At 71.1% G+C, this 57,671-nt stretch carries 50 protein-coding genes and 1 tRNA gene (2 of these 51 running past the window's edge); 28 read left to right on the top strand and 23 right to left on the bottom strand.

Annotated elements, in window-relative coordinates:
• Positions 1-7: the start of an acyl-CoA dehydrogenase family protein gene (locus tag WJM95_RS07645; protein WP_339128799.1), read on the bottom strand. It extends 1,139 nt beyond the left edge of the window; only the first 7 of its 1,146 coding nucleotides appear in the window; the start codon lies at positions 5-7; its stop codon lies beyond the left edge, outside the window.
• A gap of 59 nt (positions 8-66) precedes the next feature.
• Here WJM95_RS07645 and WJM95_RS07640 point away from each other — a divergent pair, with 59 nt between their 5' ends.
• The 3 genes from WJM95_RS07640 to WJM95_RS07630 are packed head-to-tail and all read left to right on the top strand — an operon-like array spanning position 67 to position 2,680.
• Positions 67-858 carry an SDR family oxidoreductase gene (locus tag WJM95_RS07640; protein WP_339128798.1) on the top strand — a complete coding sequence of 264 codons (792 nt, stop codon included), beginning with the start codon at positions 67-69 and terminating at the stop codon, positions 856-858.
• A gap of 15 nt (positions 859-873) precedes the next feature.
• Complete coding sequence (locus tag WJM95_RS07635) at positions 874-1,491, top strand: TetR/AcrR family transcriptional regulator (RefSeq protein ID WP_339128797.1); 618 nt, start codon at positions 874-876, stop codon at positions 1,489-1,491.
• 31 nt (positions 1,492-1,522) lie between these two features.
• On the top strand, positions 1,523-2,680 hold the full coding sequence (locus WJM95_RS07630) for an acetyl-CoA C-acetyltransferase (RefSeq protein ID WP_339128796.1): 1,158 nt from the start codon (positions 1,523-1,525) through the stop codon (positions 2,678-2,680).
• A 216-nt stretch (positions 2,681-2,896) separates the two neighbouring features.
• On the opposite strand, the gene WJM95_RS07625 is transcribed toward WJM95_RS07630, so the two are convergent.
• From WJM95_RS07625 to WJM95_RS07610, 4 genes are read right to left on the bottom strand one after another with little or no spacing between them, the layout of a single operon-like run.
• On the bottom strand, positions 2,897-3,991 hold the full coding sequence (locus WJM95_RS07625; protein WP_339128795.1) for a nitronate monooxygenase: 1,095 nt from the start codon (positions 3,989-3,991) through the stop codon (positions 2,897-2,899).
• Entirely contained in the window at positions 3,991-4,866 is an 876-nt protein-coding gene (locus tag WJM95_RS07620; RefSeq protein WP_339128793.1) for a CoA-transferase, read from the bottom strand. Before WJM95_RS07620 ends, WJM95_RS07625 begins: the two co-directional genes overlap by 1 nt.
• A gap of 20 nt (positions 4,867-4,886) precedes the next feature.
• Positions 4,887-5,753 carry a CoA-transferase gene (locus tag WJM95_RS07615; RefSeq protein ID WP_339128792.1) on the bottom strand — a complete coding sequence of 289 codons (867 nt, stop codon included), beginning with the start codon at positions 5,751-5,753 and terminating at the stop codon, positions 4,887-4,889.
• The gene (locus tag WJM95_RS07610; protein ID WP_339128790.1) at positions 5,750-6,502 is read right to left on the bottom strand and encodes an enoyl-CoA hydratase family protein; all 753 of its coding nucleotides are present in this window, start codon (positions 6,500-6,502) and stop codon (positions 5,750-5,752) included. The genes WJM95_RS07615 and WJM95_RS07610 overlap by 4 nt, the downstream gene beginning before the upstream one ends.
• A 244-nt stretch (positions 6,503-6,746) precedes the next feature.
• Here WJM95_RS07610 and WJM95_RS07605 point away from each other — a divergent pair, with 244 nt between their 5' ends.
• Both WJM95_RS07605 and WJM95_RS07600 read left to right on the top strand, forming a co-directional pair.
• Positions 6,747-7,523 carry an SDR family oxidoreductase gene (locus WJM95_RS07605; protein WP_339128789.1) on the top strand — a complete coding sequence of 259 codons (777 nt, stop codon included), beginning with the start codon at positions 6,747-6,749 and terminating at the stop codon, positions 7,521-7,523.
• Entirely contained in the window at positions 7,520-8,437 is a 918-nt protein-coding gene (locus WJM95_RS07600; RefSeq protein ID WP_339128787.1) for an SDR family oxidoreductase, read from the top strand. The genes WJM95_RS07605 and WJM95_RS07600 overlap by 4 nt, the downstream gene beginning before the upstream one ends.
• Positions 8,438-8,734: 297 nt before the next feature.
• On the opposite strand, the gene WJM95_RS07595 is transcribed toward WJM95_RS07600, so the two are convergent.
• Together WJM95_RS07595 and WJM95_RS07590 are read right to left on the bottom strand one after the other, a co-directional pair.
• Positions 8,735-9,475: an ankyrin repeat domain-containing protein gene (locus WJM95_RS07595; protein ID WP_339128786.1), complete on the bottom strand. Its 741-nt coding sequence runs from the start codon at positions 9,473-9,475 to the stop codon at positions 8,735-8,737.
• A 76-nt stretch (positions 9,476-9,551) separates the two neighbouring features.
• Complete coding sequence (locus WJM95_RS07590; protein WP_339128785.1) at positions 9,552-10,445, bottom strand: hypothetical protein; 894 nt, start codon at positions 10,443-10,445, stop codon at positions 9,552-9,554.
• A 373-nt stretch (positions 10,446-10,818) separates the two neighbouring features.
• Here WJM95_RS07590 and WJM95_RS07585 point away from each other — a divergent pair, with 373 nt between their 5' ends.
• The 6 genes from WJM95_RS07585 (at position 10,819) to WJM95_RS07560 (ending at position 18,341) form a co-directional block, all read left to right on the top strand.
• Complete coding sequence (locus tag WJM95_RS07585) at positions 10,819-11,601, top strand: serine protease (RefSeq protein ID WP_339128784.1); 783 nt, start codon at positions 10,819-10,821, stop codon at positions 11,599-11,601.
• A 128-nt stretch (positions 11,602-11,729) separates the two neighbouring features.
• Positions 11,730-12,185: a GNAT family N-acetyltransferase gene (locus tag WJM95_RS07580; RefSeq protein WP_339128782.1), complete on the top strand. Its 456-nt coding sequence runs from the start codon at positions 11,730-11,732 to the stop codon at positions 12,183-12,185.
• A gap of 66 nt (positions 12,186-12,251) precedes the next feature.
• The gene (locus WJM95_RS07575) at positions 12,252-12,596 is read left to right on the top strand and encodes a chorismate mutase (protein ID WP_339128781.1); all 345 of its coding nucleotides are present in this window, start codon (positions 12,252-12,254) and stop codon (positions 12,594-12,596) included.
• A 189-nt stretch (positions 12,597-12,785) separates the two neighbouring features.
• Positions 12,786-15,278, top strand: coding sequence for an aminopeptidase N (gene pepN, locus WJM95_RS07570; RefSeq protein ID WP_339128780.1), 2,493 nt, complete (start codon positions 12,786-12,788; stop codon positions 15,276-15,278).
• A gap of 229 nt (positions 15,279-15,507) precedes the next feature.
• On the top strand, positions 15,508-16,905 hold the full coding sequence (locus tag WJM95_RS07565; protein WP_339128779.1) for an aminotransferase class V-fold PLP-dependent enzyme: 1,398 nt from the start codon (positions 15,508-15,510) through the stop codon (positions 16,903-16,905).
• Positions 16,902-18,341, top strand: coding sequence for a SidA/IucD/PvdA family monooxygenase (locus WJM95_RS07560; protein ID WP_339128778.1), 1,440 nt, complete (start codon positions 16,902-16,904; stop codon positions 18,339-18,341). Before WJM95_RS07565 ends, WJM95_RS07560 begins: the two co-directional genes overlap by 4 nt.
• Before the next feature lie 173 nt (positions 18,342-18,514).
• Here WJM95_RS07560 and WJM95_RS07555 read toward each other — a convergent pair whose 3' ends face one another.
• Positions 18,515-20,320, bottom strand: coding sequence for a 5'-nucleotidase C-terminal domain-containing protein (locus WJM95_RS07555; protein ID WP_339135410.1), 1,806 nt, complete (start codon positions 20,318-20,320; stop codon positions 18,515-18,517).
• A gap of 367 nt (positions 20,321-20,687) precedes the next feature.
• Between WJM95_RS07555 and pyk the strand changes: the two genes are divergently transcribed.
• Positions 20,688-22,124: a pyruvate kinase gene (gene pyk / locus WJM95_RS07550; protein WP_339128777.1), complete on the top strand. Its 1,437-nt coding sequence runs from the start codon at positions 20,688-20,690 to the stop codon at positions 22,122-22,124.
• A 56-nt stretch (positions 22,125-22,180) separates the two neighbouring features.
• Here the strand turns inward: pyk and WJM95_RS07545 are convergent, their stop codons facing one another.
• Together WJM95_RS07545 and WJM95_RS07540 are read right to left on the bottom strand one after the other, a co-directional pair.
• Positions 22,181-22,972, bottom strand: a complete 792-nt coding sequence (locus WJM95_RS07545) for a helix-turn-helix domain-containing protein (protein WP_339128776.1) — start codon at positions 22,970-22,972, stop codon at positions 22,181-22,183.
• 87 nt (positions 22,973-23,059) lie between these two features.
• Positions 23,060-23,142 (bottom strand) — tRNA-Leu (locus WJM95_RS07540).
• Positions 23,143-23,243: 101 nt separating this feature from the next.
• Here WJM95_RS07540 and WJM95_RS07535 point away from each other — a divergent pair.
• Positions 23,244-23,900 carry a response regulator gene (locus WJM95_RS07535; RefSeq protein WP_326788388.1) on the top strand — a complete coding sequence of 219 codons (657 nt, stop codon included), beginning with the start codon at positions 23,244-23,246 and terminating at the stop codon, positions 23,898-23,900.
• Between the two features lie 85 nt (positions 23,901-23,985).
• Here WJM95_RS07535 and WJM95_RS07530 read toward each other — a convergent pair whose 3' ends face one another.
• From WJM95_RS07530 to WJM95_RS07500, 7 genes are all read right to left on the bottom strand, one after another.
• A complete protein-coding gene (locus WJM95_RS07530) occupies positions 23,986-24,702 on the bottom strand; it encodes an ABC transporter ATP-binding protein (protein WP_339128774.1) in 717 nt (238 codons plus the stop codon).
• Positions 24,699-25,760 (bottom strand): ABC transporter ATP-binding protein, encoded by a 1,062-nt coding sequence (locus WJM95_RS07525; RefSeq protein WP_339128773.1) that lies wholly within the window; start codon positions 25,758-25,760, stop codon positions 24,699-24,701. The genes WJM95_RS07530 and WJM95_RS07525 overlap by 4 nt, the downstream gene beginning before the upstream one ends.
• A 5-nt stretch (positions 25,761-25,765) precedes the next feature.
• The gene (locus tag WJM95_RS07520; RefSeq protein ID WP_339135408.1) at positions 25,766-27,541 is read right to left on the bottom strand and encodes a branched-chain amino acid ABC transporter permease; all 1,776 of its coding nucleotides are present in this window, start codon (positions 27,539-27,541) and stop codon (positions 25,766-25,768) included.
• 5 nt (positions 27,542-27,546) lie between these two features.
• Positions 27,547-28,479, bottom strand: coding sequence for a branched-chain amino acid ABC transporter permease (locus WJM95_RS07515; RefSeq protein WP_339128771.1), 933 nt, complete (start codon positions 28,477-28,479; stop codon positions 27,547-27,549).
• Between the two features lie 199 nt (positions 28,480-28,678).
• Positions 28,679-29,884: a branched-chain amino acid ABC transporter substrate-binding protein gene (locus WJM95_RS07510; RefSeq protein ID WP_339135406.1), complete on the bottom strand. Its 1,206-nt coding sequence runs from the start codon at positions 29,882-29,884 to the stop codon at positions 28,679-28,681.
• Positions 29,885-31,079: 1,195 nt separating this feature from the next.
• Positions 31,080-31,541, bottom strand: coding sequence for a hotdog fold thioesterase (locus WJM95_RS07505; protein ID WP_339128769.1), 462 nt, complete (start codon positions 31,539-31,541; stop codon positions 31,080-31,082).
• Between the two features lie 61 nt (positions 31,542-31,602).
• Positions 31,603-33,882: an FdhF/YdeP family oxidoreductase gene (locus WJM95_RS07500; RefSeq protein ID WP_339128767.1), complete on the bottom strand. Its 2,280-nt coding sequence runs from the start codon at positions 33,880-33,882 to the stop codon at positions 31,603-31,605.
• A 168-nt stretch (positions 33,883-34,050) separates the two neighbouring features.
• On the opposite strand from WJM95_RS07500, the gene polA reads away from it, so the two are divergent.
• A complete protein-coding gene (gene polA, locus WJM95_RS07495; RefSeq protein WP_339128766.1) occupies positions 34,051-36,777 on the top strand; it encodes a DNA polymerase I in 2,727 nt (908 codons plus the stop codon).
• 427 nt (positions 36,778-37,204) lie between these two features.
• Positions 37,205-37,945 (top strand): hypothetical protein, encoded by a 741-nt coding sequence (locus tag WJM95_RS07490; RefSeq protein WP_339128765.1) that lies wholly within the window; start codon positions 37,205-37,207, stop codon positions 37,943-37,945.
• Here the strand turns inward: WJM95_RS07490 and WJM95_RS07485 are convergent.
• Positions 37,869-38,720: a DUF4184 family protein gene (locus WJM95_RS07485; protein WP_339128764.1), complete on the bottom strand. Its 852-nt coding sequence runs from the start codon at positions 38,718-38,720 to the stop codon at positions 37,869-37,871. The two genes, WJM95_RS07490 and WJM95_RS07485, sit on opposite strands and share 77 nt — an antisense overlap.
• A gap of 243 nt (positions 38,721-38,963) precedes the next feature.
• Here WJM95_RS07485 and WJM95_RS07480 point away from each other — a divergent pair, with 243 nt between their 5' ends.
• The 3 genes from WJM95_RS07480 to WJM95_RS07470 all read left to right on the top strand — a co-directional run bounded on the left by WJM95_RS07480 (position 38,964) and on the right by WJM95_RS07470 (position 41,985).
• Positions 38,964-40,667, top strand: coding sequence for a lytic murein transglycosylase (locus WJM95_RS07480; protein WP_339128762.1), 1,704 nt, complete (start codon positions 38,964-38,966; stop codon positions 40,665-40,667).
• Between the two features lie 165 nt (positions 40,668-40,832).
• Positions 40,833-40,967 carry an SPW_0924 family protein gene (locus WJM95_RS07475; RefSeq protein WP_339128761.1) on the top strand — a complete coding sequence of 45 codons (135 nt, stop codon included), beginning with the start codon at positions 40,833-40,835 and terminating at the stop codon, positions 40,965-40,967.
• 25 nt (positions 40,968-40,992) lie between these two features.
• Entirely contained in the window at positions 40,993-41,985 is a 993-nt protein-coding gene (locus tag WJM95_RS07470; RefSeq protein WP_339128760.1) for a DUF3068 domain-containing protein, read from the top strand.
• On the opposite strand, the gene hrpB is transcribed toward WJM95_RS07470, so the two are convergent.
• A complete protein-coding gene (hrpB, locus tag WJM95_RS07465) occupies positions 41,975-44,587 on the bottom strand; it encodes an ATP-dependent helicase HrpB (RefSeq protein WP_339128758.1) in 2,613 nt (870 codons plus the stop codon). The two genes, WJM95_RS07470 and hrpB, sit on opposite strands and share 11 nt — an antisense overlap.
• Positions 44,588-44,825: 238 nt before the next feature.
• A complete protein-coding gene (locus tag WJM95_RS07460) occupies positions 44,826-45,686 on the bottom strand; it encodes a class I SAM-dependent methyltransferase (protein ID WP_339128756.1) in 861 nt (286 codons plus the stop codon).
• A gap of 320 nt (positions 45,687-46,006) precedes the next feature.
• Here WJM95_RS07460 and rpsA point away from each other — a divergent pair, with 320 nt between their 5' ends.
• The 4 genes from rpsA to WJM95_RS07440 all read left to right on the top strand — a co-directional run bounded on the left by rpsA (position 46,007) and on the right by WJM95_RS07440 (position 49,852).
• Positions 46,007-47,506 carry a 30S ribosomal protein S1 gene (gene rpsA / locus WJM95_RS07455; RefSeq protein WP_339128754.1) on the top strand — a complete coding sequence of 500 codons (1,500 nt, stop codon included), beginning with the start codon at positions 46,007-46,009 and terminating at the stop codon, positions 47,504-47,506.
• 290 nt (positions 47,507-47,796) lie between these two features.
• Positions 47,797-48,735, top strand: a complete 939-nt coding sequence (locus WJM95_RS07450) for a PAC2 family protein (protein ID WP_339128753.1) — start codon at positions 47,797-47,799, stop codon at positions 48,733-48,735.
• A gap of 77 nt (positions 48,736-48,812) precedes the next feature.
• The gene (gene coaE, locus WJM95_RS07445) at positions 48,813-49,421 is read left to right on the top strand and encodes a dephospho-CoA kinase (RefSeq protein WP_339128752.1); all 609 of its coding nucleotides are present in this window, start codon (positions 48,813-48,815) and stop codon (positions 49,419-49,421) included.
• A gap of 50 nt (positions 49,422-49,471) precedes the next feature.
• Positions 49,472-49,852, top strand: coding sequence for a tetratricopeptide repeat protein (locus tag WJM95_RS07440; RefSeq protein WP_339128751.1), 381 nt, complete (start codon positions 49,472-49,474; stop codon positions 49,850-49,852).
• A gap of 101 nt (positions 49,853-49,953) precedes the next feature.
• Here the strand turns inward: WJM95_RS07440 and WJM95_RS07435 are convergent, their stop codons facing one another.
• The gene (locus WJM95_RS07435; protein WP_339128749.1) at positions 49,954-50,265 is read right to left on the bottom strand and encodes a DUF6343 family protein; all 312 of its coding nucleotides are present in this window, start codon (positions 50,263-50,265) and stop codon (positions 49,954-49,956) included.
• 92 nt (positions 50,266-50,357) lie between these two features.
• Between WJM95_RS07435 and WJM95_RS07430 the strand changes: the two genes are divergently transcribed.
• The 3 genes from WJM95_RS07430 to WJM95_RS07420 all read left to right on the top strand — a co-directional run bounded on the left by WJM95_RS07430 (position 50,358) and on the right by WJM95_RS07420 (position 52,748).
• Positions 50,358-51,344 (top strand): acyltransferase domain-containing protein, encoded by a 987-nt coding sequence (locus WJM95_RS07430; RefSeq protein WP_339128747.1) that lies wholly within the window; start codon positions 50,358-50,360, stop codon positions 51,342-51,344.
• Between the two features lie 173 nt (positions 51,345-51,517).
• Complete coding sequence (locus WJM95_RS07425; RefSeq protein WP_339128745.1) at positions 51,518-52,267, top strand: class I SAM-dependent methyltransferase; 750 nt, start codon at positions 51,518-51,520, stop codon at positions 52,265-52,267.
• Between the two features lie 31 nt (positions 52,268-52,298).
• Positions 52,299-52,748, top strand: a complete 450-nt coding sequence (locus WJM95_RS07420; protein WP_339128744.1) for a DoxX family protein — start codon at positions 52,299-52,301, stop codon at positions 52,746-52,748.
• A 50-nt stretch (positions 52,749-52,798) separates the two neighbouring features.
• On the opposite strand, the gene WJM95_RS07415 is transcribed toward WJM95_RS07420, so the two are convergent.
• Positions 52,799-53,581, bottom strand: coding sequence for an RNA-binding S4 domain-containing protein (locus WJM95_RS07415; protein ID WP_339128743.1), 783 nt, complete (start codon positions 53,579-53,581; stop codon positions 52,799-52,801).
• Between the two features lie 134 nt (positions 53,582-53,715).
• Between WJM95_RS07415 and WJM95_RS07410 the strand changes: the two genes are divergently transcribed.
• The 3 genes from WJM95_RS07410 (at position 53,716) to WJM95_RS07400 (ending at position 57,476) form a co-directional block, all read left to right on the top strand.
• Positions 53,716-55,068 (top strand): M20/M25/M40 family metallo-hydrolase, encoded by a 1,353-nt coding sequence (locus WJM95_RS07410; RefSeq protein ID WP_339128742.1) that lies wholly within the window; start codon positions 53,716-53,718, stop codon positions 55,066-55,068.
• A gap of 19 nt (positions 55,069-55,087) precedes the next feature.
• Positions 55,088-56,620 (top strand): YfcC family protein, encoded by a 1,533-nt coding sequence (locus WJM95_RS07405; RefSeq protein ID WP_339128740.1) that lies wholly within the window; start codon positions 55,088-55,090, stop codon positions 56,618-56,620.
• A gap of 82 nt (positions 56,621-56,702) precedes the next feature.
• Complete coding sequence (locus WJM95_RS07400) at positions 56,703-57,476, top strand: uracil-DNA glycosylase (protein WP_339128739.1); 774 nt, start codon at positions 56,703-56,705, stop codon at positions 57,474-57,476.
• Positions 57,477-57,540: 64 nt separating this feature from the next.
• Here WJM95_RS07400 and WJM95_RS07395 read toward each other — a convergent pair whose 3' ends face one another.
• Positions 57,541-57,671, bottom strand: partial view of a RidA family protein gene (locus WJM95_RS07395; RefSeq protein WP_339128737.1) — the 3' end only. The gene runs 274 nt beyond the window's last position; the window shows 131 of its 405 coding nt (coding positions 275-405); the start codon falls outside the window, past its right edge; the stop codon is at positions 57,541-57,543.

Genomic DNA, 57,671 nt, shown 5'->3' with positions numbered 1-57,671 from the left:
GATCCATCGGCGGGGCCCCTTCCTGCGACCTTCCCTAACAAGTGTTTGGTAGGTTAGCTTGGAGGCATGAGCGACGTCGAGAGCCCGGCGTACGTACCCGGCCACGGACTCCTGAAGGGCCGCAGCGCCGTCATCACCGCGGCCGCGGGCGCCGGCATCGGCGGAGCCACCGCACGCCGGTTCCTCGAAGAAGGCGCCCGCGTCGTGATCAGCGACGCGCACACCCGCCGCCTGAAGGAGACCGCCGGGAGCCTCGCCGCGGAGTTCGGCCCCGGCCGGGTCACCGCACAACCCTGCGACGTCACCGCCGAGGACCAGGTCCAGGCCCTCTTCGACACCGCCACCGCCCACCACGGCCGACTCGACATCGTCGTCAACAACGCGGGACTCGGCGGCACCGCACCCCTCGCCGACATGACCGACGACCAGTGGTCCACCGTCCTCGACGTCACCCTGAACGGAACCTTCCGCTGCACCCGCGCCGCCCTGCGACGCCTCAGGGACCAGGGCGACGGCGGGGTCGTCGTCAACAACGCCTCCGTCGTCGGCTGGCGCGCCCAGTCAGGACAGGCCCACTACGCCGCCGCGAAAGCGGGCGTCATGGCCCTCACCCGCTGCGCCGCCGTCGAGGCCGCCGCCTACGGCGTCCGCGTCAACGCCGTCTCACCCAGCCTCGCCATGCACCCCCACCTGGTGAAGGTCACCACCCCCGAACTCCTCGAGGAACTGACCGCCCGCGAAGCCTTCGGCCGGTACGCCGAACCCTGGGAGGTGGCCAACGTCATCGTGTTCCTCGCCTCCGGCTACTCCTCGTACCTCACCGGCGAAGTCGTGTCCGTGAGCAGCCAGCACGCATAGGACGACAATGACCGCGTGCCTACCAAGAAGAAGCCCCAGGTGACCGCCACCCCCGAGCGCCGCCGCGAACTGCTCGGCACCGCCGCCGAGGTGTTCGCCGAACAGGGCTACAACGCCACCACCGTCCGCAGGATCGCGGACGAGGCCGGGATGCTCGCGGGCAGCCTCTACTACCACTTCGACTCCAAGGAATCGATGCTGGAGGAGATCCTGCGCACCTTCCTCGACGAACTCTGGGACGGCTACGACACCGTCCTCGACTCCGGACTCGGCCCCCGCGAGACCCTCGAAGCCCTCGTCACCGAATCCTTCCGGGAGATCGACCGCCATCGCGCAGCCGTCGCGATCTACCAGAAGGAATCCCGGCACCTCGCCGCACAGGAACGCTTCGCCTTCCTCGCCGAGTCCCAGCGCAACTTCGAGAAGGCCTGGCTCGGCACCCTGGAACGCGGAGTCGACGCCCATGTCTTCCGGGCCGACCTCGACATCCGCCTCACCTACCGGTTCGTCCGCGACACCGTCTGGGTCGCCGCCTCCTGGTACCGGCCCGGCGGCCTGCACAGCCCCGAGGAGATCGCCCGCCAGTACCTGTCGATGGTGCTCGACGGCATCTCCGTGCGCGAGGAGACATAAGCGCACCACCCACACCCCCAAGGGAGTCGTCATGGCCGAGGCCTACATCGTCGAAGCGGTCCGCACCCCCGTCGGGCGACGCCGCGGAGGACTCGCCGCCGTTCACCCCGCCGACCTCGGAGCACACGTCCTCAAGGCCCTCGTCGAACGCTCCGGCGTGGACCCGGCGGCCGTCGAGGACGTCGTCCTCGGCTGCCTGGACACCGTCGGCCCGCAGGCCGGGGACATCGCCCGCACCAGCTGGCTGGCGGCCGGACTGCCCGAGGAGGTCCCCGGAGTCACCGTCGACCGGCAGTGCGGCTCCTCCCAGCAGGCCGTCCACTTCGCCGCCCAGGCCGTCCTGTCCGGCACCCAGGACCTCGTCGTCGCCGGCGGCGTGCAGAACATGAGCCAGATCCCCATCGCCTTCGCCTCCCGCCAGGCCGCCGAACCCCTCGGCCTCACCGAAGGCCCCTTCGCCGGCAGCGAGGGCTGGCGCGCACGCTACGGCGACCGCCCCGTCAACCAGTTCCACGGCGCCGAACTCATCGCCGCCAAATGGGGCATCAGCCGCCGCGACCAGGAGGAGTTCGCCCTCCGCTCCCACCAGCGGGCGATCCGCGCCGCCGACGAGGGCCGCTTCGCCCGCGAGACCGTCCCCCACGGCGACGTCACCGCCGACGAGGGCCCGCGCCGCGACACCACCCTGGAGAAGATGGCCGCCCTCAAACCGGTCGTCGAGGGCGGCACCATCACCGCCGCCTGCTCCTCCCAGGTCTCCGACGGCGCCGCCGCGATGCTGCTCGCCTCCGAACGAGCCGTCCACGAACACGGTTTGACCCCCCGCGCCCGCGTCCACCACCTCTCCGTACGCGGCGAGGACCCCATCCGCATGCTCTCCGCCCCCATCCCCGCCACCGCCCACGCCCTGAAGAAGACCGGCATGTCCATCGGCGAGATCGACCTCGTCGAGATCAACGAGGCGTTCGCCCCCGTCGTCCTCGCCTGGCTCAAGGAGACCGGCGCCGACCCCGAGAAGGTCAACGTCAACGGCGGCGCCATCGCCCTGGGCCACCCGCTCGGCGCCACCGGCGTCCGCCTGATGACCACCCTGCTGCACGAACTGGAGCGCACCGGCGGCCGCTTCGGACTCCAGACGATGTGCGAGGGCGGCGGCCAGGCGAACGTGACGATCATCGAACGCCTCTGAGGGACCCGAGGGGCGGGACCGGCCCCGTGTGCCGGACGGCCACGTGTGCCGGACGGCCACGCGTCCGGACAGCCACTTGTCCGTACGGGCCCTTGTCCGTACGGGCCCTTGCCAGGGCGGGCACCTTTGCGGGCGGGTGCCTACCCGGCCACGTGTCCGGACAGCCACGTGTCCGTACGGGCCCTTGCCAGGGCGGGCACCTTTGCGGACGGCTGCCTATCCGGGCGGTTCGCCGCAGGCCTCGGCCCACGGCGGGCCCGCCCCGCCCGTCGCGGCGAGCGCCTCCAGCGTCGCGTGGGCCTCCGCCATCACCCGCGTGACCAGGTCCGCGCACGACGGAAGGTCGTCGATCACCCCCGCCACCTGCCCCGACGCCATCACCCCCAGATCCGTACGGCCGTCCACCATCGACGCCTTCAGCAGCATCGGGGTATTGGCGGCGAGCAGGACCTGGCTCCAGGTCAGATCCCTGCCGTGTCTCATGGCGAGGCCGTCGCGGATCATCCGGGGCCAGGACAGACCCGAGATCCGCCGGAACCCTGCGGCGCGCCGCACCGCCTGGACCAGCGACCCGGCGCGCCCCGCCTTCTCCAGGGTGTCGACGAGCTCGCTGCGCAGCATCCGGTGCGGCAGTCCGTCGACGGCCGTCGTCACCGTGACGTCCTTCACCGTCGCCGCCAGGTACCTCGCCTTCACCGCGCCGGGGACCGTCGAGTCGGAGGTCAGCAGGAACCGCGTGCCCATCGCGATGCCCGCCGCCCCGTACGCCAGCGCCGCCACCAGCCCCCGCCCGTCGTGGAAGCCGCCCGCCGCCACCACCGGTATGTCCACGGCGTCCACCACCTGGGGCAGCAGCACACTCGTCGCCACCTCCCCGGTGTGACCGCCGCCCTCACCGCCCTGCACGATCACCGCGTCGGCGCCCCAAGCGGCCACCTTCTCCGCGTGCCGCCGGGCCCCCACGGACGGCACGACGACCACCCCCGCCTCCTTCAGCCCGGCGATCAGCTCACGGGAGGGGGCCAACGCGAACGAAGCGACCCGCACACCCTCCTCGACGATGATCCGCACCCGGTCGCCCGCGTCCCCGGCGTCGGCCCGCAGATTCACCCCGAACGGCCGGTCCGTACGGGACTTGACCTCCCGCACGGCGTCACGCAGCTGGTCGAGCGTCATCGTCGCCGACGCGAGGATGCCCAGGGCGCCCGCGTTCGCCGTCGCCGAGACCAGCCGGGGCCCGGCCACCCAGCCCATGCCGGTCTGCACGACGGGATGCCGGACCCCGACGAGCCGGGTCAGCGCGGTCTCCATCAGCGCCCGCCCCCGCCCGGACCCCCGGGTATCGCCCCGCCCCGTGCGCCGCCGCCCGGACTCCCGGGCATCCCTCCGTCCCGTGCGCCGCCGCCCGGACTCCCGGGCAGGCCGGCCTGCGGATCGGGCACCTCGCGCTCGCGCCGGCCCTCCGGGTCGATCACCGTGCGGATCAACTCCAGCTCCTCCGCCGTCGGTTCGCGGGTGAACGGCACCTCGTCCGGGATCCTCAGCGCGAAACCCGTCGCCTCCCCGACCTGTTCGACGGTGACGCCCGGGTGGACGGACACCAGTCGCATCGCGTGGTCGGGCGTCGCGAAGTCGAGGACGGCCAGGTCGGTCACCACCCGGGGCAGACGATGGAACCGGGTGGCGCTCGGACCCGCGGCGGCCGCCCGGTCGTACCCCACCCCGCACACCATGTCGACCCGTTCCACGAACACCCGCGGAGAGTGCCGGGGGATCCAGTAACTGGTCGGGTTGTTCAGGGTGTTGACCGGGGCGCCGCGCACGCCCAGCAGCTGGCGCCGGGGCCGGGACCAGTCGCCGACGCACGAGATGTTCTGGTTGCCGAAGCGGTCGATCTGGCTCGCCCCCATCATCACGTGCCGCCGCCCGCCGGTCACCGCCGTCAGATGTCTGCGGTAGGGCAGCCAGCCCTCCGTCGTGCCGTCCGGTCCGACGAGCAGCGCCTCGCCGTCCGTCAGCAGCAGATCCGGCGAGAAGGTGTGCCGGGCCAGCCGGGCGCCCAGGGACGGGATCAGACCCATGGGACTGGCGATCACCTCGCCGTCGCCCCGCCACGCCTCGGCGCACGCGATCACGCAGTACTCGGCCCGCGTGACCCGCACCGGCCCCGCCCCTTCCCCGTTCACCGCACCCGCCCCTTCCCCCTTCACCGCTCCCGCTCCTTCCGCCAGTCCCGCACGGCGCTCTGATAGTCGTGTTCGCCGCCGCCGAGGAACCGCTCGGCGAACTCGGCGTACGGCGTGGTCGCGTACAGCTTCTGGAACGCCTCGTCCCGCCCGTAGTCAGGGACGCACGAGGTGAAGTGCGCGCCGTTGGGCGTCTCCACCACGCCCGTCACGGACGACCGCCGGAGCAGCAGCGTCTGCGGCGCCGCCTCCTTGGTCAGTTCCGCCGTGTCGACGATCCGCTCGCACGAGACGTACGCCGTGTCCGCCGCCTCGCAGAACAGGTCGTCGAAGTACGGGTCGGGGCCCAGATACTGGCCGTTGCCCGCGCGGTCCGCCCGGTTCAGGTGGACCAGGGCCGCGTCCAGACGCAGCGCGGGCATCGCGACGAGCTCCTCCCGTATCCCCGAGACCGGGTCCGGATACGGCGAAGTGACCGTCCGCAGCCCCGGGTCGACCCGCATCACGTCCGAACCGAGCCCCGCCCGCACCGGGAGGAACGGCAGCCGGTTCGCCGCCGCGCGCAGCCCCCACATGAACATCGCCTCGTCCACCTCCCTCAGCTCGAACGCCCCGCGCTCGCGGGCCGCGCGGTAGTTCGGTTCGAGCGGGATCGAGTCGAGCGTGGCGAAGGCCGTCACCAGCGTGCGGATCCGGCCGGCGGCGGCCAGCAGCCCGACGTCGGGTCCGCCGTACGACACCACGGTCAGATCGGTGATCTCGCTGCGGAGCAGCGCTCTCACCAGGGCCATCGGCTTGCGGCGCGAACCCCAGCCGCCGATGCCGAGGGTCATCCCGGTCTCCAGCCGGCCGACGACGTCCTGCGCCGACATGGTCTTGTCGCTCACCTGGGAGCCTCCTTGCCGAAGGTGTCACGGACGCGGGCGGCCACTCCCGCGAGAGCGGCCTCGAAGGTGAAGCCCTGCTCGAAGCGGTAGCTGCGGCGCACGTCGACGGGATCGATGCCGTTGATGGCGGCCTTGGCGAGCCGGAGGAGCTGACCGTCCTTCGCGGCAATCTCGCGCGCCAGCTCCAGGGCCGCCGACCGCAGTTCCGCGCGCGGCACGACCCGCCACACCGAGCCGTGGGCGTGCAGCTCGGCCGCCGTCGCCGTGCGCGAGGTGTAGTACAGGACGCGCATCAGATGCTGGGGGACGAGCCGGGCCAGATGCGTGGCCGCGCCGAGCGCGCCGCGGTCCAGCTCGGGCAGGCCGAAGACGGCGTCCTCGCTCGCCACGATCGCGTCCGCGTTCCCCGCCAGCCCGATGCCGCCGCCCAGACAGAAGCCGTGCACCGCGGCCACGACGGGCACCTCGCACTCGTACACCGCTGCGAACGCCTCGGCGCAGCCGCGGTTCGCCCCGATCAGGGCCCCATGGCCGGTCCTGTCGCGTTGCAGCTCCTTGATGTCGACGCCCGCGTTGAACCCGCGTCCCTCCGCTCTCAGGACGACACAGCGGGTCCCCGGGTCGCCGCCCGCCGCGCGCACGGCGTCGGCGAGGTCGAACCAGCCCCGCACCGGCAGTGCGTTGACCGGCGGGAAGTCGACCGTGACGACGGAAATCCCCTTTTCCGGGGACGAGGTGGAGACACCCATGGGCACATCAGCTACCTTTCCACCAAACGTTTGTTAGGTGTGATGCGAAGCTAGCAGCGATCGCGGTCGCGCGGGAGGCCCTGTGGACAACCCGGACACCACGAACCGGCCCAGCACTTCGGGCCGCCCTGACCGCTTGCCCCCGTCCGACGCCCCGCCCCGGTCCGATCCTCCGACCCGCCCTGACCTCTCGACCCGGTCCGACCCTTTGACCCGCCCCGACCCCTCGACCCGTTCCGACGCAATGCCCCGTTCCGATGTCTGGGCGGACCTCGGCGGCCGGACCGTCGTCGTCACCGGCGGCACCCGAGGCGTCGGCGCCGGCATCGCCGGAGCCTTCGAGCGAGCTGGCGCCCAGGTCGTGGTCTGCGCCCGCCGCCCGCCCGAAGTCCCCCTCGGCAAGGCCGACTTCGTCCCCCTCGATCTGCGCGACCCGGCCGCCGTCCGGGCCTTCTTCGACGCCCTGCCCCGCCTCGACGTCCTGGTCAACAACGCGGGCGGCGCCCCCTACCGCCCCCTCGCCGAGGCGGACGCCGAGCGGCACGCACGGGTGATCGAGCTCAACCTCACCGCACCGCTCACCGCGTCGATCGCGGCCCACGAGCACCTCAGGCGGACCCGGGGCTCGATCGTGATGATCGGCAGCGTGAGCGGCTCACGCCCTTCGCCCGGGTCCGCGGCCTACGGCGCGGCCAAGGCGGGACTGGAGAACCTGGCCCGTTCCATGGCCGTCGAGTGGGCGCCGGAGGTCCGGGTCAACACCCTGGTCGTCGGCATGGTCCACACGGAACTGGCCCATCTGCACTATGGCGGGGAGGACGGCGTCGCCGCCGTGGCCCGCACCGTTCCGCTGGGCCGCCTGGCCCGGCCCTCCGACGTCGGCGCCGCCGCGGTCTTCCTCGCCTCCGACGCCGCCGCGTACATCAGCGGCGCCTCCCTCCTCGTCCACGGAGGTGGCGAGCGGCCCGCCTTCCTCGACGCCGCCACCGCCAACAAGGACCGGTCAGGAGAGACACGATGAGCGCACGACTGCTGTGCGAGGGGCGCGTCGTGATCGTCACGGGCGCGGGCCGCGGACTCGGGAGGGCGCACGCGCTGGCGTACGCCGCCGAGGGCGCCCGGCTCGTGGTGAACGACCTCGGCGTCGGCCTCGACGGCACCCCCGCCGCGGACAGTCCGGCCCGGCAGGTGGCCGAGGAGATCCGCGCTGCGGGCGGCGAGGCGGTGGCCCACGGCGGCGACATCGCGACGACCGACGGCGCCGCCTCCCTCGTCCGCGCCGCCCTGGAGACGTACGGGCGTCTCGACACCCTCGTCAACAACGCCGGGTTCCTGCGCGACCGGATGCTCGTCAACCTCCACGAGGACGACTGGGACGCCGTGATGCGGGTCCATCTGAAGGGGCACTTCCTGCCGCTCAGGCACGCCGCGGCCCACTGGCGCGCGGAGGCCAAGGCGGGCCGCGCGCCCGACGCCAGGGTCGTCAACACCAGCAGCGGGGCGGGCCTGCTCGGCTCGGTCGGACAGGGCAACTACAGCGCCGCCAAGGCCGGAATCGTCGGACTCACGCTGGTCGCCGCGGCCGAGATGGAACGCTACGGCGTCCAGGTCAATGCCATCGCCCCGGCCGCTCGTACGCGGATGACGGAGCGCGCCTTCGCCGACACCATGGCGGCCCCCGGCAGCGGCTTCGACGCCATGGACCCGGGCAATGTCTCGCCGCTGGTCGTCTGGCTCGGATCGGCGGCCAGCGCCGGGGTCACCGGCCGTGTCTTCGAGACCGAGGGCGGCAGGATCACGGTGATGGAGGGCTGGCGGCCGGGCCCGAGCGCCGACAAGGGAGCGCGGTGGACCCCGGCGGAGGCAGGCGCGGCGACCCGCGAACTCCTGGAGCGGTCCACGGCACCGGGGGCGGTGTACGGGACGGGCTCCTGAACCCGGCGCGACCGCACCGATCCTCGAACCCGGCGCGACCGCACCGTTCCCCGAAGCCCGATGCGGCCGCACTTCTCCCCGAAGCCCCGGCGCGGCCGCACCGCTCACTCGAAACCAGACGCGGCCGCACCGCCGCACCACTCCCCGAAACCCCATGCGTCCGCACCACGCCCCGAAGCCCGGCGCGGCCGCACCGCTCACTCGAAACCGGACGCGGCCGCACCGTTCCCCGAAGCCCGATGCGGACGCACTTCTCCCCGTAGCCCGGCGCCGCCGCACCGCCTCGGCCCCCTCGACTCAGCGGCGCGTCGTGCTCGCCTTCAGCAGGGTGACGATCTCCGCGTGACCGGTCTGGAGGTCGTCGCCCGCGAACGGCTCGCCCCGGGCGTCCAGGAGCTGCACCTCGACCACGGTGCCCTCCGGCGACTCGTGCCGGTGGGTGACCGAGGCGTGGCCGGGGCCGTGCGCGCGGGCCAGGCTCTCCCGGAGCTCGGTCTCGACGCCGACGCCCAGCAGACGGCGGGCCTCCGCCAGCGCCTCGCCCCGCGCGCCCGCCCCGTGCGCGAGCAGAGCCCGTACACAGCCGGCCGACCCCCGGTGCGCGGCCGTCACCAGCGGGGGCTCGCCCGCCGGTCCGGGCCTGCCGGGGTCCGCGCCCGCGGCGAGGAGCGCCTCCGCGACGGCGGTGTGCCCCCGGCGCAGTGCCCAGGTCAGCGCGGTGAAACCGAACGCCTCCACCGTGTCCGGGTGCGCCCCGGCCGCGAGCAGGGCGACGACCACCTCCGTGTGACCCCCGCAGGCGGCGCCGCACAGGGGAGCGTCCGTGCCCAGGCTGAGCCGGTCGGGCTCGGCGCCGACGGCCAGCAGCAGCCGTACGACGCCGGGCCGGTCGCTCACGGCCGCCAGGTACAGGGCGCTCTGCCCGTCCGCGTCGACGGCCTCCGGACTCACTCCGGCCCGCAGCAGCCGTACGACCGTGTCCTCGTCCCCCTCGTACACGGCGGGGAAGAGAAGTGCGGTCGGGTCGTTCGTGCTCATCCTTCGACCCTCGCTCGCCACCGACACGCGAGGCAAAGGCTTTCGGGGTGTTCTGCCTCACCCGCCCGGCGGCCGGTCAGGTGTCGCACTCCAGCACCGTGCGGCACAGCGCGCACCGTGCCCGTACCCGGCCCCGGACCGGCACCCGGATGCGCTGGTGGCAGGTCGGGCACGGGAAGGAGACGCGCAGCGGTCCCTGGTCGTCGGGCGCGAAGGCGTAGGGGACGCCGGAGTGGTCGGGAGCGTGGTGGTCCTGGGCGTGGCGTCGGTCGCGGGCGTAACGGCGGCGGCCCGCCCAGCCCGCCGCGGTCAGCGGGGGCTGCCGCCCGTCACGCAGGGCCAGCTCCATGCCCTTGGTGTACGCGGTGTACGCCTGCGGGCTCGTGAACCACACGGAGGGGTCCTCGTCGAAGACCAGGGCGCGCTTGGCGAGGACGTAGCCGAACTCCTCGGGGGTCAGATAGCCGAGCTTCTGCGAGGACGCGCCGTCCTCGCGGTAGGCGTCGAGGAGGAGCCAGCCCGCTCCGAGGTAGGCCGCGGCCGTGTCGGTGAGGATCTCGGTGTCGCGCGTGCCGGGGAAGGAGAGGTCCAGGCGGTGCAGATAGACGTGCATCACCTCGTGGGCGAGCGCGGCGCCGATGTCCCTGCGGTGGGTGCGGAAGCGGTCGTTGAGCTCGATGAAGTACTCGGGTCCGGCGGCGAGTTCGACATGGGCCGCGTGGGTCATCTCGCGGAAGCCGACGATCATCCGGGCGTCGGGGAGCCGGTAGTGCCGCACCATCTCGCGGGCGACGCGCTGGGCGCCCAGATGCAGGTCGTCCACGTCCGCGAAGGCCACGTCGGCGGGGACCACGCTGGCCGCGAAGGTGTGGATGGTGTCGTACGAGAGCCGCTTGTACAGCGCGGTGATCGATGCCCGCACCGTGTCCAGATGCGGGTAGCCGTGCTCGACGGGTCCGCCGTTCGCCACGCCCGCACCCCCAGAAGACGCCGGAACTCCTCTCCACTGTAAGCGGGGTTCCGTCCGCGGGCGGGGGAGCGGGGCGGGCGGGGTGGCGGTCGGCCGGAACGCGACGTCCGACCGGCGCCCCGGTCCTCGACCGGCGCCCTGACCGGTTCGCGGTCCGCGGTCCTTGACCGGTGACGCGGCCGGTTCTTCCGGCCGGGTCATGGGCCCTGACGGTGTCCGGTCGGTCCTCCTGGCCGGAATGCCGCTCTTGCCCGGTACGGCGGGCGGTCCTCATAATCCCCACCAGCTTGGCAGGTGCATGCCTAAAGACTCATGTCTGATGGCGCTCTCCGTGCGCCCGCCCGGCGGACAACCCCCCACGAAAGGAAGCACGTTGAAATCTCCCCGGAAGTTCGGAGTCCTCAGAAGACTGTTCGCCGTCGGCGCGGTCGCGCTCGCGACCGTGTCCCTCCAGCCGCCGGCCGCCCACGCCGCCCCCGCGCCCGTCGTCGGCGGGACACGCGCCGCCCAGGGCGAGTTCCCCTTCATGGTCCGCCTCTCCATGGGCTGCGGCGGAGCCCTCTACACCAAGAGCATCGTCCTGACCGCCGCCCACTGCGTGAACGGCTCCGGCACCAACACCTCCATCACCGCCACCGCCGGCGTCGTCGACCTCCAGAGCGGCAGCGCCGTCAAGGTCAAGTCCACCAAGGTGCTCCAGGCCCCCGGCTACACCGGCAAGGGCAAGGACTGGGCCCTCATCAAACTCGCCCGGCCCATCGAACAGCCCACCCTGAAGATCGCCACCAACACCGCCTACAACACCGGCGACTTCACCATCGCCGGCTGGGGCGCCGCCCGCGAAGGCGGCGGACAGCAGCGCTACCTCCTCAAGGCCACCGTCCCCTTCGTCGACGACGCCACCTGCCAACAGGCGTACGGCAGCGACCTCGTCCCCAGTGACGAGATCTGCGCCGGATTCGTCGCCCAGGGCGGCGTCGACACCTGTCAGGGCGACTCCGGCGGCCCCATGTTCCGCAAGGACGACACCGGCGCCTACATCCAGGTCGGCATCGTCAGCTGGGGCCAGGGCTGCGCCGAGCCCGGATACCCCGGCGTGTACAGCGAGGTCTCGACCTTCGCCGCCGACATAGCCAGAGCCGCCGCCGGCCTCTGACCCCACCGGTACGGGAGCACCGCGCCACCGCTCGAACGGCGCCCGCGACCCACGTCGCGGGCGCCCGCCGCACACGCGGACGGGAAAACGGCTTCGGCGCCCACGGGCCGCGTTGGCATACTCGCCCCATGACCAGCCCCCGCCCCCAGCCCGTCACCGCCTCCCTGCTCATCGGGGCCAAGGACGAAGCCCTGCAACAGCGGCTCGACGACGAACTCACCGCCTTCAACGCGCGAGCCACCGGTGCCGGTGACCCCGAACCCGTCTCGGTCAAGGTCACCGACGCCGACGGGGAACTCGTCGGCGGACTCACCGCCTGGGTGTGGGGCAGCTGCTGCGCGGTCGACATGCTCTGGGTGCGGGCCGACCAGCGCCACGCGGGCTGGGGCGGCAAGCTCCTGCGCGCGGCGGAGGAGGAGAGCATCCGGCGCGGCTGCACCGAGATGATCGTCTCCTCCTTCACCTTCCAGGCCCCCGACTTCTACCGAGGCCACGGCTACCGCGAGACCGGCCGCACGGACGGCATCCCCGGTGGGCACCAGGACGTGCACTTCCACAAGGTGCTCACCGGCTCGCACCCCTAGGGCCTGTCCGACCAGGTCCCGGACACCGATGATCGAGCCCCCGCGATCCACGTAGGGTTGGCTGTCATGACCACCAGCAAGCCCCAGGAAGCCGGCCCCGACGTCAGGGCGGAGCTCGCCCGGCTGCGCGACAGCATCGACAACATCGACGCCGCCGTCGTCCACATGCTCGCCGAACGCTTCAAGTGCACCCAGCAGGTCGGCCACCTCAAGGCCGCCCACCACCTGCCGCCCGCCGACCCCTCCCGCGAGGCCCACCAGATCGCCCGGCTGCGCAGTCTCGCCGAGAACGCCAAACTCGACCCGGCCTTCGCCGAGAAGCTGCTGAACTTCATCATCGCCGAGGTCATCCGCCACCACGAACGCATCGCGGACGACGCGGGCGGCGGTACGGCCGACCCGCACGAGTGACACCGCCGGGCCGCCGGCGACCCGGCCGCCCCGCCTGCCCCCGGCTCTCCCCGGTCCCCGGCAGCCCGCGGCCCCGGGCGCCCGCGGTCCTGGCAGCACACCCGGCCGCAGTGGGTGACCGGGCAGCCGCAAAGCGTACATAGCGGACCACCCCTGTGTCCCGACCTCACCATCGGGCAGCATGGCCTCATGTCCGTACTGACGCGCGACGAAGCGCAGACCCGTGCCAAGCTCCTCGACGTCCACCACTACGGGATCGAACTCGACCTGACCGGAGGGGACGAGACCTTCGACTCCCTGACCGTCATCCGGTTCACCGCCCGAGCCGAAGCGGACACCTTCGTCGAGCTGAAGCCCGCCGAACTGCGCTCCGTCACCCTCGACGGCCGGACCCTCGACCCGGAGACCTTGGACGAGAACCGGCTGCCCCTGAAGGGACTCACCGCTGGCGAGCACGAACTGCGCGTCGACGCCTCCATGCGCTACTCCCGCACCGGGGAGGGCATGCACCGCTTCACCGACCCCACCGACGGCGAGACCTACCTCTACACCCAGCTGTTCATGGAGGACGTCCAGCGCGTCTTCGCCGCCTTCGACCAGCCCGACCTCAAGTCCGTCTTCGAACTCTTCGTCACCGCCCCCGAAGGCTGGACCGTCCTCGCCAACGGCGTCACCGAACACCTCGGAGACGGCCACTGGAAGGCCGCCCCCACCCCCCTCATCTCCACCTACCTCGTCGCCGTCGCCGCCGGACCCTGGCACTCCGTACGCACCGAGCACGGCGGCCTGCCCTTCGGCCTCCACTGCCGCCGCTCCCTCGCCCCCCACCTCGACGCCGACGCCGACGAGATCCTCGACATCACCCGCGCCTGCTACGACCGCTACCACGAGAAGTTCGACGAGCCCTACCCCTTCGACTCCTACGACCAGGCGTTCGTCCCCGAGTTCAACGCCGGCGCCATGGAGAACCCCGGACTCGTCACCTTCCGCGACGAGTTCATCTACCGCTCCGCCGTCACCGACACCGAGCGCCAGACCCGCGCCATGGTCATCGCCCACGAGATGGCCCACATGTGGTTCGGCGACCTCGTCACCCTGCGCTGGTGGGACGACATCTGGCTCAACGAGTCCTTCGCCGAGTACATGGGCTACCAGACCCTCACCGAAGCCACCCGCTTCACCGACACCTGGGTCGACTTCGGCGTCGCCCGCAAGTCCTGGGGCTACGACGCCGACCAGCGTCCCTCCACCCACCCCGTCGCCCCCGACCCGGACGCCGTCCCCGACACCGCGTCCGCCATGCTCAACTTCGACGGCATCTCCTACGCCAAGGGCGCCTCCGCCCTGCGCCAACTCGTCACCTGGCTCGGCGAGAAGGACTTCCTCGCGGGCATCAACACCCACTTCGCCCGCCACAAGTTCGCCAACGCCACCCTCGCCGACTTCATCGACAACCTCGCCTCCGCCACCGAACGCGACGTCCACGCCTGGGCCGAGGCCTGGCTGCGCACCACCGGCGTCGACACCATCGAGCCCGAGGTCACCGAGGCCGACGGCCAGTGGCAGCTCACCGTCGGCCACCGCGGCAGCCGCCCCCACCGCATCGCCGTCGGCGCCTACGACACCGTCCCCGGCGAGGACACCCGCCTCACCCTGCGCGAACGCTTCGAACTCGACGTCCCCCAGGCGGACTCCGCCACGGCCAGGTCGGGCCGACGCCCCGACCTGCTCCTCCTCAACGACGGCGACCTCACCTACGCCAAGGTCCGCTTCGACGCCAAGTCCTTCCAGACCGTACGGGCCGCCCTCTCGGGCCTCCCCGACCCCCTCACCCGGGCCGTCGTCTGGAACGCCCTGCGCGACGCCGTCCGCGACGGCGAACTGCCTCCCACGGACTACATCGAGGCCGCCCGCACCCACCTGCCGCACGAGACCGACCTCGCCCTCGTCCAGGGCGTCCTGACCTTCGCCGCCCTCCACGTCGCCGACCGGTACCTGCTGCCCGAACAGCGGCCCACCGCCCTCGCCACCCTCACCGACCTGTGCCGCGACCTCATCCGCCGCACCGAGGACGGCTCCCACCCCGGTCTGCGCCTGACCGCCGTGCGCCACCTCATCGACGTCGCCGTCCACCCCGACACCATCAGCGCCTGGTTCTCCGAGGGCACCGTCCCCGGCGGCCCCGAACTCGACCCCGAGCTGCGCTGGCGCATCCTCGGCCGGCTCAGTGTCCTCGGCGCCGTCGACGACGCCGTGATCGAGGCCGAACTGGTCCAGGACCCCAGCGCCACCGGCCAGGAAGGCGCCGCCCGCTGCCGCGCCGCCCTGCCCGACCCGCAGGCCAAACGCGCCGCCTGGGACGCGATGTTCGCCGGCGACGACCTCTCCAACTACCTGTTCACCGCCACCGCCCAGGGCTTCTGGCAGCCCGAACAGACCCACCTCCTCCACGAGTACGTCGAGCGCTACTGGTCCGACGCCGTGGCCGTCGCCGAACGCCGCGGCCCCGCCATGGCCGAAGCCGCCGGCCGCTGGGCCTTCCCCTCCTGCGTCGTCACCCCCGAGACCCTCGCCCTCGGCGAGGACTGTCTGCGCGACGCCGACCCCATCCCGGCCCTGCGCCGCAAGCTCACCGACCAACTCGACGACCTCGCCCGTGCCCTGCGGGTGCGGCAGGCCTAGCCACCACCCGGACACCAGCTCCGGACACCACTCCAGACACCAGACGCGAACCCGGACGCCGGACCGCTGCACCAGCAGCCGTCCGGCGTCCGGCGCGTGCGGGACCGCTCACACAAATCCTCCGTACGGCAGTACCCCCGCCGGGGCCGAATCGTTGTCCTTGGCGGGCGCACCTGCCCAAAAACGCACACGCCGGGAAGGACCCGCCGCACAGCCACCGGAGGACACCATGAGCACGGCGCCCCTCGCCTCAGGCCCCCAAGGCCCCGACGCACTGCGGCCGTTGCTCGACACCGTCCTGCACGCCCTCGCCGAGGGCGCCACCGCCCGCGGCGGCCCCCTCCCCGCCGGAGGACCGAGAGAGGTCGCCCAGCGCCTGCGTACGGCCCTCGGCAACCCCCTGCCCCAGCACGGCAGCCCCGACGCCCTGCACACCCTCGTCCGCGCCCTCGCCGAAGGCGCCGCCGACCCCGCCGACCCCCTGTGCGCGGCCCACCTGCACTGCCCGCCCCTGGCCGTCGCCACCGCCGCCGACCTCGCCGCCTCCGCGCTCAATCCCTCCCTCGACTCCTGGGACCAGGCCCCCGCCGCCTCCGAGCTCGAAGCACTCGTCGCCCAGGCCCTCGCCCACCAGGTCTACGGCGGCCCGGACCCCTCGGACACCCCGGACCCCTCACACCCCCGAGGCGACGCCCTCGTCACCACCGGCGGCACCGAGTCCAACCAACTCGCCCTCCTCCTCGCCCGCGAGCAACACCACGGCGTCCAACTCGTCTGCGGATCCAACGCCCACCACTCCCTCCACCGCGCCACCTGGCTCCTCGGCCTCCCCGAACCCGTCGTCGTCCCCGCACCCGCCGGCACCCTCGACCCCGCCGCCCTCGACAGCGCCCTCACCGACCTGCGCGGCCCCCTCCTTGTCGCCGCCACCGCCGGCACCACCGACGCCGGACTCATCGACCCGCTCCCCGACATCGCCGACCTCTGCGCCACCCACGGCGCCCGCCTCCACATCGACGCCGCCTACGGCGGAGGCCTCCTCTTCAGCGACCGGCACCGCCCCAAACTCGACGGCCTCGCCCGCGCCGACACCGTCACCCTCGACCTCCACAAACTCGGCTGGCAACCCGTCGCCGCCGGCCTCCTCGCCGTCCGCGACCCCACCGACCTCACCCCCCTCGCCCACCGGGCCGACTACCTCAACGCCGACGACGACACCGAAGCCGGCCACCCCGACCTCCTCGGCCGCTCCCTGCGCACCACCCGACGCCCCGACATCCTCAAGATCGCCGTCACCCTCAAGACGCTCGGACGCCACGGCATCGGGAACCTCGTCGACCAGGTCTGCGCCCACGCCCACGAACTCGCCGACCTCACCGCCGCCCACCCCGGCTTCGAGCTCTACGACCACCCCGTCATCAGCACCGTCCTCTTCCGGCCCTACGACGCCACCGACGACGCCGTCGCCGCCGTACGCCGCACCCTCCTCGACCAAGGCCGCGCCGTCCTCGGCCGCGCCACCCTCGACGGCCGCCGCTGGCTCAAAGCCACACTCCTCAACCCCCACACCCGGCCCGGCGACCTGGCCACGCTCCTGAAACTGGTGGAAGGACACACACCCCGATGAGACCGACACCCCACTCCCAGCCCCCCACCGCCGAAACACCCCGCGACCTCGTCGGCATCGGCATCGGCCCCTTCAACCTCTCCCTCGCCGCCCTCGCCCACCCCCTCACCGAACTCGACACCGTCTTCTACGAACAACGCCCCGGCTTCGACTGGCACCCCGGCCTCCTCATCGACGGCGCCACCCTCCAGGTCCCCTTCCTCGCCGACCTGGTCACCCTCGCCCACCCCACCAGCCCCTGGTCCTTCCTCAACTACCTCAAGGACCGCGACCGCCTCTTCCCCTTCTACTTCGCCGAGCGCTTCCACATCCAGCGCGCCGAATACGACGCCTACTGCCGCTGGGTCGCCGACAACCTCCCCGGACTCCGCTTCGCCCACCAGGTCGACGCAGTCCGCTGGAACCCCGACCACGACCTCTTCGAAGTCGACTTCACCCGGCTCGACCCCAACGGCCAGGCCCAGGCACTCGGCCGCACGCACACCCGCAACATCGTCCTCGGCGTCGGCACCGCCCCCCACATCCCCGAACCCCTCAAACCACTCGTCGACGCCCCCGACGCACCCGTCATCCACGCCGCCGACTACCTCAAACACCGCGACCGGTTCCTCACCGCCGACCACATCACCGTGATCGGCGCCGGCCAGTCAGGAGCGGAGGTCTTCCTCGACCTCCTCCGCAACCGCCCCACCGGAAAGGAGAGGATCCACTGGCTCGCCCGCACCGAGGCCTTCGCACCCATGGAGTACTCCAAACTCGGCCTCGAACACTTCACCCCCGACTACACCCGCTACTTCCACGCCCTCGGCGAACCCGTCCGTGACCGCCTCCTCGCCGCCCAGTGGCAACTCCACAAGGGCATCGACGCCGACACCATCGCCGCCATCCACGACGAGCTCTACCGTCGCACCCTCCACGGCGGCTGGCCCGACGCCGTCCTCACCCCCGCCGTCACGGTCCGCACCGCAGGCCGCATCGCCACCACCAAGATCGAACTCCACCTCGAACACGTCCAGCAAGGCACCCGCTCCCGCCTCACCACCAACGCCGTCGTCCTCGCCACCGGCTACCGCGAACGCCCCATCGCACCCCTCCTCGCCGGACTCGACCCCTACCTCCGCCGCGACAACTCCGCCCGCCCCGACATCGACGACCAGTTCCGCCTCGTCCTCGACCCCAGCGTCACCGGCCGCGTCTACGTCCAGAACGCCGAACTCCACACCCACGGCGTCGGCACGCCCGACCTCGGTCTCGCCGCCTGGCGCAGCGCCACCATCCTCAACTCCCTCACCGGCAAGGACCCATACCCCCTTCCCGGCCGCACCGCCTTCACCACCTTCGGCCTCGAACACACCCCCCGCGTCCCCGCCGCCCGCAAAGAACCCAGAACCCTCACCCCGCTCGTTCCGCTCATCCCGCTCGTCGAAGGACGATGAGGGCCACCCCCACATTCACCGCCCCATCCACCCCCACATCCCTTCATCGGACGAGCCCCGCCGAACGGTTCACACGACGACCGGGAATCTCCGATCGCCCAGCCCACCCGCACAAGACAAACGGCGCCGACGCGAAAACCGCGCCGACGCCGCCCACCTGAACCACCCTCGCCCTAGAACACGGGCACACCCTCACGCGTCAGCTTCCAGTCCACCGACGCGAACTCCTTCGGGTCCAGCACACCCTTCGCCGTGACCCACTCCGAGATCCGCGTCCGGATCTCCGTCGACTCCGACCACACCTCGGTCGCCGAAGCGACGTACGGGAACGCACCGCCACCATTGGCGCGGTAGTTGTTCACCGCCAGCACGAACCGCTGACCGTCGTCCAACGGCGCACCGTCGTACGACAGGTTCCTGATCCGCGAACCCTCGGCCTGCGCGATGTCGATGTCGTACCGAAGCCCCGACACATAGTCGTAGTTGTAGTCGGGCCGATTGTTGGCGTTCGTCAGCTTCTCCGTGTCGACCACCGCACCCACCGGCGTCTGCACGAAGTAATTCGCCGAGTACTCCAGGTACGCACGCACCTGCGCACCGGTCAGCACCTTCGCCACCAGCGTGTTGTCGTACACGTACAGACTCGACAGATCCCGGATCGTCACATCACCCGCCGGTATCTCCGACGTCCGCGAGAACGGCGACGCCTGCGCGATCACCGGCAACGACGCGTACTGCGTCCCCGCCAGCGCCGCCCGCACCACGTCCTCCTGCACCCGCGTGATCAGATCGATGATCGGAGCGTCCTTGTAACGCGCCTCCACCGTCGTCAGCGTCTCCGTCGCCCGGCCGACCACCTGGTTGACGTACGCCACCACGACCTCGTGCTCGTCCTTCAGCAGCCGAGTGATCCTCGGATCGTCCGCCACCGTGTTCGCGTTCCGCACCGAGGCCGCCACCGACTCGACGTGCCAGCGCCCCTTCTCGAAGACCAGCCCGAAGTCGAACACCGACAGCCGCTCCGCGAACGCCAGCGGCTCCGACAACACCACCGTCCTGCCCGTCGCCGTGTTCGTGACCTTCAGCTCCGGGATCTCCAGATGCGCGTGACCCACCAGGATCGCGTCGATCCCCGGCACCTGCTGCGCCACCAACGCCGCCGAGTTCTCCACGTACGGAACCTGATCACCGTACGACGACGTACCCGAAGCACCCGAATGAGCCGACACCACGACCACGTCCGCACCCATCGACCGCAGCTTCGGCACCCACTTCGCCGCCTGCTCCTCAAGACCCGGGAACGTCAACTTCCCCTGCACATAGGCCTTGTCCCAGATCGCGATACCCGGATTCGTCAGCCCCAGCACCGCCACCCGCACCGGCGGCGCACCATGAACATGGAAATCCTTCATGAAATACGGAGGGAACGCCGGCTTCAACGTCTTCGCGTCCAGCGCGTTCGCGCCCAGCAACGGGAAACGGCACTGCGACTCGAACTTCCGCAGCGTCTCGATCCCGTAGTTGAACTCGTGATTCCCGAGCGCCACCGCGTCGTACCCGATCGCGTTCATCGCCTGCGCCATCGGATGCACCGGACCACCCTTGGCGGTGATCGGATCCACCTTCGCGTAGTAATACGTCAGCGGAGTGCCCTGGATCGTGTCACCCGCGTCCAGCAGCAGCGTGTTGCAACGCCCCTTCTCCGCGCGGATCTCGTTCACCAGCGTCGAGACCCGCGCCAGCCCCTGAGCGTTGCCCGCCTTGTCCGCGTACTCCGCGTCCTTGAAGTAGTCCCAGTTGAAGACATGACCATGCAGATCGGTCGTCCCCATGACGGTCAGCTCGTACCGCTTCACCGGCCGGCCCCCCTTCGCCCCCTCCGCGGCCTGCGCCACCGGAGCCACGCCCACACCCGCGAGCGCCACCCCAGCACCTGTCACGGCGGACTCTTTCAGAAACTTCCGGCGATTCAACGGCATCTCTCGAACTCCTCGGGAAAAGGTCAACGACGCGCGTAGATTCTGGCCCAACACCCGCCCCCGCAAAAGACCCTGGAGGTTTCCATCCGATGGCCGGACGACACCGGGGATCCACCACGGCTCCAGCGCCACCTGACAGCATCACGGAACGTCACCGCAAGACTCTCCCGCGCACCCACCCCGCGGCCCGGCGCACACTGGACGGACACGGGTACGAAAAAGCGCCGAGCCCACCGGGAGCGATCCTCTGCTCATCAGAGCGGCGCGGCGCACAATTCAACAGTTGTCAATAACCCTTCACGCAAAGGTTGTTGAGTAGTCATGCGCGACCAATTCTCTACCGACCGGTAAGGCCTAGGCTCGAATCATGCGCCGAGCAAAAATCGTCTGCACACTGGGCCCCGCCACCGACTCATACGACCAGATCAAAGCCCTGGTCGAAGCCGGAATGGACGTAGCCCGCTTCAACCTCAGCCACGGCACCCACGCCGACCACGAAGAGCGCTACCGGCACGTCCGGAAAGCCTCCGACGAAACCGGCCGCAGCGTCGGAATCCTCGGCGACCTTCAAGGCCCGAAGATCCGCCTCGGCCGCTTCACCGAAGGACCCGTACTCCTTGAACGCGGAGACACCTTCACCATCACCGTCGAAGAAGGCGCCCAGGGAGACCGCGAATCCTGCGGCACCACCTACGACGGACTCGCATCCGACGTCACTCCCGGTGAACGCATCCTCGTGGACGACGGCAAGGTCTGCCTCGAGGTCACCCGCGTCGACGGCCCCCGCGTCCACACCACCGTCGTCGAAGGCGGCATGGTCTCCGACCACAAAGGCCTCAACCTCCCCGGCGTTGCCGTCTCCGTCCCCGCCCTCTCCGACAAGGACGAGGACGACCTCCGCTGGGCCCTGCGCACCGGCTTCGACGTCATCGCCCTCTCCTTCGTCCGCAGCGGCAAGGACATCCAGGACGTCCACCGCATCATGGACCAGGAAGGCCGCCGCCTCCCCGTCATCGCCAAGGTCGAGAAGCCCCAGGCCGTCGACAACATCGACGACATCGTCGCCGCCTTCGACGGCATCATGGTCGCTCGCGGCGACCTCGGCGTCGAAATGCCGCTCGAACAGGTCCCCATCGTCCAGAAGCGGGCCGTCAAACTCGCCAAGCGCAACGCCAAGCCGGTCATCGTCGCCACCCAGATGCTCGACTCGATGATCGACAACTCGCGCCCCACCCGCGCCGAGGCCTCCGACGTCGCCAACGCCGTCATCGACGGCACCGACGCCGTCATGCTCTCCGGCGAGACCAGCGTCGGCAAATACCCCATCGAGACGGTCAGGACCATGTCCCGGATCGTCGAAGCGGCGGAGGAGGACATGCTCGCCAAGGGCCTCCCTCCCCTCACCGACCGCAACAAACCCCGCACCCAGGGCGGAGCCGTCGCCCGGGCCGCCGCCGAGATGGGCGACTTCCTCGGCGCCAAGTTCCTCGTCGCCTTCACCCAGTCCGGCGACACCGTCCGCCGGCTCTCCCGCTACCGCTCGCCCATTCCCCTCCTCGCCTTCACCCCCGTGCCCGCCACCCGCTCCCAGCTCAACCTCACCTGGGGCGTCGAGACCTTCCTCGGACCCCACGTCGACTCCACCGACGCCATGGTCGACCAGGTCGACGAACTCCTCCTCAAGTACGGCCGCTGCGCCAAGGGCGACATCGTCGTGATCACCGCCGGCTCCCCGCCCGGGGTCTCCGGCTCCACGAACCTCGTCCGGGTCCACCACGTCGGCGAAGACGACAGCCCCAAGTAACCGCACCACGCCCGAGGGCCCCTGCCGGGCCGGCGAAGGGTCCGCCCTTCCGCCGGTCAGTACTTGGGGCCCACATGGGCGTCCATGAGGGCGACCGAGGCCTTCTTGGCGACCGAGATGTTGTACGGGTTCCCGTGGCGGGTGCAGTGGGTCCAGTCGACGCCGAGCCCGTCCAGGGTGTCGGTGAACAGCTGCCGGATGTCGTCGGAGACATTGGTGAAGAAGTACCGGGGGTACTCGTAGCGCTTGCGCTCCCCGCCGACGAGGCGGGTGGTCCAGTTGGTGATACGACAGCCGTCGGAATGGATGAGCCCCCGCACGAACTCCCAGGGGTGAGCGTCGACGATCTCCCGCTGCCAGGGTTCGAGCGCGATCGGACGCTCGTGCTTCTTGCCGGGGCCGTGCTGGGGGAACAGGCAGACGAGGTGCTTGAAGTACACCTTGATGGTGTGTGCGCCCTTGCTCCGCACGCGGCACGTGGCGCTGTCGGGGAACACGGCCCGCAGGGCTCGCTCGGCGCTGTCCTGAATGCCCGGCCAGGCATCGTCGAGGGTGATCATGAGACTGGGCACGTTGTGCCGCGCGTAGTGACTGATGTGTCCGTCGCCCAGATACAGGCCGAGGAGATAGCTGTACGAGGCCTGGTCGAGGTCGCGGCCGTCGCACCGGGGGCAGAGAAGCGACGGGCGGACGGTGACCGGCTCGCCGCGCCTCAATCGGTCCCTGTGCTTCCAGTAGCTGACCGTTCCCGGCGGAATGCCGAAGGCGCGTGCCACTTCGGTGTTCCTCGCGCCGTCGCGGAGCAGCGTGAGCGCCTGCTGTCGTACTTCAGTTCCATAAGTGTTCACGTGAACACTCTGCGTCACGGATCGCTACTTTGTGCAGCAAAAAGCGGAGGTCCACGCGAACGTGGACCTCCGCTTTGCGGTGAACTGTGCCGGGTGCGGGACTCGAACCCGCAAGCCCTCTCAGGCAGAGGTGTTTGAGACCTCCGTGTATACCGTTCCACCAACCCGGCCCGACTGGCTCTGCGGAAGCATACCGGGTCATCGTGGCGCGCCGCCGCTAGGTAGTCTTCTTAAGCAGCACAACCTGCCCGGCCCGCAACGAGGAGCCCCCGTGACCGCCCCCGAGTCGCCCCAGCCCGTAGACGCGCCCGACGACGACAAGTCGCACGTGCCTCCGCTGACGACCCGTGTCGTCATCGCCGAGGACGAGGCGCTGATCCGTCTCGACCTCAAAGAGATGCTCGAAGAAGAGGGCTACACCGTAGTAGGCGAGGCCGGTGACGGTGAGCAGGCCGTGGAGCTGGCCCGGGAGCACAAGCCCGACCTCGTGATCCTCGACGTGAAGATGCCGAAGCTGGACGGCATCTCGGCGGCGGAGAAGATCGCTGAGGAGTCGATCGCCCCGGTGCTGATGCTGACGGCGTTCTCGCAGCGCGACCTCGTGGAGCGCGCGCGTGACGCGGGCGCGATGGCTTACCTGGTGAAGCCGTTCAGCAAGAGCGACGTGGTGCCGGCGATCGAGATGGCGGTGTCCCGGTTCGCGGAGCTGAAGGCGCTGGAGGGTGAGATCGCGGATCTCACGCAGCGTCTGGAGACGCGGAAGCTGGTGGACCGCGCGAAGTCGGTTCTCCAGACGGAGTACGGCCTGACGGAGCCGGCGGCGTTCCGGTGGATCCAGAAGACGTCGATGGACCGCCGTATGTCGATGCAGCAGGTCGCCGAGGCGGTCATCGAGGACGCCGAGGAGAAGAAGGCGGCGAAGGGCTAGCCCACCCGGCAGCCCCCGTGAACGGAGAAGGCCCGCACCCCTGACGGAGGTGCGGGCCTTTTCGTGCGACCGGGGTCGCGGGGTGTCAGTCCTCGCCGAGGTACGCCTTGCGGACGGACTCGTCGTGCAGGAGGTCCTGGCCGGTGCCGGAGAGGACGATGCTGCCGACCTCCATGACGTGGGCCTGGTCGGCCAGCGAGAGCGCCGCCTGGGCGTTCTGCTCGACGAGCAGGATGGTGGTGCCGGACGCCTTGAGCTCGGCGATGGTGGCGAGGATCTTCTGCATCATGATCGGCGAGAGGCCCATGGAGGGTTCGTCGAGCATGAGCAGCTTGGGCTGGGACATGAGGGCGCGGCCCATGGCGAGCATCTGCTGTTCGCCGCCCGAGAGGGTGCCGGCGGCCTGCTTGCGGCGCTCTCCCAGGATGGGGAAGAGGTCGTAGGCGCGCTGGATGTCCTTCTCGATGCCCGCCTTGTCGCTGCGGAGGAAGGCTCCGAGCTGGAGGTTCTCCGCGATGCTGAGGCGGGGGAAGATGTGCCGGCCTTCGGGGGAGTGCGCGAGTCCGAGGGCGACGATCTTGTGGGCGGGGATGTTGGCGAGGGGCTGGCCGTCGAAGAGGATGCGGCCTCCGCTGGGCTTGAGGAGCCCGGAGAGGGTGCGCAGGGTCGTCGTCTTGCCGGCGCCGTTGGTGCCGATGAGGGTGACGATCTGGCCGGCTTCGACGGTGAAGGAGATGCCCTTGACGGCTTCGATCTTGCCGTAGGCGACCTTGAGGTCTTCGACCTCGAGCAGTGCGGTCACTGGGCGGTTCCTTCCTTGGTGGTGCTGCCCTGCGCGTCGGAGTCGTCGGACGCGGTGGGTGCGTCGGAGTCGTCGGACGGGGTGGCGTCCTCGGGTGCCGCGGAGGCCTCGGGGGCTTCGTCGGTGTCCGTGGTGTCCTCGGTCGCCGTGCTGTCCTCGGTGGCCGGGGCAGCGGCTTCCTCGGTCTCCGGCGCGGTGTCGGTCGCGGTCACGGCTTCGGCCGTTCCTGCGGCTTCGGCGGCCTCGACCTCGGCGAGTTCCTCGTCGCCGGGGGCGCCCTCGAAGGGGGTGCCGAGGTAGGCGGCGATGACGCGTTCGTCGCCCTGGACGACTTCGGAGGTGCCTTCGACGAGCTTCTCGCCCTGGACGAGGCAGGCCACGCGGTCGGACAGGTTGAAGATGAAGCGCATGTCGTGCTCGATGACGAGGACGGCGATGCCGCGGTCGCGGATGGCGAAGACGAGTTCTTCGGTCGCGCGGGTTTCCTGGGGGTTCATGCCGGCGGTGGGCTCGTCCAGGAGGAGCAGGCCCGGCTCGCTCGCCATGGCGCGCGCGATCTCCAGCTTGCGCTGCTCACCGTAGGGGAGGTTGCGGGAGAGGTGGTCGGCCTTGTGGTCGAGGCCGATGAACTCCAGCAGTTCCATGGCGCGTTCGCGGGAGGCGGCCTCCGCCTTGCGGAAGCCGGGGCCGCGGAGGATGGCCGACCAGAGGCCTTCCTTGGTGCGGGTGTGGCGTCCGACGAGCACGTTCTCCAGGACGGTCATGTTGGCGAAGAGCCGGATGTTCTGGAAGGTGCGGGCGATGCCGGCGCTGGTGACGAGGTGCGGCTTGGGCGGCAGCACCGTGCCCTTGTAGGCGACTTTGCCCTCGGTGGGGACGTAGAGGCCGGTGAGGCAGTTGAAGAAGGTGGTCTTGCCCGCGCCGTTGGGGCCGATGAGGCCGACGATCTCTCCGGCGTTGACGGTGAGGTCGACGTTCCGGACGGCGGTGAGGCCGCCGAAGCGCATAGTGACGCCGGTGGCTTCGAGGACGGGGCTGGGGGCTGTGGTGGTGGTCATGTTGGTTACGCCCCTGCCTTGGTGACGCCGACGGTGGAGTCGGGCAGGCCCTGTTCGGGGATGTGGACGGGGGTTTCGTCGCTCTCGTGGAATTCGAGCTGGCGGCGGCGGTTGGCGATGATGCCCTCGGGGCGGAAGCGCATGAGGACGACGAGGGCGATGCCGAAGGCGAGGAGCTCGTACTCCTTGAGGAAGCTGAGCTTCTCGGGGAGGAGGTAGAGCAGGGTGGCGCCGAGGATGGGTCCGTTGACGGTGCCCATGCCGCCGAGAACGACCGCCGCGAGGAGGAAGGCGGAGTTCGGGGGCACGGAGCCGGCGAACTGGTACGGCGCCGGGTTGACGCTGTAGCCGACGTGGGCGCTGACGGTGCCGGCGAGGCCGGCGAGGGAGGCGCCGAGGGCGAAGGCGATGAGCTTGACGCGGAAGCCGTTGATGCCCATGGCGGTCGCGGCGGTCTCGTCCTCGCGGATGGCGATCCAGGAGCGGCCGATGCGCGAGTCGGCGGCGCGGTTGAAGACCACGACGACGATCGCCGTGATGACGAGCATCAGCAGGAAGTAGTTCGCGAAGCGGCCGAGGGGGAAGCCCAGGATGTTGTGCTCGGCGCCGAAGTTGAACCCGAAGATGGTGAGGTCCGGGATCATGGAGATGCCGTTGGGGCCGTTGGTGAGGTTGGGTCCGGAGGTGCCGTCCATGTTGTTGACGGCGATGCGGAAGATCTCTCCGAAGCCCAGGGTCACGATGGCCAGGTAGTCGCCGCGCAGGCGCAGGGTGGGGGCGCCGATGAGGACGCCGAAGACGAGCGACGCGGCCATACCGGTGAGCATGGCGGCCCAGAAGGGGAACTGGACGCCGGAGAAGCGGGAGAACTCGGAGCCGGAGACGAGGGCCGCGGCGTAGGCGCCGACGCCGAGGAAGGCGACGTATCCGAGGTCGAGGAGTCCGGTGAGGCCGACGACGATGTTGAGGCCGAGGGCGACGGTCGCGACGACGAGGATGTTGACGCCGAGGTTGGAGTTGTGCTCGTTGTTCGCGAGGAACGGGAAGGCCGCCGCGGCGAGGAAGGCCATGCTGGTGGCGAATCCCTTGTGGCGGGCGTTCAGCTGCGCGAAGCGGTCGAAGAGTCCGGCGGTGAGCAGGGCCCAGGCGCCGAAGACGACGAGGAACAGGTAGCCCAGGAACGTTTCGCTCGCGTCGGGGTCGACGCCGATGCCGTAGTTGAAGACGATCAGCGCGACGGCGGTGGCGGCGGTGACGACGAGACGCTCGCCCCAGGCCGGCAGCTTGGCGGCCGGCGGGATGAGGTCGGGCTTGGTGACGTAGTCCTTGAGGGTGTCCCCGGGCTTGGGGAGTGCCAGGGTGCCGAGGAGGGCTACGAGGGAGCCGACGGCGGCGACGTAGGCGCCGGGGTCGAGCGCGACCAGGCCCTTGAGGTCGACGGCGATGGCGATGGCGCTGAACCAGCTGACGGCGAACGCGGAGGCGGCGGCGAGGACGACGGGCTGGGTGGCGCCCGCCGGGTTGAGCCAGCCAAGGCCGCGGACGTTGAAGAGGGTCAGGCCGAAGAGGAGCGTGAGGACGCCGGCGACGATGTCGAGGACCTGGAGTCCGGCCGGGGAGCCGTAGTAGGTGAGGTCCCCGGGGAAGTCGGACGTGTAGGTCCAGGACATGAACGTGCTGGCGATGGTGGCGATGGCGCCGATGGCGACGAGGACGCGGGCGGCGCTCTCGGGGAGCGCGATCAGGCCGCGCTCGGGGGTGGTGGTCTCGGTGGTTGCCATGGTGCTCACGCCCTGTCCGCGACGCGTTCGCCGACGAGGCCCTGTGGCCTGAACAGCAGTACGAGGATGAGGAGTACGAAGGCCCAGACGGAGGACCAGCCGCCGCCGCCGAGCTGCTGCATGCCGGGGATGCCGTCGATGTAGCTGGTGGCCATGGTCTCGGCGAGGCCGAGGACGAGGCCGCCGATCATGGCGCCGTAGATGTTGCCGATGCCGCCGAGGACGGCCGCGGTGAAGGCCTTGAGGCCCATCTGGAAGCCCATGTCGTACTTGACGGTGCCGTACCGCAGGCCGTACGCGACTGCCGCGACGGCGGCGAAGAAGCCGCCGATGGCGAAGGCGATGACGATGATGCGGTTGGTGTCGATGCCCATGAGCTGCGCGGTGTCGGGGTCCTGCGCGGTGGCCTGCATGGCGCGGCCGGTGCGGGACATGCTGACGAAGAGCGCGAGGGCGGCCATGCACAGGGGCGCGGCGACGATGACGAAGACGCTGCCGCTCTGGATGCTGACCGAGCCGATGTGCCAGGGACCGAACGGGAGCTGAGGGAACGTCAGGTCGGTCTTGGCGTTCGGGTAGGCGTTGAAGACGACCTGCTGGAGCGCGAGGGACAGACCGATGGCGGTGATGAGGGGGGCGAGGCGTGGCGCTCCGCGCAGGGGGCGGTAGGCGAAGCGTTCGGCCCCGACGGCGATGAGGACGGAGACGATTCCGCCGCCTATCAGCATCGCTGGGAGGGCTATCCACATGGATGTGCCGTTTGGCAGAACGTAGAGGTAGACCGAGAGTGCGCCGAAGCCGCCGGTCATGAAGATCTCGCCGTGGGCGAAGTTGATGAGCTGGACGATGCCGTACACCATCGTGTAGCCGATGGCGATCAGCCCGTACATCGAGCCGAGGAACAGCCCGTTGGCCAGCTGCTGCGGCAGGGTGTTCACCGCGTGGCCTCCATGTGGTGGGGAGAGTTGAGCAGGGCGTATGGAGCGGGCCGCGCGGTGACGTGTGGTCGTGGCCGCGCGGCCCTGGGGTTGTGCTGAGGGCGTGGCCGGTGGATCGGACCGGGCTTACGGTGCTCGTCGTCGGGCTCCGTGGCCTGGTGTCGGGCCGATCCACCGGGGTGGCCCGGGATGGTGCTGATCAGCCGTTGAACGTACCGCTCTTGACGGCCTTCCACTTGCCACCGACGACCTGGTAGACGGTGAGCTGCTTGTTGGTGGTGTCGCCGTACTCGTCGAAGGAGACGGGGCCGGCGATGCCGTCGAACTTGGTCTTCTGGACCTCGGCGACGATCTTGGCGCGAGCGCCGTCCGGGATCTTGCCGTCCTTCACGACCGCGCCGATGGCCTTGATGATGGCCGTGGCGGCGTCGTAGGAGTAGCCGCCGTACGTGCCGTAGTCGCCCTTGAGGCCGGACGCCTTGTACTTCTTGATGAAGTCGGCGGCGGAGGCCAGGGAGTCGACGGGCTGACCGACGGAGGTGGCCAGGTCACCCTCGGAGGCCTTGCCGGCGGTCTGGATGTAGGTGTCGCTGAACATGCCGTCGCCACCGAACAGCGGGATCTTGACGCCGCCGTCCTTGAGCTGCTTGGTGAGCTTCTCGGACTCGTCGTACTGGCCGCCGTAGTAGACGAGGTCGGCCTTGGCGTTCTTGATCTTGGTGACGAGAGCGGAGAAGTCCGTGTCGCCGGTGTTGACGTGGTCCTCGCCCGCGAGCTTGCCGCCGGCCTTGGTGAAGCCCGCCTTGAAGAGCTTGGCGAGGCCGGCACCGTAGGTCTGCTTGTCGTCGACGACGTACACCTTGCGCTTCTTCAGCGTGTTGTAGGCGTAGTCGGCCGCGAAGCCGCCCTGGAGGGCGTCGGTGGTGGCGGTGCGGAAGTAGGTCTTGAACGGGCGGGTCTTGGAGGTCTGCCAGTTCTTGCCCTGGGTCAGCTCGGGCGCCGTGTTGGACGGCGAGATCTCGACGAGGTTGGCGGTGTCGAAGACCTGCTGCATCTGGGTGGCGACGCCGGAGTTCAGCGGGCCGACGACGCCGAGGACGTTGTCCTTCTGGACGAGCTGGGTGGCGTTGGCCTGGCCGGAGGCCGGGATCGCCTTGTCGTCGAGCGCCTGGACCTTGAAGGTCACGCCGGGAACGGTGTTGTTCTTGTTGGCGTCGTCGACGGCGATCTGGACGCCGCCCTGGATGCCGAGGCCCGTGGCGGAGTTCTGACCGGTCAGCGGCGCGTCCACGCCGATGATGATCTCGGTCTTCTTGTCGCTCTTGCTGTCGCCGCTGTTGTCGCGCGAGCCGCAGGCGGTCAGCGTGAGTGCCCCTGTCGTGAGCACGGCGGTGAGTATGACCATGGAACGCTGTCGCACGTTGAATCCTCTCCCTGGCGCGGCACCCCAGGGTGGGGGCCGTGTGTCTCGCCGGGCCGTACTGGATGAAGCAGGGCCGTGCAGTGACGCGCCCGGCGGCGCGGTGACTGGCCGTGACTATAAGCGCAGGTTGGGGGGGTGGGGAGGAGCGTGGGGAAGGCTGTGACGCTCTTGTTATCCGGGGGGTGCCTCGCGGGGCGTGGGGCGGACGATCGGAGCATTTCGGCGTGCTGGCCGGAGGCGGTTGTGTGTTCGCATGGTGAGAACGCGCTGTTCCGGGTTGATGGCGGATACCGGAAGCTGTACGCGTGGCGACGGTCCGGGGTGCCGTCGGGGGCGTGCCGTGGTGCGGCTCGTGGTGCGGGGAATGATTTATTGCGGCAGAGGTAACCGACTGTTACCACCGTGTGAGGCGGTCGCCGGTGCCTTGGCCGGGTGAAGTGGGTGTGGGGGAGGGCGTGTTGGGGAACCGGGGGGCGCGCGGGCCGGTCTTCGCTTCCGATGCCCGGGTGCCGCCGAGGTGAGGCTTTGCTGTCGCTGTGCGTTGCCGTGGCCGGTGCGCAGGTCGGGGCGGGGGGCCTTGCCGGCGGGCGTGGGGCGGGCGCGGTCGTATACGGCGCCGCGCGAGGCGACGGGCCGGGGATTTCCGGCCTTCACTGTCCGTGGCAGCGGAGGGGCGGTGCCACGCTCAACTCGGGCTGCCCGGAGCCTGTTTGACGGGCCGTGACGGCGGCCGTCGCCCTCGAAGCGGAAGCGGATGGGCGCGCGGCGGGGGCCGTTGCGAGCGAGGCCGGCGGCACCCGGCGGTCACGGGCGGTGGTCGCGGCGGGCGCGCTCGCGGGCCATGGAGCGGCGCCGGTTGCGATCGCGACCCGGACGTCGCGGGGCGCGGCTGTCAACAGTGTGGTACGGGCGGCAGTTCGGTCTTCCGGGGGGCTTGACGCGGGGAGCCTCGCCTCGGGAGCCCGGCACGCCGGGGCGCGCACGGGCGCGCACCTGCCGCACCCGGGGACCCCGGCCGCTCCAAGCCGCGACGGAACCAGCAGGGGCCCGCGGATCGTCGCTGCCCGCTGCCCGCTGCCCGCTGCCCGCTGCCCGCTGCCCGCTGCCCGCTGCCCCGGGGCGCGGTGACGGGGTGATCTGGGAGCCCGGGGGCGCGGAGCCCCGGGCTCGCCCGGTGTCAGCTCTGCGGCGCGTCCTTGAGGATGCACGTGAGGCGGGCGCTACAGACCCGCTTGCCGTCCTCACCGGTGATGACGATCTCGTACGTGGCCGAGGTGCGGCCGCGGTGGACGGGGGTGGCCACGCCGGTGACGAGGCCGGAGCGGACGCCGCGGTGGTGGGTGCAGTTCAGGTCGACGCCGACGGCGATCTTGCTGATGCCGCCGTGGAGCATGGCGCCGACGGAGCCGATGGTCTCGGCGAGGACGGCGGAGGCTCCTCCGTGGAGCAGGCCATACGGCTGGGTGTTGCCCTCGACGGGCATGGTGCCCACGACGCGGTCCGCGGAGGCCTCGGTGATCTGGACGCCCATGCGGTTGCCGAGGTGGCCCGCGGAGAACAGCGCCGGCAGGTCGACGCCGAGTGCGGCGTACTCGTCGATGACCCCTTGCGGGAACTTCGGGGTGTGCTGTTCGCCCATGGGGTCCGGCTCCGTTCGTCGTTGACCGCTTCGTCGCGGTTGTCTCCTGCTGAGCGAACGCTCAGTCGGCTGTCGATTGTTCCAGACGGACGACCACGGATTTGCTGGCGGGGGTGTTGCTGGTGTCGGCGGTCGAGTCCAGGGGGACCAGCACGTTGGTCTCGGGGTAGTAGGCGGCGGCACAGCCCCGGGCGGTGGGGTAGTGCACGACGCGGAAGCCGGGCGCGCGTCGTTCGACGCCGTCCTTCCACTCGCCGACCAGATCGACGTACGAACCGTCGGTGATGCCGAGTTCGCGGGCGTCGTCGGGGTTGACGAGGACGACGCGGCGGCCGTTCTTGATGCCCCGGTATCGGTCGTCGAGTCCGTAGATGGTGGTGTTGTACTGGTCGTGGGAGCGCAGGGTCTGGAGGAGCAGGCGGCCCGCGGGGAGTTCGGGGTGTTCGACGGGCGCGGCGGTGAAGTTGGCCTTGCCGGTGGCCGTCGGGAAGCGGCGTTCGTCGCGGGGGGCGTGGGGGAGGGCGAAACCGGCGGGGTCCGCCACGCGCGCGTTGAAGTCGTGGAAGCCGGGGATCACGCGGGCGATGCGGTCGCGGATGGTCGCGTAGTCCTTCTCGAACTCTTCCCAGGGGGTGGTGCTGGTCTCGCCGAGGACCCTGCGGGCGAGACGGGCGACGATGGCGGTCTCGGACAGCAGGTGGGGGCTCGCGGGCTCCAGGCGGCCGCGTGAGGCGTGCACCATGCCCATGGAGTCCTCGACGGTCACGAACTGTTCGCCGCTGTCCTGGAGGTCGCGTTCGGTGCGTCCGAGGGTGGGCAGGATGAGGGCGCGCGCGCCGGTGACGACGTGCGAGCGGTTGAGCTTGGTGGAGACGTGGACGGTCAGCCGGGCGCGTCGCATTGCCGCCTCGGTGACGTGGGTGTCGGGGGAGGCGGAGACGAAGTTGCCGCCCATGGCGAAGAAGACCTTGGCGTCGCCGTCGCGCAGGGCGCCGATGGCCCGGACGACGTCGTAGCCGTGTTCGCGGGGCGCCTTGAAGCCGAACTCCTTCTCCAGGGCGTCGAGGAAGGCGGGGGCGGGGCGTTCGAAGATGCCCATGGTGCGGTCGCCCTGGACGTTGGAGTGTCCGCGGACGGGGCAGACGCCGGCGCCGGGGCGGCCTATGTTGCCGCGCAGCAGCAGGAAGTTGACGACTTCGCGGATGGTGGGGACGGAGTGCTTGTGCTGGGTGAGGCCCATCGCCCAGCACACGATGGTGCGCTGTGAGGCGAGGACCATCCTCAGGGCTTCGTCGATGCTGTCGCGGGTGAGGCCGGTGGCGGTGAGGGTCTCGTCCCAGTCGGCGGCGCGGGCGGCCTCGGCGAAGTCCTCGAACCCGTGGGTGTGTTCGGCGACGAACGTCTCGTCGACGGCGCCCTCGGTGCCGAGGATCAGCTTGTTCAGCAGGCGGAAGAGTGCCTGGTCGCCGCCGATGCGGATCTGGAGGAAGAGGTCGGTGAGGGCGGCGCCCTTGACCATGCCCTGGGGGGTCTGCGGGTTCTTGAAGCGTTCCATGCCCGCTTCGGGCAGCGGGTTGACGGTGATGATCTTCGCGCCGTTGCTCTTGGCCTTCTCCAGGGCGGAGAGCATGCGCGGGTGGTTCGTGCCGGGGTTCTGTCCGGCGACGATGATCAGGTCCGCTTTGTACAGGTCCTCCAGGAGGACGCTGCCCTTGCCGATGCCGATGGTCTCGTTGAGTGCGGAGCCGGACGACTCGTGGCACATGTTCGAGCAGTCGGGCAGGTTGTTCGTGCCGAGTTCGCGGGCGAAGAGCTGGTACAGGAACGCCGCTTCGTTGCTGGTGCGGCCCGAGGTGTAGAAGAGGGCCTCGTCGGGGGAGCCGAGCGCGGCGATCTCCTCGGCGACGATGTCGAAGGCGCGGTCCCAGCCGATCGGCTGGTAGTGGTCGGCGCCCTCGGGCAGGTACATGGGGTGGGTGAGGCGGCCCTGCTGGCCGAGCCAGTAGCCGCTGCGGTCCGCGAGGTCGGAGACGGGGTGCGCGGCGAAGAAGTCCGGGGTGACCCGCCGCAGGGTGGCTTCCTCGGCGACGGCCTTGGCGCCGTTCTCGCAGAACTCCGCCTTGTGCCGGTGCTCGGGTTCGGGCCAGGCGCAGCCCGGGCAGTCGAAGCCGTCCTTCTGGTTCAAGCGCAGGAGCGTGAGCGCGGTGCGGCGGACGCCCATCTGCTGCTGGGCGATGCGCAGGGTGTGGCCGATGGCGGGGAGCCCGGCGGCGGCGTGCTTGGGCTCGGAGACCTGTGGAGCGTCCTGGACCGGATCGCTTTTCGGCGGCTTGCTGGCCATCCTGAACCCCTTCGCGTGCGCACGGCGGTGTGCGTGTGTTCGTACCGCTTGGATCCTCGCACGCGCGGCCGACAGTGCTGCCCGTGGGTTGTGGGAATCCGGGGCGGGAAAGGGTGCGCCGGGCCGGGACGGTCCGCGTTGTCAGTGGGCCGTGGCAGGATCGGGGGTGTGGCAGAGACAGCATCGAAGCAGACCGAGAACACCGCAGGTACGGGCCGCCCGCGCCTGATGCTCATGGACGGGCACTCGCTGGCCTACCGCGCGTTCTTCGCGCTGCCCGCGGAGAACTTCACCACCGCGACGGGCCAGCCGACGAACGCCATCTATGGTTTCGCGTCGATGCTGGCGAACACGCTGCGCGACGAGGCGCCCACGCACTTCGCGGTGGCGTTCGACGTGTCGCGCAAGACGTGGCGGTCCGAGGAGTTCACCGAGTACAAGGCGAACCGGTCGAAGACCCCGGACGAGTTCAAGGGGCAGGTCGAGCTGATCGGCGAGCTGCTGGACGCGATGCACGCGCAGCGGTTCGCGGTGGACGGCTTCGAGGCCGACGACATCATCGCGACGCTCGCCACGCAGGCGGAGGCCGAGGGTTTCGAGGTGCTGATCGTCACGGGTGACCGTGACTCGTTCCAGCTCGTCTCGGAGCACACGACAGTGCTGTATCCGACGAAGGGCGTCTCGGAGCTGACGCGCTTCACCCCGGAGAAGGTCTTCGAGAAGTACGGGCTGACGCCGGCGCAGTATCCGGACTTCGCGGCGCTGCGCGGAGACCCGTCGGACAACCTGCCGGGCATTCCCGGGGTGGGGGAGAAGACGGCCGCGAAGTGGATCAACCAGTTCGGTTCGTTCGCGGACCTGGTCGAGCGTGTCGACGAGGTCAAGGGCAAGGCGGGCCAGAATCTGCGGGACCACCTGGAGGCGGTGAAGCTCAACCGCCGTCTCACGGAGATGGTCAAGGACGTCGAGCTGCCCCGGACGGTGACGGACCTGGAGCGGGCCGCGTACGACCGTACGGCTCTCGCGATGGTCCTGGACACGCTGGAGATCCGTAACCCCTCGCTGCGTGAGCGGCTGCTGGCCGTCGACCCGGGGGCCGCGGAGGCCGAGGAGACACGGCCCGTCGTCGAGGGCGTCGACATCGACGGTGCGGTGCTGGGCGCGGGCGAGCTGGCGCCGTGGCTCGCCGGGCACGGCACCGGGGTGCTGGGTGTGTCCACGGTCGACTCGTGGGCGCTGGGCTCGGGGTCGGTCGCCGAGGTGGCGCTCGCGACGGCTGCGGGCCCCGCGGTGTGGTTCGACCCGTCCCGGCTGGACGAGCCGGACGAGAACGCGTTCGCCGCGTGGCTCGCCGACTCGGACCGGCACAAGGTGATGCACAACGCCAAGGGCGCGATGCGGGTCTTCGCCGAGCACGGCTGGACCATCGAGGGCGTGACGATGGACACGGCGCTCGCCGCCTACCTCGTCAAGCCGGGCCGCCGCTCCTTCGCGCTGGACGCGCTGTCCCTGGAGTATCTGGGCCGGGAGCTCGGGCCCGCGGCGGCGGCCGACGGGCAGCTGGCGTTCGGCACGGACGAGCAGGCCGAGGCCGACGCGCTGATGACACAGGCCCGGACGATCCTCGATCTGGGGGAGGCGTTCGGGGAGAAGCTCCAGGAGGTCGGCGCGGCGGATCTGCTGCGTGACATGGAGCTGCCCACGTCCAGCCTGCTGGCGCGGCTGGAGCGGCACGGCATTGCCGCGGACCGGGCGCATCTGGAGGCGATGGAGCAGATGTTCGCCGGCGCGGTGCAGCAGGCCGTGAAGGAGGCGCACGCGGCGGCCGGGCACGAGTTCAACCTCGGTTCGCCCAAGCAGCTCCAGGAAGTCCTCTTCGGTGAACTGGCCCTGCCGAAGACCAAGAAGACGAAGACGGGTTACACCACGGACGCGGACGCGTTGGCCTGGCTGGCGACGCAGACCGAGAACGAACTGCCCGTGATCATGCTCCGTCACCGTGAGCAGGCCAAGCTGCGGTCCACGGTCGAGGGTCTGATCAAGACGATCGCGGCGGACGGGCGGATCCACACGACGTTCAACCAGACCGTCGCGGCGACCGGCCGACTGTCGTCGACGGACCCGAACCTCCAGAACATCCCGGTCCGCACGGACGAGGGCCGTGCGATCCGCCGCGGCTTCGTCGTCGGTGAGGGCTTCGAGTGCCTCATGACCGCGGACTACAGCCAGATCGAGCTGCGGGTGATGGCCCACCTGTCCGAGGACGAGGGGCTGCTGGAGGCGTTCACCTCCGGCGAGGACCTGCACACCACCGTCGCCTCTCAGGTGTTCTCGGTGGAGCGGTCCGCCGTCGACGCCGAGATGCGGCGCAAGATCAAGGCCATGTCGTACGGCCTCGCGTACGGGCTGTCGGCGTTCGGCCTGTCCCAGCAGCTGAACATCGAGGCGGGCGAGGCCCGTGCGCTGATGGACACGTACTTCGAGCGCTTCGGCGGTGTACGGGACTATCTGCGCCGGGCGGTCGACGAGGCGCGGGCCACGGGCTATACAGCGACGCTCTTCGGGCGCCGCCGCTATCTGCCCGATCTCAACAGCGACAACCGGCAGCGCCGTGAGGCGGCCGAGCGGATGGCCCTGAACGCGCCCATCCAGGGCACGGCGGCCGACATCGTGAAGATCGCGATGCTGAACGTGGACCGGGCGCTGCGCGAGGCGAAGCTCGACTCGCGCATGCTGCTCCAGGTCCATGACGAAATCGTCCTGGAGATCGCGCCCGGTGAGCGGGAGCGGACCGAGGAGCTGCTCCGCCGCGAGATGGCGTCCGCGGTGCGGCTCGACGTCCCGCTGGACGTCTCCGTCGGCGCGGGCCGCGACTGGGAGTCGGCGGCCCACTAGCCGTCGGGCGCCGCCGTCACAGGAAGGCCGGGAACCGGACACCGCGAGGTGCCGGCCCCGGCCTTCCGGAGTTTCCGACCGCACCGGCCTCTCCGGGGTCCGCCCCGGCCCCTCCCGGCCCCTCCCGGCCCCTCCCGGCCCCTCCCGGCCCCTCCCGGCCCCTCCCGGCTCCGCACCGCCCTCTCCGGCTCCGGCCGTGCACCGGCGAGTCCGTCCTCGCACCGGTCTCGCCGGCTCCGGACCTCCGGATCTTCCGTCCCCGCACCTGCCTCACGTTCCGGCCCCGCACCGGCGTTTCGGCCTCCCCGCCGGGGATCTGCTTCCCCACGCCGGGCGTCCTCGCGTATGCCAGGGCGTGGCCCAGGGGTGTCACCCGCGTGGCTCGTACCGGGCGCCCCGGGCCGGGGGGTGACGTAAGGATGCGGGCATGGGTATACGCACGCTGCACTGCCGTACGGCCATGGCCACGACCGTGGTGGTCGCGACCGCGACGGTGGCCGCGGCCGTCGTCCCCGTGCTGCTCGCTCCGGTGCCGGCGGTCGCCGTCGGTGCCGGTACCGCCCAGCTGCCCGGCCGGGCCCTCACCTCGCGTGACGAGGACCGCGAGGAGGATTTCGGGGCCCGCCTGGCCCGCGATCTCCAGGCGGCGCTGTCCGCGAGCCCGGGCACGGTCCTGGTCTCGGTGCCCGACGGCCGAAGGGACGCGGGGGCCCGCCCCACGGCCGGTGAGCGCTCGCGGTGGCCGGCGCTGGTCACCGGCGTCCGCGCTCTGCTGAAGGCCGGCGCGCACCGCGTGCGGGAGCTCGCGCGGCTCCGTGACGGCCGGCGCCGCAGGGCGTTCTTCGGGCTGCCGCGCGGACTGGGGGCGCACACCTCGACCGGCCGGCTGCCCCGGACCGCGAACGGCGGGCGCGTCCACGGCATCGGCGCCTTCACCGGCCCGACCCGCAGCTACCGGATCATCGTCCTGTCGTACGACCATCCGACGATGTCGTACGGCGCCCGGGTCGTGGAGCGGGTCGCCCAGGCCGTGCACCGGAGCCTCGGTCAGGGCCGTGGGCTGCTCCGCGCTCTCGCCGCCGGCACCCCGGTCAGCGGGAGGCGGGACGGCTCGGCTCCGTACGCGCGGCCGGACCGGGACGAGCCGGAGCGGGACGCCAGATCCTGACCGCCGCGACGTACAGGCACAGGCCGAGAACCAGACCGGCGCCCCCGCCGAAGCACAGCGGCGGAATGAGTTCCCACGGCTTCGCGACGGACTTCCAGTACGCCCACCACCGCACCGCCCGCTGCACCGCGGCGGCCAGCGCGAGGCCGCCGATCACCGCGGCGGCGAGCCGGCGGTCGGCGGTGGACAGGACGGGCACTCCCACGACGGGGCCGTCCGGCGCGCCGCGCAGCGCGCGCACGACGAAGGTGACGATCACGACGGCCGCGAGGGCCGAACTGCCGTACTGGACGTACCAGTAGAGCGGCGAGCCCGCGAGGGTCCGTCCGAGGACGGGGAGGAGCTGAACCCCCCATCGGTCGTGATGGGTGAACGCGTCCCACACGACATGCGTCAGCGCGCCGAGCGCCGCGGAGGCGTACCACCACAGAACGGTCGGCGCGCGCACCGGCTCGCGCGGTGCTCCGCAGCGTACGAGCTGGGCCGTGCGCCCCTGTCGTGCCGCGGGCATCAGCGCCACCAGTGGTTCGCGCAGCACCAGCCAGGCGCCCACGAGCATCCATGCGATGAGCACATCGACGGTGAACACGCCGGTGAACGCGTGGGTGAACGTGCCGAATTCCATCGCCCCGGGCACAACGCTGGCCGCGTAGTAGGTGATGTCGGGGGCGAAGGAACCCGCGACGAGAACGGCGGGAATCAATCGGCCGCGGCCGTTTCCGTTCCCGCGTATCGCGGGCAGTACGGCGGCCGCGTGACTGAGAGTGAAGGGCAAATCGTCCCCCTGTGCCACCTGTTGACCGGATGTGTTCGGTCAGTTGATCACCGGAGGCCAGTATGCGGGACGACGGTACATGGCCAACTGGTGAATATCGGGCGCCAACGGGTCCCTGGGCGACGGAAGTTGTCGTAGGGTCACCTGGGTTGCCGTGCGGGGGAGCGCGGCCGGAAGCAGCGGCATCGCACAGGTCTGAGGGACGACAGGTTACGCCGGTCGTCGGTGGGAGGGGTTCACTCAATGGCGGCGCAATTCGGCAGGAGGCTGCGCAAGGGCGCGGCAACCACCGCTGTGGCCGCGGTCGCGGTCGCGGCTCTGTCCGCTTCGCAGGCCCCGGGAGTGATCGTCGACGACCACGGCAGACAGTCGGCGGGCGCCGACCTCGGCCTGGGCACCGAGGACGCGGGCGGTGACGGCACCGCGACCGGCAACTCGCGCTACTACACCGACCTTCCGCCGCTGGAGAGCCCGAACCCCGCGCCGAGCGCGAGCACGGGAAGCGACACGCCCACGGTGACCGGCACCGCCGAGGCGGGCATTCCCGCGAGCGTGCTGGCCGCCTACAAGCGGGCCGAGGCGTCGCTGCACGAGGCGAAGCCGACCTGCAATCTGCCCTGGCAGCTCCTGGCCGCGATCGGCAAGGTCGAGTCGGGCCAGGCCCGCGGCGGCCGTGTCGACGCGAACGGCACGACCCTGTCGCCGATCCTCGGCCCGGTTTTGAACGGCAACGGCTTCGCCAGCATCAAGGACACCGACCACGGCGCGTTCGACGGCGACAGCACGTACGACCGGGCCGTCGGGCCCATGCAGTTCATCCCCTCCACCTGGGCGTGGGCGGGCCGCGACGGCAACGGCGACGGCAAGAAGGACCCCAACAACGTCTACGACGCGGCACTGGCCGCCGGGCACTACCTGTGCCGCTTCGACCACGACATGTCGGTCCAGGCGCAGCTGAACGCGGCGATCCTCAGCTACAACAACTCGACGGCGTACCTGAACACCGTCCTGTCGTGGCTGGAGTACTACCGCAAGGGCACGCACGAGGTGCCGGACGGTACCGGCGCCCTGCCCTCGCACGACAGCGACGAGCCCGGCTCGCCGAGCCCCACGCCGGTGCAGCCGTCCCCGCCGAGCAGTCCCCACCCGGGCGGCACCCCGACGAGCCCGGCGCCCAAGCCGACTCCGCCCGCCACCCCGACGCCGCCGCCCACGAAGCCCCCGACGGGCACGCCGACCCCGACGCCGACGCCCACCGAGACGGTCGACCGTCTGACGAACATGGGTGCCGGGAACCTCACGGCGACGGCCGGGGACACGTTCGCGCAGAAGATCGCGGTGCGCACCGCCGACAAGGCCGGCAAGCCCGTGGGCAGGGTCCGCGTGCGGTTCACCATCGTCGGCGACACCGACGCCACCTTCACCGGCGGCGAGAACGTCGCCACCCTGGTCACCAACGGACTCGGCATCGCCACCGCGCCCGCCCTCGTGGCAGGGGAGAAGACGGGCGACTTCACGGTCCGCGCCACCGTCGTCGGCCGCGTCATGGCGGGCCTCGACTACACCGCGAGCGTCACCGCCCGCCAGGCCGACACCCTCACCCGCACCGGCGACACACCGCTCACCTGCGTCCCGGGCGGCGAGTTCGCCGACCAGATCGCACTGAAGGCCACCTACAAGGACGCCGCCGCGCCCAAGGTCGCCGCCACCGCGACCCTGATCAAGTCCGCCGACGACCCGACCGCGAACGACAAGGGCCCCTACTTCAAGGACGCGGACGGCAACCCCGTACGCACCCTGGCCGCCCTGACCACCGACGCCGACGGCGTGCTCCAGCTCCCGAAGCTGTACGCCGACGACACCACCGGTACCTTCCTGCTCCGCGTCACCACCACCGGCGGGGCCACCCTGACCGTCGAACTCACGGTGGCCGCCGCGGCCTCCTAGGACGGCGCCGCCACCGGGCGGCCCGCGCTCGCCTCCGGGGCGCCCTCACGGCTCACGCCGCGAGGGCGCCCTGATCCGTTGCGGTGCGCGTGTTCTCATCTCGCGCCGCCGTTGCTACGGTGCCGGACCTGACGCTGTATCAGCTCCTGGCCCCGGGAGGCCCGCATGCGTGCCCTCATCGCCGCCGCGACCGGTCTCGCCGCGGCGCTCGCGCTGGTCCTGACCGTCACGGCCATGGGCTCGCCGGCCGGACACACCTCGCCGAAGCCGCTGCTCACCACCGTCCCCCAGCACCCCTGACGCACGCACCGGGAGGGCCGTCGAGATGCGCCGCAAGGCAAGCCTGATCCTGCTCGCGCTCGCCGTGTTCTTCGCGGCGCTGTCCCCGCTGCTGCGCTGGTACGCCTTCCCGCGCCTGGCCAAGATCCCCGCCGGCCAGTACCAGGACATGGTCCTCGAGGCGAAGGACGCGACCCTCCTCGACTACGGCACCATGAAGGCCAGGAAGGTCTCCAAGGTCACCGTCGTCCAGACCCTCAAGGGCAACGTCGAGGCCTCCGACCGGATCGAGCGGACCGCGGGCCGTGACGTCGTCGTCTGGGACTCCCTGTCCTACGTCCAGGGCCCCGACGGAAAGATGGTCTCCAAGCTCCCCGAGCGCTACATCTTCGACGCGCACAGCCAGGAACCCGTCCACGCCACCGGCGAGTCCGTCGACGGCGACCCCGTCACCCGCCGGGGCATCGAGTTCAAATGGCCCTTCAGGACCGAGAAACGGGACTACGAGTACTTCGACGCCCAGACCCGCACCTCGGCGCCCATCCACTACAAGGGCACCCGGACCTTCCGGGGCGTCGACGTCTACTACTTCGAGCAGACCATCCCCTGGACCAAGGTGACGTTCCCCAAGGTCATGCCCGTCCAGGGCGTCACCCCCGAGTCCCTCGCCAAGACCGGCACCACCCGCTGGTACACCACCGTCCGCAAGTTCTGGGTCGAGCCGGTCACCGGGGCGCCCGTCTACGGCGAGGAGATCCACAAGGAGGAGCTGCGCGGCGGCACTCTCCTGGGCGGCCGGGACAAGGTGACCGCCTTCGCCGGGGATGTGAAGATGCGCGAGGACTACGTCCGGCACACCGTCGACCTCGTCAAGTCCAACCGCACCCTCGTCCTGATGATGACCTCCTACCTCCCGTGGGGCTTCCTGCTCCTCGGCGCGGCCCTGCTGTCCCTGTCGCTCTACCTGGAGGCCCGCGGCCGCAGGCCGGGCGACCCCGCGGCCGCCCCGGCGGCCGACCCCGAGCCGGTCAGCGCCTGAGCCGCGCGTTCGTGTACCGCGTCGGCTCGGCGGTCGCCGGGTCCTCGGGCCACGGGTGCTTGGGATAGCGGCCGCGCAGCTCCGCCCGTACGCCCCTGTAGCCGTCCTTCCAGAAGGACGCGAGATCGGCGGTCACCGCGGCGGGCCGGCCCGCGGGAGACAGCAGATGCACGAGTACGGGCACGCCGGCCAGGGAGGGCGACGCCTGGAGCCCGAACATCTCCTGGAGCTTCACGGCGAGCACCGGCTGCGCCGGGTCGGTGTAGTCGACGCGGATCCTCGACCCGCTCGGCACCTCGATGCGCTCGGGCGCGAGCTCGTCGAGCCGGGCCGCCTCCCCGGTGGCCCAGGGCAGCAGCCGGTTCAGCGCCTGCCCCGCGTCGATCCGCGCCAGATCGGCCCGACGCCGGGCACGGCTCAGCTCCGGCTCCAGCCACTGCTCCACGCGCGCGTGGAGGGCGTCGTCGCGGACGTCCGGCCACGGATCGCCGAGCCGCAGCCGCAGGAACGCGAGCCGCCTGCGCAACTGCTCGGCATCCGGCGACCACCGCAGCAGACCGAAGCCCTCCTCCCGCAGTCCTTCGAGCAGCGCCTCCCGTACGAGCCCGGGGTCCGCGTCCCGCAGCGGCCGCACGGCCAGCTCCACCGCGCCCAGCCGCTCCACCCGCCGGGCGACGACATCGCCGTCGGCCCAGTGGACCTCCTCGCCCTCGCCGTACAGAACGGCGGCGGCCCGCCGCGCCGTCGGCTCGTCGATCACCGCCGCCAGCCGCACACGCGCGTGCCCCCGTCCGACGGGACGGTCGGCGACCGCCACCGCGATCCAGGGAGCGCCGCGCAGCACGGACCCCTCACCGGCGTCGGCGCGCGTCCCGCCGACCATGAGGTGGGAGCCGCCCCGCAGGTGCGCGACACGTTCGGGGAACGCCAGCGCGGCCACGAGCCCGGCGACCCGGTCGTCCCCTCCCTGCACACCCGCCCCGCCGTCCCCCGCGGGACCCGGTTCCCCGGTGTGCGCGCTCCGAGGTGCGGCCGACGCGCCCGGAGAAGAAGAAGGGGAGCCGGAGCGGACGGGGGAGGAGCCGGGGGAATGGAGGCCGGCCGCCGCCGAGCGGAGGCGACGGGACTCGGCGCGCCAGCGGGCCGCGTAGGCGTCACCGCCGCGCCGGGCGGTGCGCCAGGCCGCGGCCAGGTCGTCGCCGTACTCGCGCGGGGGCTCCTCGCTCAGCAGGGCGACCACGTCGGCGGCCCGCGCCGCGCCCACCAGCGGGGTCGCGTCCAAGAGGGCGCGCGCCAGCCTGGGGTGCAGGCCCAGGCGGGACATCCGCACACCGCGTTCCGTGGCCCGCCCCGCCGAGTCGACCGCGCCCACGGCCGACAGGACCGCCCGCGCCGCCGCCATGGCCCCGTTCGGCGGCGGATCCAGGAGGGCGAGTCCCGTCGCCCCGGGATCGCCCCAGCAGGCCGCCTGGAGCGCGAACGCCGTCAGGTCGGCCACCTTGATCTCGGGGGCCGGGAACGGCGTCAGACGGCCGTCCTCCGCCTCCGCCCAGCACCGGTAGACCGTTCCCGGGGCCTCACGCCCGGCCCGCCCCGCCCGCTGCCGCCCGGCCGCCTGCGAGGCCCGTACGGTCGCCAGGGCGCTCAGCCCGCGCGCGTGGTCCACCCGCGGCTCCCGTGCGAGCCCCGAGTCCACGACCACGCGCACCCCCGGAACCGTCAGCGAGGACTCGGCCACCGACGTGGAGAGGACCACCCGGCGCCGCGCACCCGCCGTGAGCACCGCGTCCTGCACGGCCGCCGGAGCCCGCCCGTGCACCTGGAGAACCTCGACGTCCCCGACGCCGCCCAGCTGCCCGGCGACCCGCGCGATCTCCCCGACCCCGGGCAGGAAGCACAGGACGTCACCGTGACGCTCGGCCAGCGCCCGCCGCACCGTGGACGCCACATGCGTCAGCAGCGCCGGGTCCACCCGCATCCCGTGCGGCGGCCGTACCGGGCGCGCCGGCGGCGCCCACACCGTCTCGACCGGATACGAGACGCCCTCCGCCTCGACGACCGGCGCGTCGCCCAGCAGCCGCGCCCACCCCCCGGCGTCCGTCGTCGCGGACGCGGCGAGCAGCCGCAGTTCAGGACGGAGCGCGGCCCGCACGTCCAGCAGGAACGCGGCCACCGTGTCGGCGTCCAGATGCCGCTCGTGGCACTCGTCGAGCACGACGACGTCGACGCCCGCGAGCTCCTGGTCCCGCTGAAGCCGCTGGAGCAGCACCCCGGTCGTGACGACCTCCACGCGCGCGCGGGGGCCGACCACCCGCTCCCCGCGCACCGTGAAGCCGACGCTCTCCCCGACCTCCTCGCCCAGCAGCCACGCCATCCGGCGGGCGGCGGCGCGCGCCGCGATCCGCCGGGGCTCGGCCACCACCACACGCCGCGCGGGCCGGGCCTCGTCCAGGAGACCCGCCAGCGCCAGCGGCACCAGCGTCGTCTTGCCGGTGCCGGGCGGCGCCACCAGCACCGCGGCGCCGTGCCCCTCCAGGGCCTCGTCCACGGAGGGCAGGGCGCCGCGCACGGGCAGAGCGTCGAGGGCTTCGTAACGGATCACGCCCCCAGTCTCGTACGAGGGCCGGACCGGCCACGCACGAACCCGGGGGACGGTGTCCACGCGCGCGTGCCGCATCCAGGGACTGGGTCCGTGCGCGCGTGCCACATCCAGCGACAGGGTCCACGCGCGTGGAGCATCCCGGTACGACGAAGGGGAGCCGGTTCGGCTCCCCTTCGTCGCTGTTCTCACCTCGGACCGTTCCTCACGGACCCCGTCCGTTCCACCAGGACCGCGTGCCTCAGTCCCGTTCGCACACGAAGATCGCCGTGCCCGGGATGAGGTTGCCGCGCAGCGGGGACCAGCCGCCCCACTCCTGGGTGTTCCAGGCGGGCCACTCGGGCTCGACGACGTCGACCAGACGGAAGCCGCCGGCCACCACGTCACGCACCCGGTCGCCGAGCGTCCTGTGGTGCTCCACGTAGACCGCGCGGCCCTCCTCGTCCTGCTCCACGTACGGGGTGCGGTCGAAGTAGGACGCCGACACCGTCAGGCCCTCGGGACCCGGCTCGTCCGGGAACGCCCAGCGGACCGGGTGCGTGACGGAGAAGACGAAACGCCCGCCGGGGCGCAGCACCCGGCGGACCTCCCTCAGCACCAGCACCGGGTCGGCGACGAAGGGCAGCGCCCCGTACGCCGAGCACGCGAGGTCGAAGGAGCCGTCCGCGAACGGCAGGGCGCTCGCGTCCGCCTCCACGAGCGGCACGGAGCCCCCGATGCGCAGCGCGTGCTGGAGTTGGCGGTGGGAGAGGTCAAGGGCCACGGGGCGCGCGCCCTGTCCGGCCAGCCAGCGCGAGCACTGTGCCGCGCCGGCGCCGATCTCCAGGACGTCCTTGTCCTTGAGGTCCTCCGCGGGGCCCAGCAGCTCGGCCTCCACCTCGTCGAGGCCCTCGGGGCACCACACGAACCGGTCGTCGCCGAGGAACGTGCCGTGTTCGATCTGGTAGTCGTCCGCGTTCCGGTCCCACCAGCCCCGATTCGCCCGGGAACTCTCGATGAGGTCCGCGTCACGTCGGGTGGCTTCCGGTTCGAACGGTTCGGGCTCTTGGATGATCGGCTCCCTCGTCGTACTCTTCCGTCCAACCCGTCTCGGGCGTGTCACGACAGAGGCGTCCTACTGCCCGCGTGGCCTTGTGAGACAGGTCTTGTGCCGGGATTGCGGCGATCCGCCCCGGGTGTGCGCCTTCGCGCATTGACCCTGCCCGGCTGCCCCCGTATGCTACAAGTTGCGCTGCGGGCCTGCGCTCCTCAGACATAGCAGGCTGTGCTCGCATCTGTATGTATGTCCCCTCGGTTTTCGAGGCGCCTTCCGGCTGTGCCGGGTTGGGCGCTTCCTTGGCTGTCCGGCTTCTACAGGGCGAAACGGGCTCCCGGCGTAAGCAGTACCTACGACTCACTGTCCGTACCGGAGCCCTTTCCCACATGACGAGCAGCACCGAGACCACCGCCACCACCCCGCAGGTTGCGGTCAACGACATCGGTAACGAGGAAGCCTTCCTCGCCGCGATCGACGAGACGATCAAGTACTTCAACGACGGCGACATCGTCGACGGCGTCATCGTGAAGGTCGACCGGGACGAGGTCCTGCTCGACATCGGTTACAAGACCGAAGGTGTCATCCCGAGCCGCGAGCTCTCGATCAAGCACGACGTCGACCCGAACGAGGTCGTCAAGGTCGGCGACGAGATCGAGGCCCTGGTTCTCCAGAAGGAGGACAAGGAAGGCCGCCTGATCCTCTCGAAGAAGCGTGCCCAGTACGAGCGCGCCTGGGGCACCATCGAGAAGATCAAGGAAGAGGACGGCATCGTCACCGGCACCGTCATCGAGGTTGTCAAGGGTGGTCTCATCCTTGACATCGGCCTCCGTGGCTTCCTGCCGGCTTCTCTCGTCGAGATGCGCCGTGTCCGCGACCTCCAGCCCTACGTGGGCAAGGAGCTCGAGGCCAAGATCATCGAGCTGGACAAGAACCGCAACAACGTGGTCCTGTCCCGCCGCGCCTGGCTGGAGCAGACCCAGTCCGAGGTTCGCCAGACGTTCCTCACCACCCTCCAGAAGGGTCAGGTCCGCTCCGGCGTCGTCTCCTCGATCGTCAACTTCGGTGCCTTCGTGGACCTGGGTGGCGTCGACGGTCTGGTGCACGTCTCCGAGCTCTCCTGGAAGCACATCGACCACCCCTCCGAGGTTGTCGAGGTCGGCCAGGAAGTCACCGTCGAGGTCCTCGACGTCGACATGGACCGCGAGCGCGTCTCCCTGTCGCTCAAGGCGACGCAGGAAGACCCGTGGCAGCAGTTCGCCCGGACGCACCAGATCGGTCAGGTCGTCCCGGGTAAGGTCACGAAGCTCGTTCCGTTCGGTGCGTTCGTCCGCGTGGACGAGGGCATCGAGGGTCTGGTCCACATCTCCGAGCTGGCCGAGCGCCACGTGGAGATCCCGGAGCAGGTCGTCCAGGTCAACGACGAGATCTTCGTCAAGGTCATCGACATCGACCTCGAGCGTCGTCGCATCAGCCTCTCGCTGAAGCAGGCCAACGAGTCCTTCGGTGCCGACCCGGCCTCGGTCGAGTTCGACCCGACCCTGTACGGCATGGCCGCGTCGTACGACGACCAGGGCAACTACATCTACCCCGAGGGCTTCGACCCCGAGACCAACGACTGGCTCGAGGGCTTCGAGGCTCAGCGCGAGGTGTGGGAGAACCAGTACGCCGAGGCGCAGCAGCGCTTCGAGCAGCACCAGGCTCAGGTCATCAAGTCCCGCGAGGCCGACGCGCAGGCCGAGGCCGAGGGTGCCACCTCCACGAGCGCGGCTCCGGCCGCCTCCGGTGGCGGTTCCTACTCCTCGGAGTCGGACGACAACTCCGGCGCCCTGGCGTCGGACGAGGCGCTCGCCGCCCTCCGCGAGAAGCTCGCCGGCGGCCAGAGCTGAAAGCTCACCGCTAGCAAGTAGCTGAAAGAAGCGGGCCCGCACCGATCCGGTGCGGGCCCGCTTTGCTGTCGGGTCCCCTCGTTCCGCGGGGCCCGCTCTGCTGTCGGATCCGTCGTTCCGCCGGGCCCGCTTCGCCGTCAGGTTCGCTCGGCTTGTGGCGGGCACTTCGTCTCCGTGCGGCCCGTTTCCCTTGCGTCCGGCCCACTTTGGTCCCCGGTCGCGCCACGGGACGGGAATGTCGGCGCTTCGTGCCACGTTGTCCAGGAGGAACACGAGGAGGAGCGGTCACAGTGCTTGATCCGCAGGGTTTGTACGCATGGGAGCCGAAGGGCCTGGCCGTCGTCGACATGGCGCTGGCCCAGGAGTCGGCAGGTCTTGTCATGCTCTACCACTTCGACGGATACATCGACGCGGGCGAAACCGGCGAGCAGATCGTCGACCGGGTGCTCGACTCGCTGCCCCATCAGGTCGTGGCCCGCTTCGACCACGACCGGCTCGTGGACTACCGCGCCCGCCGTCCGCTGCTGACGTTCAAGCGCGACCGCTGGACCGAGTACGAGGAGCCGACCCTGGAGGTGCGGCTCGTGCAGGACGCCACGGGTGCGCCCTTCCTGCTGCTGTCGGGACCCGAACCGGACACCGAGTGGGAGCGCTTCGCCGCCGCCGTCCAGCAGATCGTGGAACGGCTCGGGGTCCGCCTTCTGGTCAACTTCCACGGGATCCCCATGGGCGTCCCGCACACCCGCCCGGTGGGTCTCACCCCGCACGGCAACCGCACCGACCTGGTGCCCGGCCACCGCAGCCCGTTCGACGAGGCGCAGGTTCCCGGAAGCGCCGAGTCGCTCATCGAGTACCGCCTCATGGAGGCCGGCCACGACGTGCTCGGTGTCGCCGCCCATGTGCCCCACTACATCGCGCGTTCTCCGTATCCGGACGCGGCGCTGACCGTCCTTGAGTCCATCACGGCCGCGACCGGCCTGGTGCTCCCCGGGATAGCGCACGCCCTGCGGACCGAGGCACACCGCACGCAGACCGAGATCGACCGTCAGATCCAGGAGGGCGACGAGGAACTCGTCGCGCTCGTCCAGGGACTGGAGCACCAGTACGACGCCGCAGCGGGCGCCGAGAGCCGCGGCAACATGCTCGCGGAGCCGGTCGACATCCCCTCGGCGGACGAGATCGGCCAGGAGTTCGAGCGCTTCCTGGCGGAACGCGAAGGCGACGCCTGACCCCTTCCTCCCCGGTTCCCGGGGCTTCCGGGCCCCGGAGGGAGTGACTGTCAGTGGCAGGCCCTAAGCTGCCAGGCATGCTGAAGGTGGGCCTGACCGGCGGTATCGGCGCCGGCAAGAGCGAAGTGTCACGGCTGCTCGTCGAGCACGGCGCGGTACTGATCGACGCCGACAGGATCGCGCGGGAGGTCGTAGCGCCCGGAACTCCCGGGCTGGCGGCGGTCGTCGAGGCCTTCGGCGCGGACGTCCTGGCTCCGGACGGGAGTCTGGACCGGCCGAAGCTCGGCTCGATCGTCTTCGCCGACCCGAAGAAGCTCGCCGTCCTGAACTCGATCGTGCACCCCCTGGTCGGCAGCCGCTCCCGCGCGCTGGAGGACGCCGCGCCCGAAGAGGCCGTGGTCGTCCACGACGTGCCCCTGCTCGCGGAGAACGGTCTGGCCGCTCTGTACGACCTCGTGATCGTCGTCGACGCCCGCCCCGAGACCCAGCTCGACCGCCTCGTGCGGCTGCGCGGCATGACCGAGGAGGACGCCCGAGCGCGCATGGCGGCCCAGGCCTCGCGCGACAAGCGCCTGGCGATCGCGGACATCGTCATCGACAACGACGTGGCGCTGGAGGAACTGCGACGGCGCGTAGGGGACGTATGGGCCGATCTCGTGCGCAGAGCCCGTACACCCCAGGAATAGCGTCCCTCCGAAGGGGCGTTGAACCCTTGCAGCGAGGGAAGGACTCTGCCGTGCCCGAGACCAGCGGATCGATCGGACGTACTCCCGAGACGCACGTCATCGACTTCCGCGCCGCCGAGCAGTTGCTCGCCGCGCGCGACCCCCGGGGTGCGGTGAAGCTGCTCGACCCCGTCATCGCCGCCCACCCGGAGAACACGGCGGCCCGGCTGCTGCGTGCGCGCGCCTTCTTCGCCGCCGCGCAACTGCGGCCCGCCGAGCTGGAGTTCACGATCGTTCTGGAGCGCGAGCCGGACAACGCGTTCGCTCACTTCGCGCTCGCCCGCACCTATGAACGCCAGCGGCGCCCCGAGCAGGCGAAGCGGCACTTCAGACTGGCGGCAGCGCTCGACCCCAAGCCGCAGTATTTGGAAGCCGCCCGCTTCGACTCGTAAAGCGACCACTGCGGGGCGGCGCGGGGTGGCGCTTCCATCGGCGGGGCCCGACCGCGGGGGCAGCGTGTCCGCGGGAGCCGGCGTGACCGCCCGGCCGGATTTCAGGGGTGCGACGGCCTCGACGGCCGACGACGCTCCGGCGGCCGGTAACGGCGCCGCTCGTCCACGGGCTCGTACGGCGGGACGTCACGGCCCGGCTGGTAGTGCGGTCCCTGCCTGATGTGCCGAAGAATCATGGTCATGTCGACCGTGACGACCACCCACAGCACGGCGCACGCGGCGGCCCACCCGGGCCGGCCCACGAGGATGAACGCGACCGTCCCGAAGACGGCCCAGATCAGGCCCCAGACGCTCAGCCAGAAGCGCATCCGCAGAGCACTGCGCGCTGTCACCGGTTCACTGCCCGTACGCATCAGGATCACCACTCCTACGAGGAAACGTACTCTTCGTGGTGCACGTTCACCAAGGGAGAGCGGTCGCCCGACGGCCGCCGGGGGAGGCGACGGTGCTGCTGGAAACGCTGCGGGCGGACGCGAGGACCGCGGAGTGGCTGAGGGACCTGGAGAGCGAGGACTGCGACCTGCGGGAAGCGGTGCTCCCGGACGCCGACGCACTGCCCGACATCCTGCTCGACCTCTCCGTGCCCCATGAACACATCAACGACCTCGTCGCCCTGCGGGCCAAGCTCGCCGCCGAACCGGAGGCCATGACCCTCCTCGCACGCTGCGTCACCCGCTTCGTGCGGGACATGGGAGGCATCGGGAAAGGCTGGGAACCGCCCGCCTTCCCCGAGACGGCGGGTCTTCTCGGGCGCTGCTTCCACCTGTATGTCTTCATTGTGGCGCTCCCGTATGTCCGCGCCCATCACAAAGAACGCGGGGTGCCCGAGGACGTCTCGCGGCGCACGCTCGCCGACCTCGGCCGGCATGTGTCCGTGCACCACAGAAGAGCTGGCGGCCCCGGACTGCTGTTTCCCTGGTGGCTCGCCCTGCATTTCCACGGCGAGCTGTTCCAGCTGGGCCGGCTCCAGTTCCAGCGGGTGCTGCTGGGACGGCGCACGGCCGCGGCGCTTGCGGCTTCGGGACCGGCCCCCGACCCCGGCACCCCCTGTCTGAGCCTGCACATCACCGACTTCCGCGGCCCGCTCTCCCCCGCCGCGTGCGACCGTTCGCTCGCCCTGGCCCGGGAGTTCTTCGCCCGCCACTATCCGGAGGAGCGCCATGAGACAGCCGTCTGCGACTCCTGGCTGCTCGACCCGCAGCTGAAGCGCTATCTGCCGGCCGACTCCAACATCATTCGCTTCCAGGACCGCTTCCACCTGCTGGACGAGGAGCGGACTCCGGACGACACCCTGCCCATCGGGTTCGTCTTCGGCGATCCGGACCTCCCGCTCGACGAACTGCCTCGGCGGAACAGCGTCGAGCGCGCGGTGGCCGACCATCTGCGCGGGGGCGGGCACTGGTACGGAGGACGCGGCTGGTTCGCGCTCTAGGGCGGGCCCCCGATTCCCGCACGTCCGGCCACGCGAATCGCCGGACAGGAACTCGCCCGTCCCACCGGTCCGGAGTTCGAACGGGGAGCCTCTCGAACACATCACTCGAACGAGTGACAGGGGGGAGGAACGGGCCCACGGAGGCCGTCCGTTGGACGGGTATGAGGATCGAAATGCGTGAGGGATGCGAAGGCACGGGACCCGGTGCCATCACACCGGACGGCTGCGCGGTCGAGCTCTACGCCCGCCTCCCCGTCGGAACCGAACCGGACGTCATCACCGCCGCGGTGCCCGCCGCCGCGCACATCCTGGAACTGGGCAGCGGGGTCGGCAGGATGACCCACCCGCTCCTCGAACTCGGTTTCGCGGTCACGGCGGTGGACGAGTCCGCCGACATGCTGGAACACGTCCGAGGGGCGCGCCGGATACGCGGCAGCATCGAGGGCCTCGACCTCGGCGAGACCTTCGACGTCGTTCTGCTGGCGTCGTTCCTCGTGCACGCCGGTGACATCCGGGTGAGACGGGCGATCCTGGACACCTGCGCCCGCCATGTGGCGGACGACGGCTGTGTGTTGATCCAGCGCGAGGGCGAGAACTACCACACCGACGTGCCACGCGAGCGCAAGGATCCGTCCGGATTCGTCGTCCGCATCCTGTCCGCCGAACCGGTCGGGGACGGAGTCGACTCGGTGCGCGCGGAATACACGTTCCCGGACGCCACCTGGACCCAGACGTTCCTGTCCCGCGAGCTGACGAAGGACGCCTTCGAAGAGGCCCTGGCGGAGGCGGGGCTCAAGGTCGACCGGTATCTGACGGAGGACGGGATGTGGGTGAGGGCCGTGAAGGGATCAGCGCCGGTCGGACGGCACACATCCCCTTCGGCGCCGATGAGTTCTCGGTGGTTCCCCGGTCTACCCCTGTGAAAGCAACCACCGCTTCCCACAGGAGAACACCGTGTCCGAGACCAGCCTCCCCCTGAACGCCACCCGGGCCGCCGTCACCCCCCGATCCCGGGCCGCCCGTGTCTCCCTGACCGCCCTTCAGGTCGTGCTCGGCCTGTTCTACGCGTTCGCGAGCGCCCTTCCGAAGCTGATCGCCCACCCCTCGGCGACGGAAGCGTTCGACAAGCTGGGCTGGGGCCACACCGGTATGTACATCATCGGAGCCCTCGAACTCGCCGGAGGACTCGCCCTGTTGGTCCCGCTGCTGGACTCCGTGGCCGCGACGGCGCTCAGCGCGTTGATGGTGGGCGCGTTCATCGTCAACGTCACCGTCGTCCACGGACCCTATGTGGCGACCCCGCTCATCCTGATGCTGCCGCTCGGACTGATCGCCTGGGCCAGGCGCGGCCACACGGCCGAACTGCTCCGCCTGGTGCGCCTGCGGACGGGACGCGCGGTGTGACGGCGGGCGTCGTGCCGCTCGTCACTGCGGAACGGCGGGCGGCAGCGGCTTCAGTGGCGGGAGGAGCCCGTGGGCCCGTTCGTGCCCGAGGACCTGGCCGGGCCGGTGGGTCCCGTGGAGGGGCCCGAGGTCCGGACGGGGCCTGAGGAACCGGTCTGCATTCCCCGCAGGCGTTCCATGTCGCGGCGGTCCCGCTTGGTCGGGCGTCCCGCGCCCCGGTCCCGGACACCGGCCGGAGCCACGGCCTCGCGCGGCGGGGGCGGCGGACTGTTGTCGACGAAGCATTCGGCGGCCACGGGAGCGCCGACCCGCTTGCGGATCACACGCTTCACGATGACGACCCGTTCACGGCCCTCGTGCCAGACGCGTACCTCGTCGCCGACCCGGACCGAGTACGCGGGCTTGACGCGCTCCCCGTTGACCCGAACATGACCGCCCTTGCAGGCCGTCGCACCGATCGAGCGGGTCTTGACGAGACGCACGGACCAGATCCAGGCGTCGACCCGCACGCTCTCGCCGCCGGCGGGCGCGGCGGCGACGGCGGCCTCGACTGCGGCGGCGTTCCCGGAAGCCGCGCCGGCTCCGTCCTTCGTTCCCGCGCCGGCACCGGGTCCCGTCCCGGAAGCGGTCCTCGAAGCAGTGCCGGGACCGTTTCCGGCAGCGGTCCTGGAGCCCGTCCTCGAAGTGGCCCCGGGGTCGTCGCCGGAGTCTTTTCCGGAGGTGTGCCCGGCGCCGGGGCCTGAGCCGGTCGTGGCGGCCCCACCGCCGTCCGCGCAGCGCCCGCCCGCGGGGCCCGCGCCCTTCGTCTCCCGGTCAGCACCCTGAGAAGCCATGACCCGACTCTAATGCCCGTGGCTCGGCACACCGCATGCCTTTTCCGTCGCACGGACCACACCGGATGCGTGGCCCTCCGGGCGGGCGGAGGCTGTCGGTGACGCCGTGCGGGGAACAGGAGAGGGGCCCGAGGGTGCAGACAGCAGCGAAGGTCGACGCGTTGATGGACGGTCTGCGCGCCGATCTGGAGCGCCTCGCGGCCATCCCCTCCGTCGCCTTTCCAGGCTTCCCGGCCGAGCCCGTGCGTGAGGCCCACGATCTCCTCGTGGGACTGCTGCGGGATGCCGGGGTGGAGCGCGTCGAGAGCATCGATCTCCCCGGTACCGCCCCCGTGATCTTCGGGGAGATCCCGCCGCCGGACCCCGCCGCGCCGACCGTCCTGCTCTACTCGCACTACGACGTGCAGCCGCCCGGCGACGAGAAGCTGTGGTTGTCGCCGCCCTTCGAGCCGACCCCCGTCGAGGGCGGGCTCCGGGCCCGCGGGATCGCCGACGACAAGTCCAACGTGATCGCCCACCTGGGCATGCTCCGGGCGTACGAGGGGCGGCCTCCGGTCGGGGTGAAGATCGTCTTCGAGGGGCAGGAGGAGTACGGCAGCCCCTTCGACGACTATCCGCCCAGTGATCCTGAGCGGTTCGCTTGCGACGCCATGGTCATCGCCGACCTGGGCAACCTCCGCCCCGGCACCCCCACCCTGACCACCGGGCTGCGGGGCGCGGCCGAGGTCGTGGTCGAGGTGCGCACCCTCCAGGAACCCCGGCACAGCGGCGAGTTCGGCGGTGCCGCGCCGGACGCGCTGATCGTGCTCCTGACCGCCCTGTCCACGCTGCACGATGTGCACGGCGACGTGGCCGTCGCGGGGCTGAGGCGTGAGCCGTGGAGCGGAACGACGTACACCGAGGACGAGTTCCGCGAACTCGCCGGGGTCCGCGAGGGGGTCCCGCTGATCGGCAGCGGGAGCCTCGGCGAGCGGCTGTGGAGCGGGCCCGCGATCACGGTCATCGGCCTGGACGCGCCGGGTGTCGAACACGCGGCCTCCGCCGTCGTCCCGTACGCCCGCGCCAAGCTCAACCTCCGCTTCCACCCGCGCCAGGACGCCAAGGAGGCGCGCGCCAGGCTGGTCGACCACCTCAGCTTGCTGCGGCCCTTCGGTATCCCGCTCACGGTCACACCGGGGGACACGGGCCCCGGGTACGAGGCATCGACGGGCGGTCCCGCCTACCGCGCCGCGCTCACCGCGCTGCGCGAGGCCTGGGGCGAGGACGCGTCGTACGTCGCGACCGGAGGGTCGATCCCGCTGGTCAACGGGCTCGCACGCGCCGCGCCCGACGCCGAGGTGCTGCTCTTCGGGGCGCAGGACAGCATGTGCAATCTGCACGCCCCGAACGAATGCGTCCTGTTCTCCGAACTGCGCAACACGGTCGTGGCGATGTGCGCGTTCGTACGGGAATACGCCGAAGGCTTCCGCGCGCGGGCGGACGCCTGAGCCGGGACAGGGCGGTCCGGTGACCACCCCGACCGGCACCGAGGCGCCCGCCGCCGAAGAGCCGCCGCACCAGCGCAGGTTCACGTTCCCGAGCGCGCTGACCGTCCTCGCGATCGTCACGATCGCCGTGTGGGCGCTGGCGTTCCTGATCCCGGCGGGGCAGTACGACCGTACGCCCGAGGGCAGGCCGATCCAGGGCACGTACCACCGGGTCGACTCGGGCCAGAGCTTCGTCGACCGCCTGAACGACCTCTTCCTGTCGCCCGTCAACGGCCTCTACGGAATCCTGGACGAGAAGACCGCGCGGGTCGGGCCGGATTTCGCCGGTGAACTGTACGGCAGCGCGGGCGTGTTCCTCTTCGTGCTCGCCATCGGGGCGTTCATCACGGTGGTGTTCGCGACAGGTGCCCTCGACCGGGGGATCGGCCTCCTCGCCCACCGGTTGCGGGCGCGCGGGGCATTGCTCATCGCGGGCATCATGCTGGTGTTCTCGGTGCTGGGAACGGTGGAGGGCTTCGCCGAGGAGACGCTGGGGTTCTACGGACTGATCGTGCCGTTGATGCTGGCGCTCGGCTACGACCGGATGGTGGCGGTCGGCACGATCATCCTCGGGGCCGGCATCGGGGTGCTCTGCTCGACGGTGAACCCCTTCGCCACGGGCGTCGCCTCGTCCGCCGCCGGCATCTCGCTCGGCGACGGCATCGTGCTGCGGTTCGTGATGTGGGTCGTGCTGACGGCGGTCACGATCACGTACGTCATCCGGTACGCCCACCGGGTGCGGAAGGACCCGGAACGTTCCATCACCGGGTTCCTGCCGGGGGACCGCGAGCACGCCCGGGAAGCGGCCGGTGAGGTTCCGGAGCTGACGGGTCTGCACAAGGCGGTCCTCGTCACCACGGGGCTGGTCTTCGCCTTCATGATCTTCTCCGTCGTGCCGTGGTCCAGCGCGCTCAGCGGCAAGGCGGACGCGCGGCCGTACGGGTTCGAGCTCGGCTGGTCCTTCCCGGAACTGGCCGCCCTGTTCCTGTGCGCGGCGGTGCTGGTCGGGGTGGTGGCGCGGATGGGCGAGCAGAAGCTGAGCGCGACGATCGTCCAGGGCGCCGCGGATTTCATGTCACCGGCGCTGGTGATCGTGCTGGCCCGCGGAGTCACCGTGATCATGAACAACTCGAAGATCACCGACACGGTCCTGCACTCCATCGAGGGCGTGGTGGAGGGCACCTCCTCCAGTCTTTTCGCGATCATCGTCTTCGTCGTGAACCTGCCGCTGGCCTTCCTCATCCCCTCCACCTCGGGCCACGCGACCCTCGCCATGCCGATCCTGGCCCCGCTCGCGGACTTCGCGGGTGTCTCCCGCGCGGTCGTCGTCACCGCCTGGCAGGCCGCCAGCGGCTGGATGAACCTCTGGGTCCCCACCACGGCCGTCACCATCGGCGGCGTCGCCCTCGCCAAGGTCGGCTACGACAAGTACCTCCGCTTCATCTGGCCCCTCCTCGCCATCCTGTTCCTGCTGATCTGCGGGTTCCTGGCGCTCGGGGCGGAGATGACCTAGAGGGACGGCGGGGGAGAGGGGAGAGGGGTGAAGGGTGGAGAGCGGGGACCGGGCGCGGGCCGAGCGGTCGTACGGTGGTGACATGGACAGCGGCGCTCCGGCGGAGGGCGCGGCCGGCTCCGCCGACCTCGCGGTGCTCGACACGCGGATCGCCGGCTGCCGGGCCTGCCCGCGGCTCGTCGTCTGGCGCGAAGAGGTGGCCACCGTCAGGCGTGTCGCCTTCGCCGACCAGACGTACTGGGGGCGCCCGGTGCCCGGGTTCGGGCCGCCCGACGCCTCTCTGCTCCTTCTCGGGCTCGCCCCCGCCGCGCACGGCGGCAACCGGACCGGGCGGATGTTCACCGGGGACCGGTCGGGTGACGTGCTGTACGCGGCGCTGCACGACGTCGGGCTCGCCTCCCAGGGCACCTCGGTGAGCGCGGACGACGGACTGGAGCTGTACGGGGTGCGCGTCACCTCTCCCGTGCACTGCGCGCCTCCCGCCAACAAGCCGACGCCCCAGGAGCGGGACACCTGCCGGCCCTGGCTCGTCAGGGAACTGGGGTTGCTGCGGCCGACGGTGCGCGCGGTGGTCGTCCTCGGGGCCTTCGGCTGGCAGGCCGCGCTGCCCGCCCTCGCGGAGGCGGGGTGGACGGTGCCGCGGCCCCGTCCGGTGTTCGCCCACGGGGCCCGGGTGACGCTCGTACGACAACCGGAACGGGACGACGCGCGTGCCGGTCCCGCTTTTGTCGAGCTCTTCGGGTGCTTCCACGTCAGTCAGCGGAACACCTTCACCGGGCGGCTCACGCCCGCGATGCTGCGGCAGGTGCTGGTCACGGCGGCGGGGGCCGCGGGACTGACGACACGTTCCGCGTAGGCGCAGGCCACGCGCCGGCCACGCGTCGGGTGGGGCACCGGCCACGCGTCGGGGCGACCGCCGGCTACGCGCCGGGGACGACGGCGGTCGCCGTGATCTCCACGAGCTGTCCGGTGTAGCCGAGACAGGCCACCCCGAGCAGGGTCGAGGAGTGCGGGCCGATGCTCAGCCCCGACGCCTCGACGACGTCCCAGA

The sequence above is a fragment of the Streptomyces sp. f51 genome (assembly GCF_037940415.1).
Taxonomy (GTDB): Bacteria; Actinomycetota; Actinomycetes; order Streptomycetales; family Streptomycetaceae; genus Streptomyces.
This window is presented reverse-complemented; position numbering and strand designations above follow the sequence as displayed.

Coding starts and splice junctions, on each gene's coding strand:
- WJM95_RS07500 (WP_339128767.1), bottom strand. CDS start 33,882: ATGGCCAGCAAGCCGCCGAAAAGCGATCCGGTCCAGGACGCTCCACAG.
- WJM95_RS07505 (WP_339128769.1), bottom strand. CDS start 31,541: ATGGGCGAACAGCACACCCCGAAGTTCCCGCAAGGGGTCATCGACGAG.
- WJM95_RS07400 (WP_339128739.1), top strand. CDS start 56,703: ATGGACAGCGGCGCTCCGGCGGAGGGCGCGGCCGGCTCCGCCGACCTC.
- pyk (WP_339128777.1), top strand. CDS start 20,688: ATGCGCCGAGCAAAAATCGTCTGCACACTGGGCCCCGCCACCGACTCA.
- WJM95_RS07480 (WP_339128762.1), top strand. CDS start 38,964: ATGGCGGCGCAATTCGGCAGGAGGCTGCGCAAGGGCGCGGCAACCACC.
- WJM95_RS07425 (WP_339128745.1), top strand. CDS start 51,518: ATGCGTGAGGGATGCGAAGGCACGGGACCCGGTGCCATCACACCGGAC.
- WJM95_RS07630 (WP_339128796.1), top strand. CDS start 1,523: ATGGCCGAGGCCTACATCGTCGAAGCGGTCCGCACCCCCGTCGGGCGA.
- WJM95_RS07565 (WP_339128779.1), top strand. CDS start 15,508: ATGAGCACGGCGCCCCTCGCCTCAGGCCCCCAAGGCCCCGACGCACTG.
- WJM95_RS07595 (WP_339128786.1), bottom strand. CDS start 9,475: ATGAGCACGAACGACCCGACCGCACTTCTCTTCCCCGCCGTGTACGAG.
- WJM95_RS07470 (WP_339128760.1), top strand. CDS start 40,993: ATGCGCCGCAAGGCAAGCCTGATCCTGCTCGCGCTCGCCGTGTTCTTC.
- WJM95_RS07415 (WP_339128743.1), bottom strand. CDS start 53,581: ATGGCTTCTCAGGGTGCTGACCGGGAGACGAAGGGCGCGGGCCCCGCG.
- WJM95_RS07640 (WP_339128798.1), top strand. CDS start 67: ATGAGCGACGTCGAGAGCCCGGCGTACGTACCCGGCCACGGACTCCTG.
- WJM95_RS07490 (WP_339128765.1), top strand. CDS start 37,205: ATGGGTATACGCACGCTGCACTGCCGTACGGCCATGGCCACGACCGTG.
- WJM95_RS07610 (WP_339128790.1), bottom strand. CDS start 6,502: ATGGGTGTCTCCACCTCGTCCCCGGAAAAGGGGATTTCCGTCGTCACG.
- WJM95_RS07525 (WP_339128773.1), bottom strand. CDS start 25,760: ATGACCACCACCACAGCCCCCAGCCCCGTCCTCGAAGCCACCGGCGTC.
- coaE (WP_339128752.1), top strand. CDS start 48,813: ATGCTGAAGGTGGGCCTGACCGGCGGTATCGGCGCCGGCAAGAGCGAA.
- WJM95_RS07520 (WP_339135408.1), bottom strand. CDS start 27,541: ATGGCAACCACCGAGACCACCACCCCCGAGCGCGGCCTGATCGCGCTC.
- WJM95_RS07510 (WP_339135406.1), bottom strand. CDS start 29,884: ATGGTCATACTCACCGCCGTGCTCACGACAGGGGCACTCACGCTGACC.
- WJM95_RS07475 (WP_339128761.1), top strand. CDS start 40,833: ATGCGTGCCCTCATCGCCGCCGCGACCGGTCTCGCCGCGGCGCTCGCG.
- WJM95_RS07555 (WP_339135410.1), bottom strand. CDS start 20,320: ATGCCGTTGAATCGCCGGAAGTTTCTGAAAGAGTCCGCCGTGACAGGT.
- rpsA (WP_339128754.1), top strand. CDS start 46,007: ATGACGAGCAGCACCGAGACCACCGCCACCACCCCGCAGGTTGCGGTC.
- WJM95_RS07560 (WP_339128778.1), top strand. CDS start 16,902: ATGAGACCGACACCCCACTCCCAGCCCCCCACCGCCGAAACACCCCGC.
- WJM95_RS07625 (WP_339128795.1), bottom strand. CDS start 3,991: ATGGAGACCGCGCTGACCCGGCTCGTCGGGGTCCGGCATCCCGTCGTG.
- WJM95_RS07435 (WP_339128749.1), bottom strand. CDS start 50,265: ATGCGTACGGGCAGTGAACCGGTGACAGCGCGCAGTGCTCTGCGGATG.
- pepN (WP_339128780.1), top strand. CDS start 12,786: ATGTCCGTACTGACGCGCGACGAAGCGCAGACCCGTGCCAAGCTCCTC.
- WJM95_RS07600 (WP_339128787.1), top strand. CDS start 7,520: ATGAGCGCACGACTGCTGTGCGAGGGGCGCGTCGTGATCGTCACGGGC.
- WJM95_RS07580 (WP_339128782.1), top strand. CDS start 11,730: ATGACCAGCCCCCGCCCCCAGCCCGTCACCGCCTCCCTGCTCATCGGG.
- WJM95_RS07605 (WP_339128789.1), top strand. CDS start 6,747: ATGCCCCGTTCCGATGTCTGGGCGGACCTCGGCGGCCGGACCGTCGTC.
- WJM95_RS07575 (WP_339128781.1), top strand. CDS start 12,252: ATGACCACCAGCAAGCCCCAGGAAGCCGGCCCCGACGTCAGGGCGGAG.